Annotated in this window: 63 protein-coding genes, 1 tRNA gene and 6 pseudogenes (1 of these 70 only partly in view); 7 read left to right on the forward strand and 63 right to left on the reverse strand. The window is 48.4% G+C overall.

Annotation, left to right across the window (positions count from 1 at the left end):
- The 23 genes and pseudogenes from DWY84_RS18055 to DWY84_RS07335 form a co-directional block, all read right to left on the reverse strand.
- Nucleotides 1-75 (reverse strand): annotated as a pseudogene (locus tag DWY84_RS18055) (XRE family transcriptional regulator); the annotation flags it as partial.
- 281 nt (nt 76-356) lie between these two features.
- Nucleotides 357-1,967: a recombinase family protein gene (locus DWY84_RS07225; RefSeq protein ID WP_002605633.1), complete on the reverse strand. Its 1,611-nt coding sequence runs from the start codon at nt 1,965-1,967 to the stop codon at nt 357-359.
- Between the two features lie 100 nt (nt 1,968-2,067).
- Entirely contained in the window at nt 2,068-2,250 is a 183-nt protein-coding gene (locus tag DWY84_RS07230) for a transposon-encoded TnpW family protein (RefSeq protein ID WP_002605634.1), read from the reverse strand.
- Nucleotides 2,247-3,104: an ATP-binding protein gene (locus tag DWY84_RS07235; RefSeq protein ID WP_002605635.1), complete on the reverse strand. Its 858-nt coding sequence runs from the start codon at nt 3,102-3,104 to the stop codon at nt 2,247-2,249. The genes DWY84_RS07230 and DWY84_RS07235 overlap by 4 nt, the downstream gene beginning before the upstream one ends.
- Nucleotides 3,101-3,859, reverse strand: a complete 759-nt coding sequence (locus DWY84_RS07240) for a phage replisome organizer N-terminal domain-containing protein (protein WP_002605636.1) — start codon at nt 3,857-3,859, stop codon at nt 3,101-3,103. The genes DWY84_RS07235 and DWY84_RS07240 overlap by 4 nt, the downstream gene beginning before the upstream one ends.
- Nucleotides 3,849-4,040, reverse strand: coding sequence for a hypothetical protein (locus DWY84_RS07245; RefSeq protein WP_006058351.1), 192 nt, complete (start codon nt 4,038-4,040; stop codon nt 3,849-3,851). Before DWY84_RS07245 ends, DWY84_RS07240 begins: the two co-directional genes overlap by 11 nt.
- A gap of 186 nt (nt 4,041-4,226) precedes the next feature.
- Complete coding sequence (locus DWY84_RS07255; protein WP_002602093.1) at nt 4,227-5,849, reverse strand: relaxase/mobilization nuclease domain-containing protein; 1,623 nt, start codon at nt 5,847-5,849, stop codon at nt 4,227-4,229.
- The gene (locus DWY84_RS07260; RefSeq protein WP_002602094.1) at nt 5,821-6,219 is read right to left on the reverse strand and encodes a plasmid mobilization relaxosome protein MobC; all 399 of its coding nucleotides are present in this window, start codon (nt 6,217-6,219) and stop codon (nt 5,821-5,823) included. Before DWY84_RS07260 ends, DWY84_RS07255 begins: the two co-directional genes overlap by 29 nt.
- 533 nt (nt 6,220-6,752) lie before the next feature.
- A complete protein-coding gene (locus DWY84_RS07265; protein WP_002602095.1) occupies nt 6,753-6,956 on the reverse strand; it encodes a helix-turn-helix domain-containing protein in 204 nt (67 codons plus the stop codon).
- Nucleotides 6,946-7,392, reverse strand: a complete 447-nt coding sequence (locus DWY84_RS07270) for a sigma-70 family RNA polymerase sigma factor (protein WP_002602096.1) — start codon at nt 7,390-7,392, stop codon at nt 6,946-6,948. Before DWY84_RS07270 ends, DWY84_RS07265 begins: the two co-directional genes overlap by 11 nt.
- 204 nt (nt 7,393-7,596) lie before the next feature.
- Complete coding sequence (locus DWY84_RS07275) at nt 7,597-8,364, reverse strand: class I SAM-dependent methyltransferase (RefSeq protein ID WP_002602097.1); 768 nt, start codon at nt 8,362-8,364, stop codon at nt 7,597-7,599.
- Between the two features lie 323 nt (nt 8,365-8,687).
- A complete protein-coding gene (locus DWY84_RS07280; protein WP_002602098.1) occupies nt 8,688-9,032 on the reverse strand; it encodes a helix-turn-helix transcriptional regulator in 345 nt (114 codons plus the stop codon).
- Nucleotides 9,033-9,113: 81 nt separating this feature from the next.
- Complete coding sequence (gene tet(32), locus DWY84_RS07285; RefSeq protein ID WP_002602099.1) at nt 9,114-11,033, reverse strand: tetracycline resistance ribosomal protection protein Tet(32); 1,920 nt, start codon at nt 11,031-11,033, stop codon at nt 9,114-9,116.
- Between the two features lie 362 nt (nt 11,034-11,395).
- Nucleotides 11,396-11,617: pseudogene (locus DWY84_RS18060) on the reverse strand (phosphotransferase); the annotation flags it as partial.
- Nucleotides 11,618-11,880: 263 nt separating this feature from the next.
- A pseudogene (locus DWY84_RS07295) lies at nt 11,881-12,009 on the reverse strand (Maff2 family protein); the annotation flags it as partial.
- 83 nt (nt 12,010-12,092) lie between these two features.
- On the reverse strand, nt 12,093-12,485 hold the full coding sequence (locus DWY84_RS07300; RefSeq protein ID WP_002304334.1) for a helix-turn-helix transcriptional regulator: 393 nt from the start codon (nt 12,483-12,485) through the stop codon (nt 12,093-12,095).
- Nucleotides 12,486-12,490: 5 nt separating this feature from the next.
- On the reverse strand, nt 12,491-12,811 hold the full coding sequence (locus tag DWY84_RS07305; protein WP_002304332.1) for a hypothetical protein: 321 nt from the start codon (nt 12,809-12,811) through the stop codon (nt 12,491-12,493).
- Between the two features lie 12 nt (nt 12,812-12,823).
- Nucleotides 12,824-13,627, reverse strand: a pseudogene (locus DWY84_RS07310) (TraG/TraD/VirD4 family protein); the annotation flags it as partial.
- A gap of 95 nt (nt 13,628-13,722) precedes the next feature.
- Nucleotides 13,723-14,088: a hypothetical protein gene (locus DWY84_RS07315; RefSeq protein ID WP_014080225.1), complete on the reverse strand. Its 366-nt coding sequence runs from the start codon at nt 14,086-14,088 to the stop codon at nt 13,723-13,725.
- Between the two features lie 77 nt (nt 14,089-14,165).
- Nucleotides 14,166-14,360 (reverse strand): transposon-encoded TnpW family protein, encoded by a 195-nt coding sequence (locus tag DWY84_RS07320; RefSeq protein WP_005933543.1) that lies wholly within the window; start codon nt 14,358-14,360, stop codon nt 14,166-14,168.
- A 43-nt stretch (nt 14,361-14,403) separates the two neighbouring features.
- Entirely contained in the window at nt 14,404-15,267 is an 864-nt protein-coding gene (locus tag DWY84_RS07325) for an ATP-binding protein (protein WP_005933545.1), read from the reverse strand.
- The gene (locus DWY84_RS07330) at nt 15,264-16,013 is read right to left on the reverse strand and encodes a phage replisome organizer N-terminal domain-containing protein (RefSeq protein ID WP_118531995.1); all 750 of its coding nucleotides are present in this window, start codon (nt 16,011-16,013) and stop codon (nt 15,264-15,266) included. The genes DWY84_RS07325 and DWY84_RS07330 overlap by 4 nt, the downstream gene beginning before the upstream one ends.
- 113 nt (nt 16,014-16,126) lie before the next feature.
- The gene (locus DWY84_RS07335; RefSeq protein WP_118531996.1) at nt 16,127-16,525 is read right to left on the reverse strand and encodes a cysteine-rich VLP domain-containing protein; all 399 of its coding nucleotides are present in this window, start codon (nt 16,523-16,525) and stop codon (nt 16,127-16,129) included.
- A 126-nt stretch (nt 16,526-16,651) separates the two neighbouring features.
- Here DWY84_RS07335 and DWY84_RS07340 point away from each other — a divergent pair, with 126 nt between their 5' ends.
- Complete coding sequence (locus DWY84_RS07340) at nt 16,652-16,930, forward strand: type II toxin-antitoxin system RelB/DinJ family antitoxin (protein ID WP_117505406.1); 279 nt, start codon at nt 16,652-16,654, stop codon at nt 16,928-16,930.
- Entirely contained in the window at nt 16,927-17,217 is a 291-nt protein-coding gene (locus DWY84_RS07345; RefSeq protein WP_118531998.1) for a type II toxin-antitoxin system YafQ family toxin, read from the forward strand. The genes DWY84_RS07340 and DWY84_RS07345 overlap by 4 nt, the downstream gene beginning before the upstream one ends.
- A 107-nt stretch (nt 17,218-17,324) precedes the next feature.
- On the opposite strand, the gene mobQ (DWY84_RS07350) is transcribed toward DWY84_RS07345, so the two are convergent.
- The 12 genes from mobQ (DWY84_RS07350) to DWY84_RS07405 all read right to left on the reverse strand — a co-directional run bounded on the left by mobQ (DWY84_RS07350) (nt 17,325) and on the right by DWY84_RS07405 (nt 26,110).
- Nucleotides 17,325-18,770 carry a MobQ family relaxase gene (gene mobQ, locus DWY84_RS07350; protein WP_082809167.1) on the reverse strand — a complete coding sequence of 482 codons (1,446 nt, stop codon included), beginning with the start codon at nt 18,768-18,770 and terminating at the stop codon, nt 17,325-17,327.
- 186 nt (nt 18,771-18,956) lie between these two features.
- On the reverse strand, nt 18,957-19,247 hold the full coding sequence (locus DWY84_RS07355) for a DUF3847 domain-containing protein (protein WP_062808218.1): 291 nt from the start codon (nt 19,245-19,247) through the stop codon (nt 18,957-18,959).
- 28 nt (nt 19,248-19,275) lie between these two features.
- Nucleotides 19,276-19,737: a sigma factor-like helix-turn-helix DNA-binding protein gene (locus DWY84_RS07360; RefSeq protein WP_118531999.1), complete on the reverse strand. Its 462-nt coding sequence runs from the start codon at nt 19,735-19,737 to the stop codon at nt 19,276-19,278.
- A gap of 10 nt (nt 19,738-19,747) precedes the next feature.
- A complete protein-coding gene (locus DWY84_RS07365) occupies nt 19,748-20,200 on the reverse strand; it encodes an RNA polymerase subunit sigma-24 (RefSeq protein ID WP_118532001.1) in 453 nt (150 codons plus the stop codon).
- A gap of 103 nt (nt 20,201-20,303) precedes the next feature.
- Nucleotides 20,304-20,717, reverse strand: a complete 414-nt coding sequence (locus tag DWY84_RS07370; protein WP_007860240.1) for a sigma factor-like helix-turn-helix DNA-binding protein — start codon at nt 20,715-20,717, stop codon at nt 20,304-20,306.
- A gap of 452 nt (nt 20,718-21,169) precedes the next feature.
- On the reverse strand, nt 21,170-21,631 hold the full coding sequence (locus DWY84_RS07375; RefSeq protein ID WP_038259777.1) for a hypothetical protein: 462 nt from the start codon (nt 21,629-21,631) through the stop codon (nt 21,170-21,172).
- 5 nt (nt 21,632-21,636) lie between these two features.
- Nucleotides 21,637-22,452: an ABC transporter permease gene (locus DWY84_RS07380; protein ID WP_002596321.1), complete on the reverse strand. Its 816-nt coding sequence runs from the start codon at nt 22,450-22,452 to the stop codon at nt 21,637-21,639.
- Nucleotides 22,453-22,464: 12 nt separating this feature from the next.
- The gene (locus DWY84_RS07385) at nt 22,465-23,259 is read right to left on the reverse strand and encodes an ABC transporter permease (RefSeq protein ID WP_062808221.1); all 795 of its coding nucleotides are present in this window, start codon (nt 23,257-23,259) and stop codon (nt 22,465-22,467) included.
- Entirely contained in the window at nt 23,252-24,178 is a 927-nt protein-coding gene (locus tag DWY84_RS07390; protein WP_062808222.1) for an ABC transporter ATP-binding protein, read from the reverse strand. Before DWY84_RS07390 ends, DWY84_RS07385 begins: the two co-directional genes overlap by 8 nt.
- A gap of 135 nt (nt 24,179-24,313) precedes the next feature.
- Entirely contained in the window at nt 24,314-25,231 is a 918-nt protein-coding gene (locus DWY84_RS07395; protein ID WP_062808223.1) for a HAMP domain-containing sensor histidine kinase, read from the reverse strand.
- Nucleotides 25,232-25,236: 5 nt separating this feature from the next.
- Entirely contained in the window at nt 25,237-25,929 is a 693-nt protein-coding gene (locus DWY84_RS07400; RefSeq protein WP_008705950.1) for a response regulator transcription factor, read from the reverse strand.
- On the reverse strand, nt 25,922-26,110 hold the full coding sequence (locus DWY84_RS07405; RefSeq protein ID WP_118532002.1) for a helix-turn-helix domain-containing protein: 189 nt from the start codon (nt 26,108-26,110) through the stop codon (nt 25,922-25,924). Before DWY84_RS07405 ends, DWY84_RS07400 begins: the two co-directional genes overlap by 8 nt.
- Nucleotides 26,111-26,254: 144 nt before the next feature.
- On the opposite strand from DWY84_RS07405, the gene DWY84_RS07410 reads away from it, so the two are divergent.
- Nucleotides 26,255-26,623 (forward strand): helix-turn-helix transcriptional regulator, encoded by a 369-nt coding sequence (locus DWY84_RS07410; RefSeq protein WP_005933665.1) that lies wholly within the window; start codon nt 26,255-26,257, stop codon nt 26,621-26,623.
- A gap of 27 nt (nt 26,624-26,650) precedes the next feature.
- Here DWY84_RS07410 and DWY84_RS07415 read toward each other — a convergent pair whose 3' ends face one another.
- The 23 genes and pseudogenes from DWY84_RS07415 to DWY84_RS07535 all read right to left on the reverse strand — a co-directional run bounded on the left by DWY84_RS07415 (nt 26,651) and on the right by DWY84_RS07535 (nt 45,354).
- A complete protein-coding gene (locus tag DWY84_RS07415; protein WP_062808225.1) occupies nt 26,651-26,950 on the reverse strand; it encodes a hypothetical protein in 300 nt (99 codons plus the stop codon).
- Nucleotides 26,951-26,966: 16 nt separating this feature from the next.
- The gene (locus DWY84_RS07420) at nt 26,967-27,320 is read right to left on the reverse strand and encodes a TnpV protein (RefSeq protein ID WP_062808226.1); all 354 of its coding nucleotides are present in this window, start codon (nt 27,318-27,320) and stop codon (nt 26,967-26,969) included.
- 26 nt (nt 27,321-27,346) lie between these two features.
- The gene (locus DWY84_RS07425; protein ID WP_062808227.1) at nt 27,347-29,227 is read right to left on the reverse strand and encodes a recombinase family protein; all 1,881 of its coding nucleotides are present in this window, start codon (nt 29,225-29,227) and stop codon (nt 27,347-27,349) included.
- 90 nt (nt 29,228-29,317) lie between these two features.
- Nucleotides 29,318-29,755, reverse strand: a pseudogene (locus DWY84_RS07430) (type IV secretory system conjugative DNA transfer family protein); the annotation flags it as partial.
- Between the two features lie 35 nt (nt 29,756-29,790).
- Nucleotides 29,791-29,982, reverse strand: coding sequence for a transposon-encoded TnpW family protein (locus DWY84_RS07435; RefSeq protein WP_087286542.1), 192 nt, complete (start codon nt 29,980-29,982; stop codon nt 29,791-29,793).
- Nucleotides 29,983-30,089: 107 nt separating this feature from the next.
- Entirely contained in the window at nt 30,090-31,982 is a 1,893-nt protein-coding gene (locus DWY84_RS07440) for an AAA family ATPase (protein WP_242985068.1), read from the reverse strand.
- Between the two features lie 246 nt (nt 31,983-32,228).
- Entirely contained in the window at nt 32,229-33,728 is a 1,500-nt protein-coding gene (mobQ, locus tag DWY84_RS07450; RefSeq protein WP_306767172.1) for a MobQ family relaxase, read from the reverse strand.
- Nucleotides 33,729-33,968: 240 nt separating this feature from the next.
- The gene (locus DWY84_RS07455; RefSeq protein ID WP_117534724.1) at nt 33,969-34,265 is read right to left on the reverse strand and encodes a DUF3847 domain-containing protein; all 297 of its coding nucleotides are present in this window, start codon (nt 34,263-34,265) and stop codon (nt 33,969-33,971) included.
- Between the two features lie 83 nt (nt 34,266-34,348).
- Nucleotides 34,349-34,918, reverse strand: coding sequence for a hypothetical protein (locus DWY84_RS07460; RefSeq protein ID WP_117534723.1), 570 nt, complete (start codon nt 34,916-34,918; stop codon nt 34,349-34,351).
- 77 nt (nt 34,919-34,995) lie between these two features.
- Nucleotides 34,996-35,292 (reverse strand): hypothetical protein, encoded by a 297-nt coding sequence (locus DWY84_RS07465; RefSeq protein ID WP_117534722.1) that lies wholly within the window; start codon nt 35,290-35,292, stop codon nt 34,996-34,998.
- A gap of 171 nt (nt 35,293-35,463) precedes the next feature.
- The gene (locus DWY84_RS07470) at nt 35,464-35,790 is read right to left on the reverse strand and encodes a TnpV protein (protein ID WP_117534721.1); all 327 of its coding nucleotides are present in this window, start codon (nt 35,788-35,790) and stop codon (nt 35,464-35,466) included.
- A complete protein-coding gene (locus DWY84_RS07475) occupies nt 35,787-38,147 on the reverse strand; it encodes a recombinase family protein (RefSeq protein WP_118043023.1) in 2,361 nt (786 codons plus the stop codon). Before DWY84_RS07475 ends, DWY84_RS07470 begins: the two co-directional genes overlap by 4 nt.
- A 55-nt stretch (nt 38,148-38,202) precedes the next feature.
- A pseudogene (locus DWY84_RS07480) lies at nt 38,203-38,730 on the reverse strand (type IV secretory system conjugative DNA transfer family protein); the annotation flags it as partial.
- A complete protein-coding gene (locus DWY84_RS07485; protein WP_002304320.1) occupies nt 38,730-39,212 on the reverse strand; it encodes a PcfB family protein in 483 nt (160 codons plus the stop codon). The pseudogene DWY84_RS07480 and the gene DWY84_RS07485, both read right to left, overlap by 1 nt.
- 36 nt (nt 39,213-39,248) lie before the next feature.
- Nucleotides 39,249-39,560: a DUF5720 family protein gene (locus DWY84_RS07490; protein WP_002304317.1), complete on the reverse strand. Its 312-nt coding sequence runs from the start codon at nt 39,558-39,560 to the stop codon at nt 39,249-39,251.
- A 10-nt stretch (nt 39,561-39,570) separates the two neighbouring features.
- On the reverse strand, nt 39,571-40,212 hold the full coding sequence (locus DWY84_RS07495; protein WP_002588969.1) for a DUF3846 domain-containing protein: 642 nt from the start codon (nt 40,210-40,212) through the stop codon (nt 39,571-39,573).
- Nucleotides 40,213-40,266: 54 nt separating this feature from the next.
- A complete protein-coding gene (locus DWY84_RS07500; RefSeq protein ID WP_002304315.1) occupies nt 40,267-40,794 on the reverse strand; it encodes a hypothetical protein in 528 nt (175 codons plus the stop codon).
- An 8-nt stretch (nt 40,795-40,802) separates the two neighbouring features.
- Nucleotides 40,803-41,729 (reverse strand): ParB/RepB/Spo0J family partition protein, encoded by a 927-nt coding sequence (locus tag DWY84_RS07505; protein WP_002304314.1) that lies wholly within the window; start codon nt 41,727-41,729, stop codon nt 40,803-40,805.
- Nucleotides 41,686-42,513, reverse strand: coding sequence for a ParA family protein (locus tag DWY84_RS07510; RefSeq protein ID WP_002304313.1), 828 nt, complete (start codon nt 42,511-42,513; stop codon nt 41,686-41,688). The genes DWY84_RS07505 and DWY84_RS07510 overlap by 44 nt, the downstream gene beginning before the upstream one ends.
- A 6-nt stretch (nt 42,514-42,519) precedes the next feature.
- Complete coding sequence (locus DWY84_RS07515) at nt 42,520-43,449, reverse strand: DUF6017 domain-containing protein (protein ID WP_002304312.1); 930 nt, start codon at nt 43,447-43,449, stop codon at nt 42,520-42,522.
- Complete coding sequence (locus tag DWY84_RS07520) at nt 43,446-43,649, reverse strand: hypothetical protein (RefSeq protein WP_223385014.1); 204 nt, start codon at nt 43,647-43,649, stop codon at nt 43,446-43,448. The genes DWY84_RS07515 and DWY84_RS07520 overlap by 4 nt, the downstream gene beginning before the upstream one ends.
- Nucleotides 43,650-44,218: 569 nt before the next feature.
- Nucleotides 44,219-44,295 (reverse strand) — tRNA-Arg (locus DWY84_RS07530).
- A gap of 180 nt (nt 44,296-44,475) precedes the next feature.
- A complete protein-coding gene (locus DWY84_RS07535; RefSeq protein WP_118532004.1) occupies nt 44,476-45,354 on the reverse strand; it encodes a DUF3881 family protein in 879 nt (292 codons plus the stop codon).
- A 176-nt stretch (nt 45,355-45,530) separates the two neighbouring features.
- Here DWY84_RS07535 and DWY84_RS07540 point away from each other — a divergent pair, with 176 nt between their 5' ends.
- Nucleotides 45,531-46,457: a ketopantoate reductase family protein gene (locus DWY84_RS07540; protein ID WP_118532005.1), complete on the forward strand. Its 927-nt coding sequence runs from the start codon at nt 45,531-45,533 to the stop codon at nt 46,455-46,457.
- Nucleotides 46,458-46,887: 430 nt separating this feature from the next.
- On the opposite strand, the gene DWY84_RS07550 is transcribed toward DWY84_RS07540, so the two are convergent.
- From DWY84_RS07550 to DWY84_RS07565, 4 genes are all read right to left on the reverse strand, one after another.
- A complete protein-coding gene (locus tag DWY84_RS07550; RefSeq protein ID WP_118532007.1) occupies nt 46,888-47,643 on the reverse strand; it encodes an alpha/beta hydrolase in 756 nt (251 codons plus the stop codon).
- A 17-nt stretch (nt 47,644-47,660) separates the two neighbouring features.
- Nucleotides 47,661-48,959 (reverse strand): TRAP transporter large permease, encoded by a 1,299-nt coding sequence (locus DWY84_RS07555; protein WP_118532008.1) that lies wholly within the window; start codon nt 48,957-48,959, stop codon nt 47,661-47,663.
- A 12-nt stretch (nt 48,960-48,971) separates the two neighbouring features.
- Nucleotides 48,972-49,469, reverse strand: a complete 498-nt coding sequence (locus DWY84_RS07560; RefSeq protein ID WP_118532009.1) for a TRAP transporter small permease — start codon at nt 49,467-49,469, stop codon at nt 48,972-48,974.
- Nucleotides 49,470-49,536: 67 nt separating this feature from the next.
- Complete coding sequence (locus DWY84_RS07565; protein ID WP_118532011.1) at nt 49,537-50,676, reverse strand: TRAP transporter substrate-binding protein; 1,140 nt, start codon at nt 50,674-50,676, stop codon at nt 49,537-49,539.
- A gap of 308 nt (nt 50,677-50,984) precedes the next feature.
- On the opposite strand from DWY84_RS07565, the gene dctP reads away from it, so the two are divergent.
- Genes dctP through larA form a run of 3 tightly spaced genes read left to right on the forward strand, consistent with a single transcriptional unit; the run spans nt 50,985 to nt 55,445 of the window.
- Nucleotides 50,985-53,036, forward strand: coding sequence for a TRAP transporter substrate-binding protein DctP (gene dctP / locus DWY84_RS07570; RefSeq protein WP_118532012.1), 2,052 nt, complete (start codon nt 50,985-50,987; stop codon nt 53,034-53,036).
- Complete coding sequence (locus DWY84_RS07575; protein ID WP_118532014.1) at nt 53,023-54,174, forward strand: helix-turn-helix domain-containing protein; 1,152 nt, start codon at nt 53,023-53,025, stop codon at nt 54,172-54,174. Before dctP ends, DWY84_RS07575 begins: the two co-directional genes overlap by 14 nt.
- Nucleotides 54,171-55,445, forward strand: a complete 1,275-nt coding sequence (larA, locus tag DWY84_RS07580) for a nickel-dependent lactate racemase (RefSeq protein ID WP_118532015.1) — start codon at nt 54,171-54,173, stop codon at nt 55,443-55,445. The genes DWY84_RS07575 and larA overlap by 4 nt, the downstream gene beginning before the upstream one ends.
- Nucleotides 55,446-55,560: 115 nt before the next feature.
- Here larA and gdhA read toward each other — a convergent pair whose 3' ends face one another.
- Nucleotides 55,561-55,737, reverse strand: partial view of an NADP-specific glutamate dehydrogenase gene (gene gdhA, locus DWY84_RS07585; protein WP_118532017.1) — the end only. It continues 1,158 nt past the right edge of the window; 177 of the gene's 1,335 nt are visible here — the last part of the coding sequence; its start codon lies off the right edge, out of view; the stop codon is at nt 55,561-55,563.

Consider the following 55,737-nt stretch of genomic DNA (forward strand, 5'->3'; position numbering starts at 1 on the left):
AGCAAGCCTTAAATCTTCTTTTCTCATATCACGCTCTAACAGTGTATGCCAGAGTGGTTTATAGCTGATGTGCATATTGCTTTCCCGCCTTCCTATCCATACCACCGGGGCGGCTGCCCCGGCAGGAACTTTTCTCTTATTATAGCACCAATCTTGTGAAATCACAATTTATTCTTGTGGACTGCCGCTGATACCGTCTGGATTGTGCTTTTCCTTTCTTTTTGTTCCCTTTAATTAGCCATGAACTGCTTCATGCCCTGGGACTTTGCTGATGTGTGATAAAGAAGTAGTAGAAGTGTAAAAAATTTTGCCGTTCCTATCCGGCGTTTGCGCATTGCGCCGGATAGGTCGGGCGGTCATTCGGGCAGGTCTACCTTGCCAACGAAAGAGTAATAAATATCAATGTCCTGTCTGCGTGTGCCGTTCTCGTCATAGCTGCACTCATGCACAACGATTTTCTCCACAAACTCACGCAAAAGGGTAGGGGTAAGTTCTTCAAAGCTGGTGTACTTGCGGACAACATTCATAAACTTTTCTGCGTTTACCGTGGCTTCCTGCGCTTTGGAAAGCTCTGCCCGGATAGCGGCGGCTCTCTCTTTCAGTTCTTTCTGCTCGGCTTCATAGTCTGCCGACAGCTCCGTGAAACGCTCGTCTGAAATGCGCCCGGTCACGCTGTCCTCATACAGCCGCTTGAAGATAGCGGATAACTCGCTGATACGCTTCTCGGCGGCTTCCAGCTCCTTTTTCCTTGCGGCGTTCCTGCGCTTGCCCCCGTCCTCGTTCTGCTCGATCAGCAGCTTCATAAACCGGGCTTCGTGCTTCGCTGCATAGCTGGTGACTTTCCGCAGATTGTCGGTCACTCCGGCGGTCAACAGGTCGGTGCGGATAAAGTGCGCCGTACAGTCACGGGTACGCTTCTTGTAGCTCCCGCAGATATAACAATCCTGCTTGCGGGTGGCGTTCTGGTAACGCTGCTGGTAAAGGACGCTGCCGCAGTCGGCACAAAAGAGTATGCCGGAGAATAAGCCCACTTCATCATAGCGGTTCGGGCGTTTGCGCTGCTTGCGTAACTCCTGCACACGCTCCCACATCTGGGTGTCAATGATAGGCTCATGGTGGTTCTCGAAAATCGCCTGTTTCTCAATGGGGTTCTCTACGCTGTGCTTGGTCTTGTAGGACGGCTTCTCCGTCTTGAAGTTTACCAGACAGCCCGTGTACTCCCTGTTTTCAAGGATATGTACCACGGTATTGGTCGCCCACTTGCACTCATAGCCGGGGTGGTAGCGGCGGGTGCTTCCCGTCCGACGGTATTCCAGCGTTCCCGGCGTGGGGATCTCCTGCTCTGTGAGCATACGGGCTATCTTGGTCGGCCCGTTCCCGGCAAGGCACAAGCTGTAAATCTGCCGCACAACAGGGGCGGCTTCCCCGTCAATGATAAAATTTTCGTCCTCGTCCATAAAGTAGCCGTATACGGGTTTGCTCGTGACGGGCTTCCCGCTCATACCCTTAGACCGTTTTACTGCTTTGATTTTCTTGCTCGTATCTCTCACCAGCCATTCGTTAAAAATGTTCCGCAGAGGGGCAAAATCATTGTCGCCCTGTGCGCTGTCCACTCCGTCATTGATAGCGATAAAGCGGACGCCTTTCTGTGGGAAAATCATTTCCGTATACATTCCCACTTGCAGATAGTTTCGCCCTAACCGTGACATATCCTTGACGATAACGGTGCCGACTTTTCCGGCTTCAATGTCCGCAAGCATGGCTTGAAAACCGGGTCTTTGGAAGTTCGCCCCAGAATAACCGTCATCTGTGTACCATTGCAGATTGGAAAAGCCGTTCTGCTTCGCATAGGTTTCAAGAATACGCTTCTGGTTTGAAATAGAATTGCTCTCACCTTGCAGCTCGTCCTCGTGGGATAATCTCGGATAAAGGGCGGTAATAAGGTTTCGGGTGGTCTGTCTTAACATAGTGTCCTCCATTTCCGACAGCCAGCCCCACTATTCCGTATGACTATCATACCACACGCCGGGGCTGGCTGTACAGTCCTTTCTGCTTCTTTACGTCCCGTCAAATTGCCGATTTTTGTGTAGCAGCTTCCGCTTCCAGCACTTTCAGCATTTTATCGGCGGCGGTGGCGGTGGTGTCCTGCTTGAAATAGCCGGAAACGACAAGGACAGAATTACCTATGCGGATTTCCGTCACGCAATCCGGGCGGCGGGTGCTGCGGTCATTCTTTGGGGTGTTGGTCATAGGCGGCTCTCCTTTCTGTTCATCAGCTTTTTCAGTTGTCCCATTTTCTCCTGCGCCGTGGCTTTTCGGAAGTTGCTCCCGGTAAAGCGGACAGGAGAACACATTTCAATCAGACGGTCATAAATGCGGGCGTGGGCGGTGTCCTCCGGGTGCTGCAAGTCCTCCAGCGTGAGATTAGTCGTGACGATCAGCGGCCTGCCGCTGCGGTAACGGCTGTCAATCACGTTGTAGACCTGCTCTAAGCCGTATTCCGTTCCCCGTTCCATTCCAAAATCGTCAAGGATAAGCAGCGGGAAGCTGCAAAGTCGGGAGATATATTCATTCCTGCCCTCAAAGCTGGCGGCAAGGTCACCCAATATCAATGCAAAGTTTGTCATGCACACGGGGATTTCACGCTCCATAAGGGCATTTGCGATACAGCCCGCAAAATAGCTCTTGCCTGTGCCAACGCCGCCCCATAGCAGATAGCCAATGTTGCGCTCTTTCATGGTTTCCCAGTTCTCCACATAGAAATGGGCGTGTTCCATTTGCGGGCACTTGCCGTTGTCGTTCTCAAACGTCCAGCCCTGCATAGCCGGGTCTGTAAAGCCCCGCCGCTTCAACCGCTCGACAGTTTCAAGGTGACTGCGCTGTTTCTCTGCGGCTTCCCGTTCCTCACGCTCTGCCCGCTGGCAGTCACATTCTGCCGGGTGGCGGTCACGCCCCAGCCATGCGGCGGTTTCTTTGGGGAAATAGCCCTCTTTGGGCTTGTGGCACTTCCCGCAGTATAAAAGCCCGTCCTCGCCGGTGTAGTCCTCCGGCTCCGGCGTGGTGTCGGTCATATTCAAAATCATTTCATCAAATCCATTCGTCATAAGCTCTCGCCCTCCTTACAGGTATAATCGGGTATGCCCTTTTTCGGGGCTTTCTTGGCTGCGTCCTCCTGCGCCCACTTGAAAATCGTGGCTGCATGGCTCTTGTATTTCCTCCCGCTGGAAGCGATATGGCAGGATAGGCGGTCAATGTAATACTCCCACTTGCCGGGAAGCTCTGTTTTCAGCCCGTCAAGCTCCGTATCGGAAAGAATGACATTGTGGTATCTGCCATAGGCGGCGGGGGCGGGGTGTCCCGTTTCTAACTCTCTCTCTTTTTCTATTTCTATATCTATCTCTTTCTCTATCTCTATCTCTGGTGGACAAATGTCCGCTCGATATGGTGGACATTTGTCCGCCCCTGTCTGCGGCAGGGCTTTTTGTTCCTGCAAAGCCAGCCGCGCCCTGCGCTTGCGCTCCCCCTCGGTAGAGGACTGGCCGATTAAAAGCTCAATGTTGCTCATGTAGAGTGCGCCGCTTGGCAAAGGCTCCACAAGCCCCAGCTTCATAAAGATTTTCAAAGCTCTCTCTACGGTACCTACCTGCTGGCGGGTAATGGTCGCAATCATCTGGGCGGTGTAGGGGATATTCTCGTCAAGCTGCAATTTCCCGCCGTTTTTCAGCGATTTCAAGTACAGCTTCAAGAGAATGTTGGAATAGATAACGCCGTCCTGCATACTTTCCAGCAGAACGATTGCATCATCGTCAAAATAGCTCTCTTTCAGCTTGAGGTAGTAATATTTGCGGTTATCTGCCATAGGCTGCGTCCTCCTTTTTCCAGCGTTTGGAATAATAGCGAGGGCATAGTATGATAACCGCCCGGAAGCTCTGTTTGCAGTCACGGGTGCAGCCCCGGCATAGGTCGTTGTAAGTGATACGGTTGCGGTGGTTGAGGAAGAAAGACCATTCCAGCCGCCGCTTCTTGCTCATTCTCGGCAATGGTAAGCTCCTTTCTGCCGTTCCTATCGGTGTAGCGGGATAGGGGGCATTTTCTGTATGTTCTCGGTATCATTTTCGGGCTTTTTCTGCCCTGTAAGCCCCGTTTGGAAGTCGGGGAGTATTGCGGTAAGGGTTCATATCATACCTGTATTTTTGTAGGGTTTCGGTATCATTTCGGGGCGGTCTTTAACGCTCCTGTTCACGCTTTTTCTGCTGGCTCGGTGCGCCCCTTAAAATCTGGTCGATATTGCGTCTGACTGTCTGAAGCTCCTGCGCCCGCTGGCGTTTCTCCCGGTAGTCGTTATATCCGGCGTTCTTCTGGACGGTAAGCTGCTCAATCTCCCTTTGCAGGGCTTTGCTGGCTGGCAGCTTGGTTATTCCATGCTCCCGGAAATAACGGGCGGCTGTGTCCGCTATGATAAAATCGCTTTCGTGCTGTTCCCGGTAGGCTCTCCGGGCTTTCTCCGATTTCTGCGCTTTCAGACCGTCACGGGCGGGCTTCGTGCCGATATAGCCCAAAAGGTTGCGCTGCAATTCCTTTTTCTCCCGGATAGCGGCTTCCAGCCCTTTCAGTCCGGCAAGGCTCTCCTGCGTGGCGGTGTTGGCTGCGGAAATGGCAGCGTCCAGCTCGTCCGGGGAAGAAAAGCCATACTGCTGGTAGAGCATGAGGGTAGCCGACATCTGTTTGAGGTTGTGCATGGTCGCCCACTTCTCATAGCCCCGTCCTTTCCCCTCGGCTCGCTTGGCGGCTATGTCTACCATGCGCTGTACAGCGTCATTGTTCGGGGCGTTTTTCGCTTCTTTTTTCGTCCGTAAGCGGTCTTTGATACTGCCGGGGTATTCCGCTATGGCTGCGGGTTTTTCGGCGGCTCTGGCGGCGTTCTGCTCCAAAACGGAGAGGACAGCAGCCCGGTCAAAATCGTCCCCCAGCTTCCGGGCGGTAATTGGCTTCGTCCTGTCCGGCGTGAGGTAACTTAGCCGCCCCCGGCTCTCCTTGACGGTCACACCATGCCGGAGAAGCAGGGCGGCAAACTCATCAAAGCCGGAAGCAGCGGCAAGGGCTTCCCGGATAGTCCGGCGCAGCTTCGCCTTATCCGTTTCAAACTTGGTCTGCCGGGGCGCGATACCGTCCGCAGCAATAGGGGCGTTGGCTCTGTCAAGGGCAGCCTGTCCTTTCTTCTGCGCCCAATACTCACGCTCGGTAATGCGTTCTTTGCTGCCGTTCAAAAGGTCTATCTGGTAAAGCCCCTCGCTGTGGCACATCTCCATGACTTCGGCTTTCAGATAGTTCATAGCTGCGTCCGTACAGCGGTGCTTGCAGCCTGCTTTCCTGTCCGCTGGCCTGTCCATGTGGGGCAGCATGGGAACCTCCGCAATCCGCAGACTGTTAATGACGATATGCACATGGATATTTTCGGTGTGGCTGTGTCCGTCCGGGTGGGTGCAGACAAGGGCCTGGTGTCCGGGGAAATGCTCGGCGCAGAACTTCTCGCCCAGCTCCTGCGCCCGATCAACGGTCAAGCCGTTGTCCGGGCCGTCCCGTGGGTCAAAGCTGATGATGTAGTGGTGGCTCTTTACGTCCTCCCGTTTCTGGTTCTTGCCGTAGCGGAGATTGGAGCGCATACAGGCAACGGCAAAATCCTCCCCGCCACAATTCAGAGAGGATATGCGGTAGTCTACCCTCGGTATGAGCCGCCCGTCTGCGTCAAGGGTGGGCTTCATGGTAAACTCGTCATGCTCGAATGTGAGGTATTTTTCAGCGTCCCCGTAGTTGGCATTTTTAGAGCTGATATGTTTGAGTATCGCCAACGGCTTCACCTACTTTCTGCAAGACTTCAAACTTCAAGGCGGCAAGGTCGGCGGCGGCTCCCCGCACTTCCTTTTCCAGCCCCCGGTAGGGGCTTCCGTATTCGTTCAGGCTCCGGGCAATCTGGTTTAAGTTGCCGCCGATTTTCCCGTACTCTGCCGTGAGCTTGGAGAGGGCGGCAAGCAGCCCGTCATTGACCGGGGAAACGGTGACAATGGGGCGTATGGTCGCTTTCCGTATGGCTTGCCGGATAAACTCGGACTGGCTGATTTCATAAGCCGCCAGCCGCCCGGTGAAGTCGGCGTATTCTTCATCGGTCATGCGGGTCTTTACCACATGACGGCGGTGGGGCGTATTGTATTTCTTTCGCATGGTCTGTGACCTCCTTTCTCGCCCGACAGGGCGCATAGCAGGGTTTGGGGAAGGCACTCCCCAACAAGATTCCCGCAGGGGCAAAAATAAGCGGAGAGCGAATTTTGGCACCTCGGTAGAATCTTGCTCTGAAAAACTCCGGCGTTCCCCGGCTCCCGTCCTTTCCGCTAACAAAACGTTTCAAAAGGGCTTTGCTACCCGCTATTCCGGCTTATCTTGAAAATTTTCCTTTCACTACCTACAACACCACGCAAAGCAAAATGGACGGAGATTTTTAGAATTTCCCCTCTATTCCCTACAACACCACGCAAGCCGGAATAGGCGGACAATGGCAGTATTTTTTTCTTTGATACCCTCTACGGATAAGTAAGGGATTTTGCCAACTGCGGCGGCTATTTTCCCTTTTGTTTTTTCATACTGGGGATTTTCAAAAATGCCAAACAGGAACGAAAAAAAGCAGCAAATCTGTTGAATAGATTTACTGCTTTCTGGTTGCCGGCGAAGCGGCGGTTATTCAGTTGTAGGCGGTAGGGCTATCTCCCAAAGCGGAACTTGAAAATAGCTGTGAGAAGCGTCTGGGTGATGTAGTCCTCTGTATCTTGGTCTACCCGTCCATTCACACGGGCGGCACATTGTATGCGGCGGCGGTAATACTGCAATACAGTTCCCACCGCTTCCGGCTCCCCGCTGGCGGCTTGGACGATTGTTTCATAGGGGAGAAGCCTATTATTTCTCATATGCCATTCCCTCCATTTCCGCTTGGAGCTGCCGTAGGGCTTTTCGGATATGGTAGCCCGCTGTGCTGCGGCTGCGCCCGTACTGTCTGCCAATTTCGTGCTGTGGAATACGCTTGAAAAAGGACAGGTAAATCATTTCCCGCTCCCGTTCGTCCAGCCGTGACAGGGCTTCCGCAAGTAAACCGCTGCTGAAAATGACCGTATCGCCGCAAAGGGTAAGTATGTATTCCTCGTCCGGCTCCGGGGCTTGGAAATATTCATCTGTCGTGCCTAAAGGGTAGTGCTTTTCGTCTGTGAGGTATTCAAGGGATATTTCTCTTTTGTGCTTCCTGCTCCGTGTCCTCGCTGCGTTGATCGTTGCATTTCGGATAACGACTTTGCAAAAGGCATGGAAAGTGTACTCGATATGTTCCCGATATTCTTCTGTACAGGTCATGGAAAATCCCCCTTTCCTCCCAAAAGGGCTGTGGCTGGTTAGTAGTTGCTTTTTATGATAGTAAGGGGCGGCAGCACTTTAGGCTGTCGCTCCTTGACTGCCTAACTGCAAAACCGGGCGGGGCTGTCAACGGCGGGCGAAGCCCGTTCATCTTGACCGTTGACTGGCTCGGCCGGGTTTGCTATTTATCCGGCAAACTTGAATTTATTTTAAGCTATCACGTTTTACCTTTTTAAGCCTTACTATCATTACCATAGGAATTTCTTTATTGTTTTTGAAACATTCTTCATAAAATCCATCAATGACAAATCCAGCTCTGAAACAAAGGTTAAAAATATCTTGTATGGAACGATGATAATAAATCTGCTCCTCCGGCTGCCCTTCGATCGCTATATCATAGTAACTGTGCGGTGTCATATATTTTTCAGTCAATGTGATAAAACAAGGGTGCTGCGTTGCAAAGACAAAAATCCCGTTTTCCTCCAATAGTTCATAAACAGCCATAAAAAGCGGTTCAATATCCGTAATATCCATAATTGCCATATTAGAAACTGCTTTCGTAAAGGCTCGATTTCTTTTTAATCCTAATAAGCTTTCTCTATTGGTCGCATCCGCTACGCAAAACTCAATTTGTTTTGCATATTGTGATCGCCGTCTTTTAGCCAATTCTATCATTTTTTTGCTGTAATCAAAAGCGACGACCGAAGCGCCTCTCTGTGCAAGATACGAAGAATAATTTCCATTGCCGCACGCAATATCCAAAATGTAATCCGAAGGATCAGGAGAGAGAAGTTCCGTTACTTTGGGACGTACTACCTCTCTGTGAAATTCATTGGATTCGTCACCCATTGCATCATCCCAAAATTGTGCGTTTTTCTCCCAGATCTTTTTGCTTTCCTCTGTTCCCATGTTCTCTCCCACTCCCAAAATTTGCCTTTTTGCTTCCATTAAATCTTCCTTACTATATTCCATTGTTACCCTCCATAACTTCTGATTGTTGCCGTCTTGACTATTATGTATCTTTTCTTTCCAAAATGGTATAGGCTTTTATTTTTATAATGCTGCAAAACTTTTCTTCTGTAAGGTATTCAAAGGATATTTCCCTTTGCCGCCGCTATTGGAAAGCCAAAAGCAGCGGCTTTTTTACGCGATATGACCGAAAAGACTAGAAAGCAGGATATGTCATCATTTGTCATTTCTTCTCAATGTAATAACTGCATGGCATATCAAGCCAAATACAAGAGAAAAACAGCCACCGCCAAATAGTGATGCTCCCCACCCTGCACCCGACATTGTCATAAAACCGCCAACAAAGAAAATACCAATGCCAAGAAATATCCCGACACCATAAAAAAGTCCAATTGCCATATCATACTTATTAAATTGTCGTTTCTCTTTTTTTCACATGTTTCCATTTTTGTTATTACCTCCTTCGCAAAATCGTCCATGTGGACTCCAAAAAGAAAACAAATTTTTTTCAACGTATTTAAATCGGGTTCATTAACATCTCTCTCCCAATTCGATAGCGCCTGCCGGGTAACATTCAATTTCCCAGCCAGTTCTTCCTGTGTCATTCCCGATTGTGTTCGCAGATGACGTATTTGCTTTCCTGTTGTAATATCCGTCTGTTTCTGGTTCAAAATGGTTCCTCCTCTCTGATGCTGATTTTATCAATGATATTTCGCAATAGCCAGCAATGAACGTTTGCATTGCGCAAGATGTTACATTATCTTCTGAAACATATGCCGGATCTTGTCTAAACGGCTGTTCGGGCGGCGTGGCTGAAACACAGGCTCGCCGGAAGTTTCCTGATACCCTTTTAATTCTGTAATGCAGACACTTCTTCCATTTGTATAAAAATTCAAATCATTTCTATATTCACCAATACAACGGGCAGGGATTTCCCCCTTAAAAATAACTTCATCTTTTTCAAGTCTGGTTGATTCAATGATTGCGCAATACTTTGGTGCGTCATTATAAGCCCGTGAAAGATATTCCTGCGGTGCAAAAAGGGTAAAGGAAAGGTATGGTTCCAACAGTTGTGTTCCTGCTTTTTTCAATGCCTGCTCCAACACGACAGGCGCAAGAAAACGAAAATCAGCGGGGGTGCTGACCGGGCTGTAATAAACTCCATAATCAAAACAAATTTGGCAGTCTGTCACTCCCCAGCCATATAAGCCCTGCTCCATTCCATAACGCACACCCTCCATGACGGCATTTTGAAAACTTTGGTTTAAATAGCCGAGAGATACCTCGCTTTTATATTGTGTTCCGCTTCCAACAGGAAGCGGTGTTACAGTCAAACCAATAGATGCCCAAAACGGATTCGGCGGCACTTCAATATGAATCGTGTAGCTCGCTTTTTTTTGCGGTCTTTCCAGATAAATAACCGAAGGCTCTTTCATAGCCACGCCCACATGATATTTTTCTTCTAATAGCGAACAAATAACTTCTAACTGTACTTTTCCCAAAAAAGATAATATAATCTCATGTGTAACAGTATCAATGTCAAAATGCAAAAGAGGGTCTGTATCAGCAATCTCTGTGAGGGCATTTAACAGGGCTTCCCTTTGCTCCGGCTTTTGCGGCTCTACCGTTGTCCGAAGTAATGGCATGGGATTATCAATCCGTGTTTTGTGAGGCAGGAGTTTTTCATTTCCCAGAATGTCGTTCAGTTTCAAAGTATCATCAGCTAAAATAACAATTTCTCCCGGACAGGCATGGTCAACCGGGACGATTTCACCATTTGACGGAATACACATTTCTGTAATCTTTATTTTTTCCTTTTTTGACAGCAGCAGGGTATCCCGTAAATGGAGCGTCCCATGATACAGGCGTAAATAAGAAAGCCGTTTTTTCCGCTCTGTATACTCAACCTTAAAAACATATCCACATAATTCAGACTGAATATCGTCTGTTTCTGTAATGAAAGTTTCTGTAATCGCTTCAATCAGTTTTTCTGTTCCTAAATTGTCTTTTGCACTCCCATGATAAACAGGAAACAAAGAGCAGCATCTGGTTCTTTTGCACTTTTCATATTGTAATTCCTGTATATCCAAAGAATCCTCTGCAACATATCGTTCTAATAGTTCATCGCTTCCGGAAATAATCATATCCCATTTGTCCAAATCAGAAATATCGGTCATGGTTATCTTTGGCGACAGGGAAACCTCCTGCATGACAATCATATCACTGGTAAGTTTATCTTTAATGCTTTGGTAAACACGCCGCAGGTCGATCCCATTTTGGTCTATCTTATTTATAAAGATAATTGTCGGAATGTCCATTTTCTGAAGCGCATGGAATAATATACGGGTTTGTGCCTGTACGCCGTCTTTTGCCGAAATGACTAAAACAGCTCCGTCAAGGACAGATAAAGAGCGGTATGCTTCGGTTAAAAAATCCATATGACCGGGAGTGTCCACGATATTGATTTTATAATCATTCCAGCAAAAAGAAGTAACCGCTGTCTGAATGGTAATTCCGCGCTGCCGTTCCAAAATCATAGTGTCTGTTCTTGTAGTTCCTTTATCCACGTTTCCTTGTTCCGCAATCGCTCCACTGGTGTACAGCAGGCTTTCCGTCAATGTTGTTTTTCCTGCGTCTACATGGGCGAGAATTCCAATATTGATTATTTTCATGTGATTGTCCTCCTTTTACAGCCCCAAAAGGGCATAAAAATCCCCAGCAGTAAAATACTTTTACCACTGGGGATTATAATTTGCGGACATACACATATACAGCATACACCTGTTTGTGATTGCTGTTTTTCGGATATGTCAAAATTGATAAGGCAAAAGTATTCTTAAATTGGGTACAAAAAACCAAGCCCCCACAAAAGGGACTATCATAATCCTTTGTTCCCACTATTTGATTATAGTTTTATTTAAGAATACCTTGCCGCATATTTTTTACTCCTTTTTTGGAATGATGCTATTATATCACATTAGTTTTAGGAAAGAAAGTACCTAAAAGAAATTTTTCTTCCCCTTATATGTAACAATCATACCGACTTTCTGGCGTTCAGAATGGTTTCTGCTGTCTGCTGTGGTGTTTGGTTGGAATTGTCCAGCCAAAAGCCGATCCGTGGTGTTGTCTGCATAAATGTATCGTATAAGGTTTCAACCGTAAAGCCGGAATAGCCTGTTTTCTCCCTGTATCGTTCCCTTCCTTTTATTGTTTCCACATCTGGACAAAGAACGACAACCTCAACAGGGTATTTATGCGGCACAAAAAATATGTACATGTAACTAATTCAACACATTTATAATTTGAATAGGGACATTATAGCATTTACTAAATACAAATTCAATGTATACGGAAATAAAGATATAAGGAGTGGGAAGGATTCCGCCGTAGTCGGCATTGTAGGAAAATCCAAAAGTTTAGATTTTCCCACAATGCTTATCTTTTGGTCTTTGGTTCGGAATAGTGTAGTGCTGGCGGTCTATCTCTTGTTTTCGGTTGCTTGCTTCCTTACCGTACATGAGCATTTGCGCCGGGGTTATCGTTGCCGTAGCCCTCAAGCAGATTGATTGCACCCCAGATGCCAAGACCTGCGCCCAGAGCGATAACGAGAGTCTGAAGAACGGTTACTGCGCTATTGAAAAATGCCATAATATTTTCCTCCTAAAATTTGAAATTGTTTTGAGAATAGAAAAAGCCCTCCGTACTACCGGCATCAAAACCGGACGGAAGGCTTAGTTTACGAGAATCTTTTCAAGGAACTCCTCGACGGTTATCACGCCAAGTTTCTGTTCCATTCTGCTTCTTGCATATTCAGTTTCACAATCATATATATCACCACCACCTTTCATAAGAAACAGCCAATACATTGACTGCAACAAATCTTCACGAGAAGCACAGATTGTCGGTGAAAAAACGACAGGTGAAACCTTCAGAACCTCTGCGAGTTTCGCTGTGGTTTCTGCATTAGGGGTTCGAGCGTTTTTCTCATACTGAGCAATACGGACATCCGCTGTTTTCTCGGAATACCCCATCAGGAGTCCAAGCTCTTTCTGGGTAAGGCGGCGAAATCGTCTAACGAACTTCAATCGCTGCCCAATAGAGGTATCCGTGATCCACCAAGTCATTTTTTTTACACCTCGCTTTCTGCAAATTCTCGATATACAACCTCATTTTTTGCTCTGCGCTTGCCTACGGCTTCACTGGGAGCAAGGTCAGGGTAGGTTGCCTGCACTTTCTGTCTGCTTCTGCGGACAGTTTCAAACCCCGGAAAGCTGCGTCTATCCAGTTCCTTCAAAAACACAGGAACCGTCATGGCATGAATGTCGATGCCACGCAGACCGGAATAGTGTTCCAGTACCATCAGGTACAAATGATTGTCGGTATTTCTTGCCTTGTGGTCGTGTTCCAAGATGTTCTTAACCAGGGCAGATACCGTTTTCAGATTTTCCAAACAGAAACCTCCTTAATCCGCATCGACTACCACAAACTCATCACCTGCCTTGAGCTTCAACCTTCGACTCAGAAACTGCTCAATGTTGAACTCATTTCTCTTATCAAAGTCTGATGTGTACTTATAATTGGGGTGCTGCGTCAGATCGTACTTGTCAGAAAGAAACGGTCTGACACCACGCAACTGCAAAATACACTTGCTGCCATCCAGAACCGCAAGCTCATCTACGCTCGCAAGGTCTTTGCCTAACTTCTGATAATTCAAGCCGTAAGACGGGCTGTTACCTCTGGTGTTGGAGGTGTTGTAGGTGTCGATAGTTTCTTTTCCCAATGCCTGATTCAGTTCTTTGAGCGTGGTTGGCTCAGAACCACCCAGGAAAATTCGGGAATCCATGTTGCCGATGATGGTATCGGCATTGTCTTTATAAATGGCTTTCAGCTGTGATTGTGCCTGGAGAACAAGGCAAGCCGATATTTCACGGCTTCGGATTGTCGCTACCAGTTTTTCCAGATTGGGAATCTGACCGATGTTTGCCATCTCATCAATCAAGCAGCGCACATGAACCGGCAGTCTGCCGCCGTACACATCATCTGCTTTCTCGCACAACAAGTTGAACAGCTGTGTGTAAATCATGGAGATCAAAAAATTAAACGTCGCATCCGTATCTGACATAATCAGAAAGAGCGCCGTTTTCTTATCTCCGAGAGTATCCAACTGCAACTCGTCATAGGCAGTCACATCTCTGACCTCCTGAATATCAAAAGGAGCCAGACGAGCGCCGCAGGAAATCAAAATCGACTTAGCGGTCTTGCCAGAGACAAATTGTCAAGGACTTTTTAATCAAATTCACAAAAAATCTACAAAAAAGGTGCCAGAAGCACTGTATGGCTCCTGACACCTCGTTTGATAGATTACATTTTTCCGTTCAGCAGGTCTTTGCAGAGATACGCATAGTCTGGCAGCTGGTTGATATATGGCTCCCAGAGCCGCTTGATTTCGGCTAACTCCAGCGGGTCGGCTGCTTCCAGTGCATGATCGTTGCCAGTCATATATAAAACATCCGTAGCAACATCATCCAAACACTTGCCGCAGAGATCGGCGGCAGATTCTATCCTGATACCGGTATCCACATAGACTGGATTTACGCCAATCGTCAGCCAGACATAGCCCACCTTGTCCGACCAGAGCAATTCAAAATCAGGGCTTTGCCGCAGATGTTCCGCAAAGACTTCCTTTACTCGCTCAATTTCATGTTTCTCTTTTTCTGTGTAAAGCATTTTCATGTCCTCCTTGACAAAAATTTTGGTGCGTACCATCATCAGTTTAGCACAAGGCGGCTTAGTTTATCAGTCTGTCACATCTGCTGAATTTCATTTTTGAGCATACGCTTGATTTTATCGCTCATGGTTTCTGTGCTGGTATTGCTGAAATGGACATGAACCTTGTAGGTCGTCTTGCCGATTTTCTTTACCATCGCTGGCGTGTTTTCCGGCGCTCTGGCCGCAGCAGCGGCGTCTGCCATCTGCATAGTACGGGGTTCTTTGTTCATAGCGCTCCTTTCTCCGAACGGGTCTGTGCCGCCCGGTAAAAAATCAATCGTGCTTACTGTTTACAATGTCTTTTGCTGCCTGTCGGGTGACACCGGCATTTTCTTCCCGGAAATTCTTCCCGTCAAAGAGGATCGGCGCACACCGTTCCAAAATACGGTCATAGATACGGGCGTGGGCCAGATCAGGCGGATTTTTCAGCTCGGACAGTTTCAAGTTTGTTGTGATAATCATGGGTCTTCGGCTGCGATAGCGGCTGTCGATGACGAAAAACATCTGCTCCATAGCATATTCGGTACTGCGCTCTACACCCAGATCGTCAATGATAAGCAGGTCATATTCGTCAAAGCTGGCAATAAACTCTGACCTGTCCTCAGAGAACATCCCTGTCAGGCGGTTCAGAATGGTGGGGAAGTTCGTCATCAGCACCGGCACATCCTGGTCAAGTAGAGCGTTGGCAATACATCCGGCGAAAAAAGACTTGCCGGTTCCCACATCTCCAAACAGTAAAAGCCCGATATTGCTCTTATATGCCTCTTTCCAGTTCTCCACATAGGCATGAGCCTTGTCCATCAATGGGTTTTGCCTGTTATCATTGGAAAATGTGTAGTCGTACAGATAACGGTCTTGCAGGCCCTGTGCCTTTCGGCGTTTGATACGCTCCATGCGGCGCTGCCGTTCTTCAGCAGCCTTGCGCTGCTCCTCAGCCTCCCGCTGGCACTGGCAGATGCAGTGCGGCATAAAGTAGCCGGATTTCCCGAAGCATGGCACAACGGTCTGCCTCTGGCCGCCGCATTTCTTACAGTGAATGAGCCCGTCTGACGGGTCTATATACTCGTCCTCAGCCAATTCCACACCGGCAGCTGCCTTGTCGATGAATGCCCGGATTTCTGCGGTAATCTCAATCATACAGTTTCATCCTCCTTTACGCTGTAATCCCGGTTGCGTGAGGGTGTGACCGTTTTTTTAGCGTCCTCACCGGCCCAACGCCGGATGGTCGCTGCATGGCTCTGATAACGCTTGCCAGTAGAAGCCATGTACTCGGACAGCTTTTCGATGTACTGTTCCCATACAGCAGGAAAGCTGACCTGCAAGTCTGCCAGTTCTTCATCCGTCAGGAAAACATTCTGGTAACGGCCATAGGTGTGGGAAGGGTGCCCCGTTTCAGGGCGTACCTTCTCTATCTCTCTCTTTATCTCTATCTCTTTCTCTAACTCTATCTCTATCTCTGGTGGACGAATGTCGGACAAATGTCCGCCACTTGTCCGGAGCGCAGAAAGAGCCTTATTTTGAAGCCTTGCAGCCCGCTTTCGCTCGGCCTCGGTAGAGGACTGGCCTATTAAAAGTTCGATGTTGCTCATGTAGAATGTGCCGCTGTCCAGCACTTCCACAAGACCCAGCTTCAAAAAGATCTGCAAGGCTCTCTCCACAGTGCCGATCTGCTGGCGGGTAATGGTGGCGATCATCTGCGCCGTGTAAGGGATGTCCTCGTCAAGCTGGAGCCGCCCGCCGTGTTTCAGGGATTTCAGATACAGCTTGAGCAGGATGTTGGAGTACAGCACACCGTCCGGCATACTTTCCAGCAGCACGATGGAGTCATCGTCAAAATAGTTCTCTTTGAGTTTCAGGTAGTAATATTTTCGGTTGTCTGACATAGGGTTCCTCCTTGGGGATTCTCTTGGGATTCTGTACGCATTTTAAGGCCGTTTTAGGGGGCAGAGGATAAATCTATCAGCCTGCCTTTGACACCTTCGAAAAAAGCCTTGATTTACAAGAGTTTTTCAGCCTCTAAAGCGTGACATTTCTCCCGTTGTTTCCGCTTGCGCTTTGCGGCGTTGATCCGCTTCATGCGTGCGGCACATTCCGGGCAGTATTTAGCCCGGTTAGAACCGGGGGTAAACAGCGCCCCGCATACGGCGCATTTCTTAGCATTCAGCCGGTGGAACAGCGCCGTTTCCAGTTCCTTATCCTGCGGCAATACCGCCGCCCGAAACCACCTGCACAACAGGGAGTAGGAAATGGACTGGACACAGATACATTCCTCCCCATCGTCCAGGGCGATACAGTTTCCGGCAATGTAGTTGCAGCACTCATGCACCAGTTTCCGCGCTCTGCGGTACTGGCGGTAATCCATGACGGGGATAGGTTCAGACTTATTGTTCTTCATAAATGATTTCTTTCATAAAGCCAGTAACCTCCTTGAATGAATTTATTGTTAAATATTCGTGCAAAGTATTGTTTTCTTCGTGCAAATGGCATATACTATAATTGCCAGCAGAAAGGGGTTGATCGTATGGCTGGAAATACCACAAACATCAGTATCCGCATGGACGCAGATTTGAAAGCGCAAGCGGACGCACTGTTTACTGAACTTGGCATGAACCTGACTACGGCGTTTAACATCTTTGTGCGCCAGTCGCTTCGTGAAGGCGGCATTCCCTTTGAGGTGAAGCTGGAACAGCCCAACAAGGAAACGGTTGCTGCCATGCTGGAAGCGGAAAGGATTGCAAAAGACCCGTCTGTAAAGGGATACAATGACCTTGACGAGTTGTTTGCCGACCTGAAAAAATGAGGAAAACAAAGTACACCGTCAAGTACACGACCGCTTTCAAAAAGGACTACAAGCGGGCAATCAAGCGCGGCCTGAAAATCGAATTGCTGGAACAGGTCGTGGCGCTGCTGTCGATGGGCGAACCGCTGCCGGATAAAAACCGCGATCACGATTTGTCCGGCGATTGGGTGGGCCATCGGGAATGTCACATTCTCCCGGACTGGCTGCTCATTTACCGTATCGAGGATGATGTGCTGGTGCTGACGCTTGCCCGCACCGGCACACACAGCGACTTGTTCGGCAAATAAACAGTCTGCCGCCGTATGGGGAAACCTGTACGGCGGTTTTTCTGTATGCAAAAGTATGTCGTGAAACGCGACGCACTTGACAGGGGTACGCCAAAACGCGGTAGCCTTTACCGCTCCGGCCCACGGTTGTGAGACTTGTCCCTTTCCTGTCGGGACAGCTGCTCGGCGGTTTTGCGGAGCCGTTCCACTGCTTTCAACTCCTCCCGCATGGATTTCATGGCAAGCGTGTCCGTCTGCTTTCCGGCGGCCAGCTGGTCGATTTCCCGCTGCCATGCCTTCGGGGTGATCCCCTCGCCGCTGTCTTTCAGTTCTTTCAGATACCGGGCTGCTGCATCATACAGGATCAGTTCCCGGCTGTGGCGCTGCTCAAACTGTTCCCGTTTTTCCGGTTTTACTTTGGCAAGCTGCTTGTGGATGGACTTGTACTGGTTGTACTGTTCCCACATCTCCCCGCGTTCGGTAAGAATGGCGATCCGGCGCTCAGCCTTGACGATCTTTCCCCGCAGGTCATAGTAACAGCTGTTCATATCAGCGATTTTTTCATGAAGCTGCTGCATAGACTGGATGCCGTTTACCTGCAAAAAGCTGAATAGTGCAGCGCTTTCCTGCAAAGCCCGGATTTTGCCGGTGCGGGTGCGGGGAGCGTTCAACTGCTGTTGGGCTTCCCACAAGGCGGTCAAGCTGCTTTGCTGCGTTTGTGGTTTTTCCGCTTCCGCTTTCGACCAGCGATAAAGACGGGTAATGCGAGCTTTGATTTCTTTCAGCAGCTTGTTGTCGGCGACGATCTGTCGGTTTACTTCCCCCTTGTCGGTGCGGATACCGCGCTTTTCCATTTGGCTGGCAGCTGGCCCCAGATGGACAGAGGGAATTTTATCAATGCCCTGCCGCTTGTAGCTGCGGTGGTCAATACGCTCCGGTCTACCGGCAGATTCCAGTGCCCGGTTGGTGTAGGCTGCCCACGCTGCCCGCCAAATCTCCACATTTCCTTTATCGTTCCAGTCGGTCGTATCCTCCCGATGATTTTTCCAGCCGCCTTTCCCATCCGGGATACGCTGTCCATTCTCGTCCAGATCGTATGCCTTGCGGCACTTTGCGCCCCACTGTCCATTTTCTTTCAACGGCCGGAGCGTCAGCATGATATGGACATGAGGGTTGCCGGTTCCCTTGTCATGGATAGCAAAGTCGGCGCACATTCCTTTGTCTACAAAGTTGTCCTTCACATAGGCACGCACAAGGGCAAGCTGTTGTTCGCCGGACAGTTCACGGGGTAAAGCTGCCTCAATCTCGCGGGCAAGCTGGCTGTCTCTTGCTTTCTCGATTTGCTCCACGCTGTTCCAGAGGATAGAACGGTCTGCAAATTCCGGCGGGGCGTGGGCAGGCAGCATGATCTCCGCATGGACAATGCCGCCTTTCCGGGTGTAGTCGTGGATCATTCCGTCCCATTCATTTGTCAGCTTGGTTCCACTGCGGTAAGCAGCTGCGGCAACGGCTGAACGGCCTGCGCTGCGCTTGATGATACTGACGGGGATATGACAGAAATCTATGGGGAACACCTCCTTTCAGTGAGGGGATAACAGGCTCTGTGGAGCCGGACAAACGCAAAGCGGGTGTTTGGCTGCGCAGAGCACACAAGGGGTTTGGGGAGCGTAGCTTCCCATCGCGGACGAAGTACGCAACGCCCCCGGCAGGGCGCACAGCACCGGCAACGGTGTATAAGTGCGCCCTTGTAAACAAGGGACTTATGGCGTGTCCCCGGATTTTGGCAGGTTTGCAGTCAATTCCGCAGCCCCAGGAAGATGGGACAGGGTAATCAGAAATGCTTTAACCTCTGCGCCGGAAAGGTCGGGAGCCAACGGGAAAATCCCCTCCAAAACGGCTCCACGCTCAATCAGGCGGCGGGTGCGAACCCTGCGTTCTTCGTTCCGCTGCTTGTTCTCCAAAATCTTCTTTCGGTTTTCAAGCTGCCGAATCTCCTTCAGGACTTTCTCCCGTTCTTCTTTTTGGGGGTGGGCTGTAATTTTTTCGTTCATGTCAGGCACCTCTTTTCTTTGGAAATACTCATAGATTGACCGTCCATTTCTGTCGAGCAAAGTACCGGCGCAGCCTCCGCAGTGCGGCATGGATGGATTTTCCCGCCTGTGATGGCGTGATACCCTCCATTGCGGCAATATCTTTCACTTTCATACCCAGCATATAGCGGGCGTGGACACGGCGAGCCTGCATAGGCGGCAGGGAAGAAATGGCTTCATACAATCGCCGTATCAGTTCTTCGTATTCGGCTAATTCTTCTTTTTCTATCAGGTAGTCCTCCGGCGATGGCTGCGCCCAGCCGATGGCGGCATTTTCGATTCCATCGTTACAATCAAGGGAATAAAACGCCTTATACCGGAACATCTTGCGATCTCTGGCGGCCTCGGCTCTCTTGTCCAGAAGAAACGCTTCGACGATCTCATCGGACACCTCCACACAAATGTCCTCTTTGCAAAATGGATAATATTGTTTGAGATTGATGGTCTGCATAGGCATGCCCTCACTCTGTTTGGAAAAGGCCATCATAGCAGCGGCGCATATTCCGCAGACCCCGGCGGATGGCAACGCTAACCTTGCTGCTGTGGACGCCCTCTATCCGAGAGATTTCCGGCTGTTTGATACCAACAATGTAGTAGGCGTGAACACGGCGGGCCTGTGTCGGAGTGGCATGAGCCAGAGCCGCAGGCAGAGCTGCAATCAGGCGCAGACGGGTGGTCATTTCTTCTCGTTCCACCAGAATATCCTCCGGCGATCTGCCGTGTTCCAGCGCGTAGTTCTCCGTCCAGCTATATGCGTCCAGGGAGTACCAGGCGCGGTGGTAGACCTTCCGGCGCTCATAGTTGTTCATCTCGCGCTGGGCCTGCCGCATGGCCTCCCAGACCTCGTCGCTGACCTCTACAAACTCGTCGTGCCGGTAGTGGGTATAAATCCACCGCAGATTGATTGTTTTCATAGGCTTACCTCCTGAAAATGGGAGAGGCGGACAGCTCGTCCGCTGTCCGCCCCTCGCTGAGATAAGGGAAATGATCCCTTTCACTTGGTAGCCAGAAAACAGGTCATTCGTTAAGCCTGTTCTCAAAGAAATTTATAAATTTTTTTCTGACCGCCTCCACACTTTGATACACAGCCACTTTGGAGCAGCCGCACAGCACACCGATCTCTGCAAGGCTCAGCCCGTCAAGCGCATAGAGCAGGAACCGGCGGCGCTGGGCCTCGGTACAGGTGTCCAGAACAGCCATCAGCTCATGCAGCGTTTCCATGCGGCAAAGGTATTCCTCCGGCGTTTCGCCGTAGACCCCTACACCCTCGGTGGTAATGATGTACTCGTCAAACTCCCGGCCATCCCAATGCCGCCGCTGTTCATGGAACAGGTTCTCCGTTTTATGATCGGCCCGGTCAAGAAATTCATAGACTTCCAGCGTAACCTCCACGGCCACAGCTTGTCCGTTATAATTGATGGTAACTTCCATCTGCCTTTCCTCCATTCAGATTTTTTGGGTAAATCTGAATGGGGCGGCGGAGAACGGCACCGGGGATAAAGTTCGGGCCATGCTGACCCGATGTTCCGGCTCCATAGGGACAAAAAAGCGCCCGGACGGCATAAAGCCATACGAGCGTAATAGAGTATATTTTGCTGTTTAGTTACATGGTATAGTGCATACTTCTGACCGCATTGCTCCGCTGCTGGGAACAGGCTTTTTTTAGCTGGTGCAGGTCATGGGGACTGTGAAAAAAGGCAAAAATAGACACGGCGGCAATCCTCCTATGTGCCGCCGTGGATTTACACGGTGTTGGGTCGTCGTTGGTTTTGGGAGACGAAAAGAAACGGCGGCTCTGAAAATCAAAGCCGCCGCTTCATAGGCGCGTGGAAATGTGTCTGCTGTACGACAGCTTTTTTTCTTTGCCGTCGTGCGGCAGAATGTTACTCCATATTCAATTCAATACTTCCAGTGAAATTTTCACATTCAATGCCGATATAGTTTCCACCTTCAGGGAGTGTAATTGTATCACTATATGTTCCGGTTGTTTCAAGCAAAGTGACTTCTTCATCAGCTCCAGAAATCCAAAATACTTTTGCAGTTCCATCCGTAACCTCCAGCGCGCAATCAATAGACAGATCCTTACCCGCTTCACGCTTTATGGAAGTTCCGCCGAACAAATACTCTGTATCTGAAAAATCCTCATAGTTGGCTGTATAGCTTCCTGTATAATCATCAATTCCTTTTTCTTTCGTACCTTGTAAGGATGAATTTCCGGTAAGTGCTATGGAACCAGCAGACTGAACAATATTGTTATACTGATCGAGAACTTCATCTTTTGTACAACCGGAAAGCACAGAAGCGCCCAACAGTATCAAGCATAATGATAGAACTATTTTCTTCACAGGTATCACCTTCCTTTCCTGCGTACAGCACGCTTTCCTTTTCCCTTGGAATTTGCCTGTTTACGGGATTTTATTTCTTTTTTGTTACTGGACATCAGTAACAACAGCACCGCCCAGAGAACCATGATGCCAACCCCAATGACTGCCAGCAAAGGATTCGGGGCTGTGGTTGTTCCGGCATATCCACTCATGTCAAAGCCCACTAAAATCAGCGCAGCAGAAAACGGATAGATGCTGGCAAGGATACCGCCTTTGAAGAACAGCATGCTATATCCAAGGAAAAACGCCAGAATGGAACCTCCCAGATATGCCCCTCGGATCTGCCCAAAAATCAAGATCAGCGGCATACAGACCAAATAGGTCGTCAGAGCTGCCAACACGATCTGTGTACCTCCATGAAAAAACACTTCCACTGTCAGTCCCGATAATCCAACCGTCAATCCAGTAATCAAGGTAACGCCAACGCTGTATATTCCCAGCAGGACTGCAAAAATCCCGACCCAAAAGAGCTTAGCTCCCAGCATTTTCGGCATGGAAACAGGAATTGTCATGATGTTTTTCAGCGTATCATGGGTGGATTCTCTGTCAATCAGCCAGCTGCCAATCATCACCAGTGAAATCGGAAAAAACATCTGCGTATTGCCCCAGACAACATTCTCAAACAGAGTGGAAAAATCATAGTTTGGATTTCGGTACTCCGCCTCCACAATCAGCTGGCTCCCATATTGCACCAACGGACAGAGTGCAAGCGCCACCAGCCCCACCCAAAGTATTTGGCACCGGCGTAGCTTGAGCAATTCTGCTTTTAATAAATTCCACATAATTACACCCCCTTAGATTTCCTGGCGCCGGTAAACCAACGCAATCAGCGCAAGAAATACAACGGCTTCCACAACAATCACACCGAACACCTGAACACCATTCAGAAAATACGGACTGATCCGTTCCAACAAGTCTGCCAATTCCGCACTGGTCTGGCTTTGGTCATAAAATTGGAAGGTCCAGCGGAAAGCCAGCGGTCCCGGAAACAGGGTTCCGATATTCAAACCAAAAGGCTGTGTGAGGAACGCATCGCTCATCGAAAGGATATAATTTGCAGTCGTATAGAAAAAGGTAATCACGACCGACACGATATAGTTTTTATTAAGAAGAACAACGAGCAGGATACATGGAAGTGCGCCTACCCACATAATCAGCCCTTCTTCTATCCCAACGCCAAACAAGGTCCAAAACCCAACCGGCTCCCAGCCCTGAAACAGCAAAACCGCAAGATTTACCAATCCTCCAACTGCCATAAAGCCAACGGCAAACAATAGCAAAACCAGCATCTTGGACAGCACCAACTTGGTTCTGTTTATCGGTATGGTAACAAGGTTTTTTAGTGTGTCATTGTCCAGCTCCTCAAACAGCAGATTGGAAGCCAGTATCACAAGGAGCGGCATCAAAAGCAAATAAGCACTGAGCTGGAACAGGCTGGACATCACTCCATTTACAGCATCCACATCAGTGTTTACATCTGCCAGAAAGAAAGCATAAGCCAATGGCATGAAAACAGAAAGCAGCAGAGAAATAAATACCAAGGGCTTCCGTTTTAATTTCAAAAATTCGCATTTGATTAGTTTAAGCAATTCCTTCGCCCCCTGTCACACGCTTGAAGTAATCTTCAAGACTTTCTTCACAAGTATACGCCTCTGATACCTCCAATCCGTTTTCTACAAAGGCAGTTACAATTTTCCCCACAGGCAGATCAAGGTTGTGCAGGCGCAGATTGTGGTCGTCCTGTATGGAAAAATGGTTTTCATGGAAATTGCGTTCCAAAATTCTTGCCGCCTGTGCAGTATCAGAGAGTGTAAACCGGATATGCTTACTGCTTTTTTGCTCCAGTTCAGCAAGGCTTTCTTCTTCCAGCAATGCGCCGTGGTCGATAATTCCAATATCGTCAGCCAGCAGGGAAATCTCCGAAAGAATGTGACTGGAAATCAAAATGGTTTTTCCTCTTGCGTCGCAAAGCTCCCGAATAAAGGAGCGTACTTCTGCAATACCGATAGGATCGAGACCGTTGATTGGTTCATCCAAAATCAAAAGTTCTGGATCGTGCATAACGGCAAGGGCGATGGCAAGCCGCTGCTTCATACCAAGAGAATACTGAGAAAAGAGTTTTTTATCTTTGTAGGGAAGTCCTACCAAATCCAGAGCATCTTTGATGGCATGATTGTTTGGTACACCCCGCAGGGTAGCAAAGATACGCAGGTTCTCTGTGCCGGTCAGATTGGGATAAAAGCCGGGAGACTCAATCAAGCTGCCGATACGTGGCAGCAATTTCTTTTCATTCCCCTGCAAGGGTTTTCCCCAGATTTTGACCTCTCCGGAAGTCGGCTTCGTTAAGCCCAACAGCATTTTCATGGTAGTAGTTTTTCCGGCTCCGTTTCTGCCCAGCAGACCATAAATTCTCCCACGCTTCACATGGATATTTAAGTCAGCCACACTCTTTTGTGAGCCATATTGCTTCGTCAGATTTTTTGTTTCAATGATGTAATTTGTATCCATATTCAAAACCTCCTGTTCTGTAAGGTATTCTATCACGCCAACCTTGCATTAACCTTGCCGCAACCTTGCATTAACCTTGCAATTTGAAATCCGGCAAAAATGACAAAGGTTCCCGCCATAAAGACGGGAACCCGCTTAAATCTCCAAAGGAAAAAGCAACATAAATTCCGTTCCTTCTCCCGGAAAGCTTTCAACTGTTATGCTTCCACCCATCTTTTCTACAAGCTGATGGACAATAGAAAGACCAAGTCCGCTTCCTTTTTCGGAGCGTCCTTTATCACACTTATAAAGCCGTTCAAATATGTGTTTCAAATCGTCTTTCTCAATTCCTACTCCATTATCCGCCAGCAGCAGCTCCATGTTATTTTCCTTCTTTGACAGGACAATTTTGATTTTGTCTGCATGGCTGTGAGCGATTACATTTTGAATGAGATTGTTGACGATCCTCATATAGCTGTCCATATCCAATCTTACCCGGACAGGCTGTTCGGGAATATCAATGTCATAATTAACCTGTTTATCCTCAAAAATCGGTATCCAGTCGATCAGAATATTTCTTGTCAGCTCTGCGGCCTCAACGCTCTGGATCTCCAAAGCAAACTCGTTGGAATTTAACTTGAACCAGTCAAAAAGTACATCAATGTATTCTTTCAGATCATGGGCTTTCCGACGGGCGGTTTCAATATAATCATCCCGGTCTTTTCCTGTGACCAGTCCTTTGTGTGTAGCGTCAAGATACCCAAGCAGAGTAGTAAGGGGCGTTCGCACGTCATGGGAAAGGCTCGTCATAAGTTGACGGTTGGTTTCTTCTGTCTGCCGTACAGTTGAAAGTCTGCTTTCATAGGCCACAACGATCTCATTGATTTCATAGGCAAGAGGTGCTGTCAGTTCATTTGTTGCAGATAGAATACGCCGGTTGCCATTTCCGTTTTTCACATCAACCAGCACGTCGGTCATTTCTGCTATTTGTTTTTTTACACGCCGAACGAGAACGATGGAAGTCAATACAGCCACAACAGTAATCACAATGGACAAGAATACGATAATTTCCATGCTGACTACACCTCCTTATTAAACCGGTAGCCAATCCCTTTGACCGTTTGTATATACTTTGGGCTTGAAGGATTGACTTCTAATTTTTTACGAAGCCGGCTGATAATCGCCATAATGTTACTGTCATCATAGAAATATTCTTCGCCCCATACTTCCTCATAAATCTGCTGTTTGGTCAAAATTTTCCCTTGATGTTTTGCACAGTACAGGAGCAAATCAAATTCCTTTGGGGGCAGTTCAAAAGTGCCGTTTGATGTAGTAACAGAACGATTTTCAAGGTCAATCTGCAATCCGTCAAAATTTAGCTTTTGTATGGCTCCAGCTTGCTGATTAAAGCGAGTGTAGCGGCGAATAAGAGACGCAATACGGGCAATCAGTTCGTCCATATCAAACGGTTTTGTCAGATAATCGTCTGCCCCGGCCCGTAAGCCCCGCACTTTAGAAATGCTGTCATTTTTGGATGTAAACATCAAAATCGGCAGGCTGTTCTCTTTGCGGATTTCTTCCAGCGTTTCAAAGCCATCCATACCAGGCATCATCACATCCAGCACCACAAGCTGATACTCCTGCTCTCTTAATTTTTGTAAGCCCTCTTTTCCGGTATTACAAAAATCAGCTTCTATGTTTTCTGCTTGTACGCTACGTTTAATCAAAGCGCACAGTTCTCTGTCATCATCTATAATCAGGATTTTATTCATGGTGCAACCCCTTCCCTTGTTTTGTCCTTCCGTCAATCGGATTTTCTGCGTTCTTTGGGATCAGCCAAACACCAGCCATCTTTACAGCGCCGGGGATACGCCCAGCAGCGCAATAGTAATTTACTCTACGAGGTGTCACGCCCCATTTCTCGGCAGCCTCTTTCAATGTCATATAGTCCATTTCGCACCTCCACAGGATATATTATAGTTCTCTACCTCGAATAATACAAGAAATGAAATATGAATTATAAACTTCAACTAACCTGCATATAGTAACATTCCACGGGCAAAGTATGAATTATACAATGTAACTGGGTGATATTATATGGCGAAAGTTGAAGACTGTCCCGGTTTTGAAACCTTCGGCGCAGATGTCAAAGCCGCACGAGAGGCAAAGCGTCTGGCACGAAAAACATTGGCAGAAATGGTTGGGATTGAATGGCGGTATCTTGCCAACATTGAGAATCAAGGTGCGATTCCGAGCCTGCCTGTGATGATCCAGTTGATTAAGGTCTGCGGACTTCCCGTGGAACGGTATTTTAACCCGGAGATCATGCGAGAAGAAAGCGAACAGCGGCAACGGGTTAGCCACAAGCTGAAGCTCTGTCCTGAAGAATACCTGCCGATTATCGAAGGTGCCATAGACGGGGCGCTCAAAATGGAACAGACTGCGAAGCAGAAGGAGGACGCATAATCGCGGCCTCCTTCTGGCATTTCTATATCAAGGTTCCCGGCACTTTTTCAAAAGTTCCCGACACCTCTGCTGGATTTCTCCGGTTTCTGTCACAGTCAGTTCACGCTCGTTTCCGGTAATTTTATCTTCCAGAAAGTTGGCGTATGTACCCAGCAAAGCGTTCCGTAAATCCTCTGGGGTTTTCTGTATCTCGGCGCTATACCAGTCATTCCGGTGGGGTTCCCATGCCATCAATGTATAACCGTGGCTGGTCTGAACCACCTCATACAGAGGGTCATCATCCAGATATGCCTGAAACACTTTCAAAACCTTTTCAAAGGTCAGCATTTCCCACACCTCCCATTCAGCTGCAAATCAGTTCCCTGATTAAAATTTCCTCAATCTGTGCCGTTAATGTGTTCATCAGCCCCACCCAACGCATAGGATCACAGGCTTTCAGTTCCTCAGTGACACCCGCAGCCTCCATCATGTGAGGTAACATGGTGTCCATACGCTCCTGCGCTGTCCGGTCAATCTCTAACAGGTGTGGATACAGCTCCTCGCTCATCAGCAGTTGGTTGTAGAGAATGGGACGATGTTCCTTCAGGTAGGATTTTCGCATCCTGCCGTACTTGCCGATAGAAGTTTCCGGCTGTTCAGAAAGTTTTAGGTTGGGTATATCATAATCTCCACAACGAATGTAAGTCAACTTACTCATATTCATTCTCCTTTGCTCCGTGATGATTAGACTGCTGCGCTGGCTGCTATGCTGCCTTTGCGCGGTTCTTCTTTCGGTAGCTGTCCGACAGTAGAAAAAACACCTTTTTTCATATCCTCAGCCCGGATCAGGGCTTTCTTAGCGTCCATTTCCGCTTTTTTCTTCGCCTTGATTTTGTCCTCATACCGTTTCTGTGCGCCGCTGGCTTTCCGCTTCAAATAGTTCTGATGGAGCCTGTCCTTGCGTTCTTCTTTTTTCCGCAATTCTTCCTGTTCCTCTGGAGTTAAAGGAACCGGCTGTAAGGATGGCGGGATATAGCGTCCTAAAAAATTGAAGTAAATTTCAATTTCCTGCGTGGTATCCTGACTGCCTTTTCGGGAGCGTTCATGGACAAGGATTTTCTCTACAAACTCGTTGAGCATGGTATTTGTCAGCGTGTCAAAATTCTCGTACTTATCAATCAGGGCTATAAATTTCTCCGCTGATTTCTGGCTTTGCTCGTAGCCGGTCACAGCCTTTTCCAGCTCCGCAATTTCAATCTCAAGTGCGTCCTGCTCTTTGGCATACTGTGCATCAAGCGCCCTATATCGTGCATCCGGCAGCTTGCCGAGGGCATTGTCCTCATAGATTTTGCAAATCAGTTTTTCCAGTTCTCCGGCTCTCTTTTGAGCAGCGGCCAGACGCCTGCGCTTTTTCGATATATCGGCACTCTGTTGAGCAACCTGCGTTTCCTGAACGGTGTGAATAAATTCCGTCCGGTCATTTCTGGAATATTCAGCGATAGCCCGGAGCGTGTCAGAAACCAATGTCAGAACAGCACTCTCATTGATACGGTGTTGTGTAGGGCATAGTGTCCCACACGGAACTTTGGTATAATTGGAACAGGTATATTGAGAAATCCGCCTGCCATTGTTGGTGCGGTGGACATACATCTTGCCGCCACAATCTGCACAATAGAGCAAGCCCGTGAGGGGAGCTGCTTCGCCCCAGCCGTTTGGATAACGCCGTACATTGCTGCGGATTTTCTGCACCAGATCAAAGGTCTGCTGGTCGATAATGGCTTCATGGGTATTCTCAAAGAGCGTCCACTCGTCCTCAGAAACATAGTGGCTTTTCTTGTCCTTAAAGTGCTTGCGGGTCTTGAAATTGATGGTGTGCCCCAAATACTCTCGTTTTTTCAAAATGTTCACGATGGTAGATGACCCCCATCCATAGGGGTCTTTGACCGGCTTTGAACGGTTCACACCCTCGTTGAAGCGGGCAAGGTGTACGACAGGAATTTCAATCCGGTCTGCGGATAATTTGCAGGCGATCTGATAAGGCCCATATCCCGCCAGCGTGAGGGAAAAGATACGGCGTACCACTTCGGCGGCTTCTTCATCTACCAGCCAATGCTCCCGCTTTTCGTCCCATAAGTAGCCGTAAATCACGGTGCCTGTCAGGTGCTTACCACTCATGCCTTTTGACTTAAACACAGAGCGGATTTTCCGGCTGGTATCACGGGCGTAAAATTCATTCATGATGTTGCGGAACGGGGTAAAATCGTCATCGCCTTTCAGACTATCCACACCGTCGTTGATGGCAATCAGACGAACGCCTCGCTGCCGCAAAACTTCCATAACTTGACCGACCTTTAGATAGTCGCGCCCCAACCGGCTCATGTCCTTGATGACGATCGCCTCTACACGCCCTGCCTCAACTTCCTCCATCATCGCCAAAAATCCGGGGCGGTCAAAACGGGTGCCTGAGATACCATCATCGGTAAAGTGCGTAGGGTTTGGCAGCCCATTCCGGCGGGCAAAATCCTCTAACATCTGCTTTTGGTTGGATATAGAGTTGCTCTCACCCTGTAACTCATCGTCCCGGCTCAGGCGCTCATACAGTGGGGTAATTTTTTCATTTCTCATGGCTGTACCTCCTGAAACAAAAATGCTCTAAGTGATTGCTTCACTAACCATGACACAATCATGATTAAGAAGTCACTTAGAGCATATATCACCGGCAGCCAGCTTGTATTTTTTATACTGACGGACTGCAAAGTGATTCGGCTTTTTCTTTTCCAGGGCTTCAAACATCAGATCCACCGGGTTCTGGAACTCCTCATCATCTTCCCGCACCTCCATTGCGTTCAGGAACTCAATCAGGGTGGAGAAATTCTGTTCCTCAACCGGAGCTTCATAGTGGATATATCCGATCAAGGCACAGTAGAGCAGCGTTTCCGCCTTCGTCCAGAACTCATCACCGGCTTTTCCATCACCCTTTGTGTTGGCAATCAGCGTTGTCACCAGTTTCAGAATGTCTTTTTCTGAATGGATATAGGCAAATGGGTTATAGTGCATCGACTTCTGAAAGTTGATGGTGTTGAAAATCTTGATGGTGTAGCCATGCTTCAAAAGGGCGTTGCCGCACTCAATCACGATGCTGCCTTTCGGGTTTTGTCAATAAGGAACAAGAAAATAGTATCTTGCTTTTAAGCGGTTTCATCGCCGCTGTCGTTCTGGATAAGGCGCACAACCTTGTCCGTAAAGGTTTCCCGGCTGGTTTCGCTGAAATGGATATGAATGTCAAAGGTCGTGCCGCCGATGTTCTTCACAAGGTCGGGTTTGGCGGTCAGAGGGGAAACGGCTGCGGGGGTGCTGGTCTTGCTGGTTTCATTGTTCATAGGCTCTCCTTTCAAAGATAAAGCCCCATGTGGTCGGCACATGAGGCGGTCATATCGGGTAAGGGTGCAAGGGTGCAACAATGCAAAGGTATCTACGGATTGCATTCTTACTTTGCACTCTTGGCTTCGTTCCTGCGATAGTACCATTGATTTCCCCGGCGTATGACTTCTATCCGGGTATCAAGATTGCGGCGGGCATTTTTAACCGTCCTCTCGGATATTCCAGCTTCGGCTGCGGCCTTTACAATGTCCTCGCTGGCAAGCTCTTTCCCGTCTGCGAGTAAGTCAAGTATCAGCTTCTCGGCCTGTTCGGTCTTGGTGGTGGTGTTCCCGCCCGCGCCGGATAGCAGTTCGTCGGCGGTTATGTCGTATTCGCCTATCCATGAAAAGCCTGTTTCCGGGTCAAGGCAAAAGGCAACGGGCTTGCCCTCCGGCGCAAGGGAAGATTTGTCATGGACGATAACACGCACATTCGGCTCCCGCTTCACGCGCCCGATCAGCAGGACGCTCCTTGCTGCGGCGCGGAAGTCGATAGAACCTAAGCCCCGGTATGCGCTCTGCCCTCCGGCAGCTTTGTTCAAGTGTCCGATAAGGATAACGGCGCACCCGGTACGCTCGGCAACATCGGCAAGGCGGCGGAACATGGGGCGCACTTCGTTTGCCCTGTTCATGTCGGTTTTCTCGCCCATGTACGCCTGTATGGGGTCAAGGATAATCAACCGCGCCTCGTTCTGCGTGATTGCCTTTTCTATGCGCTCGTCGGAGAGAGTAAGCTCCCGCTTGGCTTCATCAATCACAAGCACGCGGTCAAGGTCGGCTTCGGCTTCTATCAAGCGGGGCTTGACGGTATCGCCCAGCCCGTCCTCGGCGGTCTGGTAAATCACTTGGAATGGCGGCAAGGGCTTCATTCCCGGCAGCGTTCCCCCGGTGGTGCAGGCGGCGGCAAGGCGTAGGGCAAAGGTGGTCTTGCCCTCGCCGGGATTGCCTTGCACAATGGTTACTTTTCCAAACGGGATATACGGCTCCCATAGCCATTCAACGGTCTGTGTGTCAACCTCGCTCATGCGAATAATCTCGACGGTTTCTTCCTGCGGCGGCTCTTTCAAGCCGTAAACCGCTTCCCGGATATACTTCCCGTCTGTGATTTCTGCCCGGTGCTGCAATACCTCGTTCCAGTCCTTAAACAGCGGCACAAGGCGGTGGACGGTATATCCCTCCGGCACAAGCTCCGCAAGGCGGCTGCAAGCGTCGTTTCCCGCTTGGTCGCTGTCAAGGCAGAGGTAAACGGTCTTGATGTTTGGGCGGTCAGAGAGGAAACGCAACAGGGCTTTTTCTCCCACGCCGCCCAATGACAAATAGCTCTGTTTCTGCCATGCCTTTTTGAACAGGCAGAGGAAAGAGAGCAGGTCAACGGGGGCTTCAAAGACAAAAAGCCTGTCGCTCTCGCCCCGGTAGCAGAAATTAAAGGCTTTGTCGCTGCCTTTCACATCAAGCCGGAAGTTTCCCGCCGTCCCCTTGCTGTGGGCGTAACGCGGTATTCCGTCCTCGTCCCGCCCCACAAATACGGCGTTGTGGTGGGCTGCGTCCTCGTAAATATCGCCGCGGGCAAAGAAAAAGCCCGTCACATCTTCATCAATGCGGCGGGCTGCTGTGAGGTAGTTCCTCGCTGTTCGATTGTCGCTGTTTGGGGGCGGTAGCCGGAAGTCGGATAGGGACGCGGGGCAAGGTCTGTCCGGCGGCGGTACGGCTCCCTTTTCTCCTGTGAGAAGTTCCACGGCTTCGGTGAAGCTCTTGCCGAAAAACTCCATGACAAAATCGACGGGGCCGCCGCCCTTGCTCTGGCTGTGCCTGTACCATTTGTTTCCCCGGACGGTCAAGCTGTCGTGCCGTTTCCAGCGGTATTCATTTCCGGCGCGGGTAAGCTGCTCGCCCTGTGATTGTAGGAAAGAAACAAGGTCGGCTTGGTTCGCCCGGTCTATCTGTTCTTGGGTGTAATACATGGTTGATACCTCTCTTTCTGTGGTTGAATTGTTCACAGATTTCAAATATAATGGGGTTAGCAAGTTGGATTTAAGAGGTGATCTTATGATTGATTTAATAGTTGATTTCCTTGCAACCATAGGTGATATAATTGTAGATATATGGGTAAATAAGATTGTAACAAAATTCAAAAAGAAATGAGTCGCCTTTTATCCATCCAATAGTACAGAGGGCGGACAAGCCGAACAGCTTGCCCGTCCTTTCCTTTATCGCTCCTGTTCCTGCCGCTTGGTGCGGCTCTGCGTCTGTGCCGGTTGGTCGGCGCGGAGTGCAATATCCACGCATTTGCGGATTTTTTGAAGCTCGGCAACTTCGGCGCGGGTATCTTTCAGCGTTTCATATTCCGCTTCCCGCTGTGCTTTGAGGGCGGTATATTCTTTCTCCCACGCGGAGATCGGCAGGGTTTTCACGCCCTCCGGCAAATGGGCATGGAGATAGCGGTTTGCCGCGTCCCATAGGGTAAGCTCGGCGCGGCGGGCTTCCGCAAACTTCTCCTGTTTTCCTTTCCAGCGGATTTGCCGATACTCGTCCTGTATGGGCTTGTAGGTTTGATAATTTCTGCCGTACTCCATGAGTTTTTGCAGCTCTTTCATGCGCTGCTCGGCGGTTTTCATTCCCTCCCGGATTGAATAGGCTTTATCGCTGACAGAGGAAAGAGCAGCGTCCAGCTCGTCAAGGGTGGAAATGCCATGCTCGGAAAGATAGTTGACCGCCTTTGCAACGGTTTTCAGTTCATCGGCGGCGTGCTGCCTTTGCCAACTCTGCGAATACTTCCGGCTCTTTTCTCTCTGAACGCTTAAATATTTCATCAGCAGATTTGCAAGGCCGGGGGATTGCGGGGGCTGCTCCGGGGCAGTTTCCCGCGCCTTGAACAGTTCGCCAATCCATTCTTTGAGCTTTCCAATCTGCGCCCGGATTTCCCGGATAAGGCGGTTTGCCTTTTGGATATTCCGGTTCAGCTCGCCTTTCTCGGTGGCTATGCCTTTCTTCTCCATTTGACAAGCCGCTACGCCCATGTGGACGGTAGGCAGCTCGTCAATGCCGCGCTCGGCGTTGCTGCGGTGGTCGATACGCTCCGGGTGTCCGGCGCGTTCAAGGTAGGCGTTTGAAATATCCGCCCATGCCTTGCGCCACAAAAGCGCGTTGCCCTTGTCGTTCCAGCCTGTGAGGTCAACTTTGTGTGTCTTATATCTGCCGCTTGGCAAGCGTATGCGCTCGCCGTTTTCGTCAAGGTCATATTCCTTTTTGGACTTCGCCGCCCATGCGCCGCGCTCGTCAAGGGGGCGCATGGTAAGCATGATATGACAATGGGGGTTGCCGCTGTCAGTGTCGTGAATGGCAAAGTCAACGCACATTCCTCTGGAAACAAATTGAGAGGAACAGTATTCCCGGACAAGCCGGATCTGTTCCTCTCTGGATAATTCTATGGGGAGTGCTGCGTCAATCTCTCTGGCAAGCTGGGCGTTCCCGGCTTTCTCGTAAAGCTCCACACTGTTCCATAGGGTAGCGCGGTCAGAGAAAGAGGGCGGGGCATGGGGCGGCAATAGGATTTCCGTATGGACAACGCCGCGCTTGCGGGTGTAGTCATGGGTCATTCCGTCCCACTCGTTTGTGATTTTCTCGCCGCTTCGGTAGGCGGCTGCGGCAACGGCTGATTTGCCCTTGCCCCGGCTGACAATGCTGATATTACAATGATAGATGGCTATGGGTATCACCTCCCGGATAGGATAACAAGACCCGCAAAAATGGTACAGACACCAACGGCGGGTGTACTGTTTTTGTGGGTGTGCAGGGATAGCCGCGTAAGCGGCGCAAGGGGTGCAGCCCCTTGTTGCGGCAAAGTCGCCATATCGGAGCGCGGGGAAAGTTCCCTGTGCGGAGATGAGCCCTCGGCAGAGCGCACACGCCCGCAAGGGTGTATAAGTGCGCCCTTTGTTCCAAAGGGATTACTCCGCATTCCCGTCCCCGGCTCGTTTTTTCAAAAACTCCTGTGCTGGCTCGCTCATCAAGGCAAGCCGTAAAAAGGCTTTCGCGTCCTCGTCCGGCATGGCAATCAGCTCCGGCACAAGGCTCTCCATGAAGCCGCCGCGCTTACAAAGCCTGTGGTTTCTCGCCTTGCGTTCCTCGACGGATAGCTTCTGCTTGATGATTTTCTCCCGGTTTTCAAACTGCCGGATTTTCTTCTTGCCTTCCTCAATCTCGGCGGTCAATTCCTCACGGGTTTTCTCCCTCGGTTTCGTCATAGCTGGTCGCTCCTTTCTGCCCGTAGGCATGGAAAAAGGGCAGTCGATTTTCTCGGCTGCCCTTGTGGATAATATATTTAGTTTTAATAAGCAGAACTTATAATTTCAAAGCTTAAATTCATATCAGCATTTGCGGCTTTTTCTTCATTTTCTATTGGTTGTATCACAAATTCAAATGTAGGCTCATAGTCCCCGTCCTGCAAGGTTTCTCCACCCAAAATCTCGATATGATACCAGCCATTTGCAAGTTCGACAATTGGCTTTTTATTCTGTCTGTAATAAGAAATTAGAGTTTTCACTTTTTCGGGAGTAAACTGTTTTAATATGTGCCATGTAAAAAGCATAAGCATATTATTATCCACTTTGAGGGAATAACCACTCCTTCTAAACTGCAATCGGCTTTCCCCTTTGCACAACTCCGGTTTATCACCAGAGAGATTAAACAATACGGTATAAGGATAGTTTTCAATGCCACTCATGGGGATAACAATACCTTCACTAAAAGCCCTATCCCCACTTTCATTTGTGGTAAATTCCGTTGCCAAATCGTCTGAAAGATTATTGGCTCTTTTCCAACTTTCCAGTAGTAAAATGTCACCAAGAATAAAATAATTAACAAGATCGTTTAATACTTCCGTAAACTTATATATCATAGTAAACCTCCTCAAAATTTCGATTTGTTGTTCTTTTTTCAAGAGAAGTATAGCACAGGATTATGAACAAATCCACCTCATTTCAGTCTGCTGGCGGCATTGTTTTCCTTGGCAAACTGCCGCGCTGCTTCCCGCCGTTCCTCACTGTATGGGGCGGTCAGACGGAAAGAGAAGCGGCCTTTCTCAATATCAAACTCCATGCAGCCCGTTTCCGGGTCTGCGTCGGTCTGCTGGCAGATCGCCGGATAACGGCGGCTGTATGCAAGCAGACGCTTCTTCAAGGCGGTGTTGTGGGTGCGGATATGGATAAGGGGGTCTTTCTCGTCAAACCAAATGTCGGTGGTCTTTTCCCGCTTGGTAAGCCCTGTTCTCATAAGCTCTCCTTTCTGCGCCCCTGTTATGCAATAGGGGCATTTTTCGGGTGTTTTCTCCGGCTCTTGACTTGGAGAAAACGGCGTTTTTGACGATAAAAACCGCCCGGACGGGGAATGGTTCGTCAGGGCGGCTGTTATCGCAAGATTTCCGATTTTTCCGGCTCTTGACCGTTAAACATAGATTAACTCATGCATTACGATTTCCTCGGCTATCGCCTTGCAGTTGTTCATCAAACCTACCCATTTCATCGGGTCGGCGGCTTTGAGGGCTTCGGTGGCTCCCGCTTCTCTGGCAAGGCGGGGCATGAGGTAGTCCAGCATATCCCGCGCCGCCCGGTCTGTTTCCGCAAGGTGGGGGTATAGCTTCTCGCTGGCTACAAGGGCGGTATAAAGGCGGTGGCGGTATTGTTCCAGATAGGCTTTCCGCAGCCGCCCGTAGTGGCCGATATGGGGCTTTGGGGTAATGGGGCGGTTCCCGTTATCAATCAATCTTCTCATGCGATTTGTTCTCCTTTCTCGTCGTGCTTCTTCCTGTGGTAGTTCTCCCGCCTTGCAGCAAGGAAGTTCTCATACCGGGCTTGGGCTGCGGGGTTTCCGGCTGCGGCTTCCTCGTACATCTTCTGGCGGGATTTCTTGGTGGCTTCCGAGTGGTAAGCCCGCCGCCTTGCAAGCTCGGCGGCTGCGGCGGGGTCGGTTTCCGCTTGGGCTTTCAGTTCTTGGTAGGCGTTCTTCTTCCGGCTCCGGCTGGCTTCAAGGCGTTCTGTTTCCTCTGGCGTGAGGGGCTGTCCCGCGACTTGCGCGGCGGCAAGCTCTTTGAGCGTCCGGGGCTTGGGCGGCTGCGCTGCTTTCTGCCGTTCATACCATGCCTTGTGCTGGCGGTTTTTCCTCTCGCGGTAAGCGGCAAGGCGTTCTGCTTCCTCCGGCGTGAGGTCGGCTCCGGCCTTTTGCAGCGCGGCAAGCTCCTTTAAGGATTTCGGCTTCGGGGGCTTGGGCGGCTCGGCGGCTTTCCGTTTCTTCCGCCATTCCTTTTGCCATGCCCGGTTATGGGCTAACCGCGCTTCGTCTGCCGCCTGTTCCTCCGGGGTCAGCAAGCCCGCTTTCTTCCTCGCGGTAAACTCCCGCTTCTCTGCCTTGCGCTTTTCCTCCCGCGCTTTGGCAAGCTCCTGTGAACGGGCTTCCTTTGCCGCCTGTTCCTCCTGCTGGCGGCGTTGTTCCTCGGCTTCCATTGGGGTAACGATATGGGCGGGGACTTCAAACGCGCCGATGAAGTTGAGGTAAATATCTATCCGCTGGCGGCGGCTGTTCCCGCGCCCCTCGCCCTCATGGACAACCACTTTCTCGATAAACTCGTTGAGCATGGGCGTTGTCAATTCGGAAAAGTCGGTGTAGCGGCTCACAAGCTCGATAAACTTATCTGTTTTCAGCCTGTCGGCGTTCCAGCTCTCGATTGCTTCCTGCCATTGTGCGATAGCGGCTTCCAGCCCGGTCTGTTCCTCGTCATATTCGGCAAGCAGACGGGTAAAGTGCTTATCGGGTATCTTGCCTGTGGCGTTTCCCTCGTACAGCTTTTTTACAAGCCCGTCCAGCTCCTTATACCGCCGCTGCGCCTTGCTCACTTTCTGCCGGTACTCCTTGACGGCATTTTCTTGGTGCTGGTCGGTGGCTTTCCGCACACGCTCGATAAACTCCGCTTCATTGTGCCGTACATACCAGCTCACGCGCTGGATTGCGGCAAGAATGGCGGCTTCCATTTTCGCGGTGGGGATATAGTGCATGGTGCAGTCGCGGGTAAGCTGGCGGTAGCTGGAACACACAAAAGCGTCGTCCAGATACTTGCCTTGCACAAGGCTGCTGCGGTGGGTCAGCTTCGCGCCGCAGTCGGCGCAGTAGAGAAGCCCGGTCAAGCGGTTTGGGGTGTTCTGCCGCTTGGGGGCGCGGCGTTTTGTTCCCATAAGCCGCTGGACGGTGTTCCATGTTTCCTCGTCCACAATGGCGGGGATTTCCCCGTCAAAAATATACTGTTCCTCCGGCGCGGTCTTGCGGGTGCTTTTGGTCTTGTAGTTCTCGCAGACGGTTTTCCCTAAAACCTTGCGCCCTGTGTACTCCGGGCGTTTGAGGATATAGCTGATAGTTGTTGTTGACCATGCGTAGGGGTCTGTGTACTTCGCCGACCGGACGGGTGCGCCTATCCGCTTCCAATGCTCGGACGGGATAGGGATTTTCTCGGCGCGGAGTGCCCTTGCTATGCTGGCGATACTCTCCCCGGCAACAACGCTGTGGAAGATACGGCGCACAACGGCGGCGGCTTCCTCGTCGATTACCCATTCGCCCTTGTTCTCCTTGGACGCAAGGTAGCCATAGCTGACGCTGCCGGAGCAGCGCAAGCCCTTTTCCATTCTCGACTTGAAAACGGTCTTGATTTTCCGGCTGGTGTCGGCAACATACCACTCGTTTATCACATCTCGGAAAATGGACATTATATCAAAGCCGTTGGCGGTATCAAGGTTGTCATTTGCCGCAATAAAGCGTACATGGTACTCGTCAAAGGTGCGCTTCAAAAGCCCCACTTCGACAACATCACGGCCAATCCTGCTTTGGTCTTTGATAATGACCGTAGCCACATTTCCCGCCCGGATTTCTTCCAGCATAGCGTCCAGCCCCGGACGCTTGAAAGTCGTTCCCCGCACTCCGTCATCGGTGAAGTGCCGGATATTCGTAAAGCCGTTCTTTTGGGCGTAGTCCTCCAAAATGCGCTTTTGGTTTTCTATCGACACGCTTTCCCCGGCTCGCTCATCGTCATGGGAAAGACGCTCGTACAGGGCTGTGATTTTTCCCTTGTCCGGCTGTTTCTTCATGGGGTGTAACCTCCTTTCTTGAGGGTGCGCGCTCCCTTTATCCTTATTGTAAATTACCATTCGGGTCAGTGACCACATAGGAACTGTGCATCTGGAGAAGGTTTGGCTTCAACCAAAAGCGAGTTTTACCGGAACCCGAACCGCCGATAATCAGAACATTCTTATTTCGGGCATTGGCAGGATTCTTCGGGCGATTGCTCATCATCAGCCGCTCCGTTTTCGTCAGGATCACATTGTCCTCGAACTTTGGTGCAATAAACGGCTCAATATCTTTTGCCGTTCCCCAACGAGCAGAACCGTACTCAACATTGTGTCGGTACTTCTTTGCGTTTTTGCCTTTTAGATAGACAGCCAGCCGAAGTCCTGCGCCGCAGAGAATACCAATCAGCAAATCCAACGGGTGAAAGCTGGGAAACGGATTGTTCAGGGCTATCGGAAGGGCATGAAAAAAGCTGAGGATTTTCGCAGATGAATCTGCCCCCTCAGCCAATCTCCATGCTTCTCCTAAATTCGTAGCGAACAACCCTACCAGAAAATACGGTAAATTCAGAATCAGGAGCTTTTTCATTTTTCTCTTATCCATCACAGATCACGCTCCTGTTTCTTCTCTCGAACCTTCTTCGGAATCGCTGCGACAATTTCCTTGAACTTCTTCAGCTGCGCCAGAACGCTCGGCTTTTCATTCTTGGTTAATGCCCTTGCCTGATGTTCCTTGCAGATTGCATCCAAAGCATCTGCATCTTTAGAACGGACAAAAACAAGAAACCGGGGAGGATCAACGGACTTATCTTTTCTTACGGCAAAGTCCACGCCATACTTCTTGGCGAGCTTTTCAAAATCACGGATACTCTCTTTGTCGATCTCAACATTCGTAGCACCCTGATTCTGTCCCAAAAGCTGTTTCACGGATTGCTTTCCATGAACGGCAGGGTCTCGTGCCTTTTTCATCTTCACTTTTTCCCGGTGCTGCAAATACTTGCGGATACCGGCAATGATAGTGCGCCCCGTCAGCTTGGTTGTGCTGATCGCCAGGTTTACTGTTCTGTTTTCAACTTCTTCCTGCATGATTCATCACCTCCTGCAAGCAGTAGAGTGAACAGATTATCGTGCCATATCTCTGTGGTCGTAATACAGATTGCCCTTGGCAACTGCGGCATGGCTGATAATCTTGATATTGCCAGCTTTCTGGTTATCCAGAGCCTTCTGATAACCCACATCGCTCAAATACAGGCGATTTCTTTCGCCTTTCCAACCGACAGGCGATTCATCGGTCAGCACATCGAAAATAATCATGTGCTTGGTGGCGTCATCAAATCGTGCCAAGTCCATATAGGTATGTCCCTGGTACTCCTTGGCACCATCCTGAATCCGCTTTCGCTCCATCAGCTCTCCAATCGTCGAATTTCTTTGCATAAGAACCTCCTTACAGAACATCTCGGTCAGGGTTACTTTTGTGGGGAACCGAATCAGCTTTGACAGGTGCATCTTCTTTCTTCACCATGTCATCCGGCAGGGGAAGCGCCATAATGCTGCGCCCCATGCGTACAAAAGTCTCAGGCTGATGAAAGTGTTCCTCAAACTGCTTCATCAGTTCCGGGGACAGAGAACAAAAATCATCCTCGCCCAATCCCACAACCAGAAAATCACCGGCGATAATGTCATAAATATCGCCGTCATCATCACGCAGCGCACGGTTCAGTTCTTTGCCTACGAGTTTACCTTCGTCGTGCATCACCAGTGCAACCGGCTCATTGAACGGATAAGTTGCCTCAATATCGCCACCTACGGCTTTCTGCAAATCCTCCAGCTCACAGCCGATCTGCACAGCCTGCGGATACATGAACGGCTTTACCAGCAACACATTCATGGTATCTGCCTGTTCTTTCTGAACCTCCCGTTCCTCGGTCGTGCCGAACGCAACACCGGTAAAGTTTTCGGAGTCCAGAATGTACTCCGAATTGTAATAAGCGGCTCTAACCTGTTCCTCTGCCGCATCGTGAGATTCTGCTTGCACCGTAACCGTTTTCTCCAAGGTTTCGGTGATCTTCACATCGTATTCTTTCAAGTTTCGATACCTCCGTTTCTTTGGAAATAAGAAAAGCGACCATCCATGAACCTGTTACAGTTCATAAATAGTCGCATCCACATCGGCTAAAAGCTCGAACAAGCAAATATCGTCCAGTTCGCAAATCAGGGAACCCATGTCGAAGAAAATATCGTCCTCGCATTCCACCGTAGTAACCACGCTGCGGTGTTCGTTAAGACAAATGGCTTCTTCCTTGTCCATCGTGATCGTAGACATACAGGACACCACATAGAATGTCATATCTTCTGCTAACCACAGCTCCTTGCTCTGAATCGTGCGAACTTTTTCATCGCCGCTCATATCTTCTACATAGGACAGAAGCCGCACGGCTCTGCTGTTCAGAAGTACCTTTCCCTGATAGTCGATACCCTCACCAGCAGAGGACAATACTCGATACTCGCTAATCATCTCGGCATTTTTCTGAAACGACTTTGCCAGAAGCGCAGGAGAAATATCATCGAACTCCTCACTGTAGTTTACGAGCATATCTACCATATAATCAGGATCGCAAAGGTCGTAGAGTTCTTCCAAAGCGCCCTGAATGTTTTTGGGTGTAAACATTTTTTACCTTACCTTTCCATTGATTTTTCTCTTTTTTTCTGCCATTGCTCCAAAAGCTGAATGATTTTATCCTCCATCTGCTTGTTGGTATAGGACTTCGGGAAGTATTTTCGCAACGAATCCGTTTTGAAGGTTACTCTGTCCAGCTCTCCCTTCTTGATTTCATTCATAATCTCGCACATCGCATCCAGCGTACACTCGCCCTCCTGTGCGAGCTTTTTAATTCGCTGTGCTTGCGAAAGGGAAGGAGCTGCTTGAGCATAATCCATTGCAGAAAGAAAATCCTTCTGTTCTTCACTTGCCAGATAGGAAAGCTCCACCGCAGGATTGAATTTGATCTGACCCGTATCTACCATATCCAGCAGTTCCGGAATCAGTTCGGTCAGACGGATATAACGGTGTACCTGATTTCTGCTTTCTCCTGCCTCCTGACCGACTATATCCATTGCCTGCAACTTCATCCCAACTTGGGATGAAGTTAAATCGGTGCGTTGACCTTGATGTTTAATCGCATCCAGCTTCATCTTATAAGCAAATGCTCTTTCACTCGGCAGGATACTCTCCCTCTGCAAATTCGCATCAACCATCAAAATAATGGCTGCATCATCGTCCAGGTCACGAACAATCGCAGGCATGGTTTCCTTACCCGCAAGCTCCGATGCCCGGTGCCGCCTGTGACCAGAAACGATTTCATAACCACCGTCGGGGTCAGGACGGACAATCGCAGGAGTGAGAACTCCGAAATCTCGGACGCTCTCTGCCGTTTTCATCATTTCTTCATCATCAACCACACGGAAGGGGTGTCCCTCAAAGGGGTGTAGCTCAGAAAGCGGAATTTCCTGCACACGCTCCTGCTGGGCTTCAGCTCTGGATTGATCGGTGGAGAAAATATCATCGTACCCCTTCAAGCTGATGTTTGCGCCTTTTTTCTGCATTGTTTAACACCTCCTTCGTCAGAATTTTATAGGCTTCGGCAACTTTGCCTTTGGGATCATGCTTGAAGATACTGGTTCCCTCTGCGCTGATTTCCTCTGCACGGACAGAGCGGGGAATGTCGGTCTTGTAAACCTTCAGCTTTCCGCCGTAGCTCTCCCGAATCAGATTGCTGATGTCTTTGGAGTAGTTGGTGCGGCTGTCCACCATCGTCAGAAGAATCCCTTCAATCCTCAGTTTCGGGTTGATTTGCCTCTTGACCTTGTTGATGGTTCCAAGCAGCTGTTCCAGACCCTTTGCAGGAAGGTATGCTGCCTGAACCGGTATCAGCACATTGTCGGCAGCTGCCAACGCATTGACGGTCAGCATACCCAAAGACGGCATACAGTCAAGAAGAATGTAATCATAATTCTGTTTGACTGTATCCAGGTATTGCCGGAGAATGGTTTCCCGGCTCATGGCATTGACCAGTGCTACCTCCATACCTGAGAGTTCGATGTTGGACGGCACCAAATCAACGCCCTCCGGATGATGAAGAATCCCTTCATCGGGAGTAATAGGGTTTTCCATCATAATCTTTCCCATCAGATCGGAAAGTGTCGGAGACAGATCATCCGGGCAGGGATTGCCCAAACTGACCGTCAGGGAAGCCTGGGGATCGGTGTCTACCAGAAGCACCTTTTTTCCTTCAAGAGCCAAGCCAACGCCCAGATTCTCGGTGGTGGTGGTCTTTCCAGTGCCTCCTTTCTGATTGACCACCGCAATGATGGTTGCTTTTTTCGACATTTATCGTCACTCTCCTTCCTCTCGCTTCATTTTCAATTTCTTAAATCCTCCTTCCAAATATCCGTGTGACATATCGTGCCGAACAAGAGCATCGTAGTAGGTGTCTATTGTCGTCGGCGCATTGTATATCGTAGTCAGCATATACTGACGGATATTTCTAATCTTTGTGGTGTTCTCCTTGAAGCAGTCCATAACATATCGAATGTGTTCGGCATTCAGTTTCATAAACCGACTGCGGACAATTTCTGCCGGACGCTCCTCTGCACCAATGCGAATCAACGGTCGCTTCGTGCAAACTGTTTCAACGATCAACTCCAGAATGTTATCCAGCATTTCGGAATCGTAAGGGTAATCCTTCTTCAACAAATCCATACTGAGCTGATCCGAGAAATAATCAAAGTATTCTTGATACCGGTCATTCTCGTCCATCATTCCACCATTTCCGGAAGGAAAGATAGAATCAGTATCACTAAATTCAGTATTTTTAATATCAGTATTATTACATTGTGATTTCGGAAGTTCTTGAGTTGTGATTTCCATTGTTCCAGAATTGTGATTTTCACAATTCAAGAGTTGTGAATCCACAGCAGAGATAAAGTTCTTCACATAGATCAGGTTGGGCTTTCCCAAACCCTGGCGCTTACGTTCAATCAATCCTGCTTTCTTCTCAAGTTCACTGAGCAGCTTGATAGCCTTTTGTTCAGCACAGTTCAGAGCCATCTTCGCTTCGTCGATTGTAAAAATGATATACACTCTACCGTTTTTATCTATCCAACCATTCTTGGCAGACAGGCTCATGCGGTCAAGCAAAATGCCATACAGCATCTTGGCATCGGCAGAAATATTCCAGAACCTCTCGTTCGTGAACAACACCTTCGGAACTCGATAGAATGTGAATAGATCGGATTGCTGACCGTAAAAATAATCAAAACTCACACGGCTTCACCACCTTCTTTCTGCGGAAAACTTTCTGTTGTCAGCGGAATGCTGCGGAAAGTCGTATCCGTCTTTTCGTAAGGACATCGGGCAAAATAGTAGAAGCGGTATTCCTGTTCATACACATCCATATCAACGAAGCCCCACTTCACGCATAACCTTCTTCGTACACCAACCAATGCACGGGTGATCTCGCCCATAGGGACAGCCATCACATTCCGACTTGGGTTTCGGCGGCAAAGAGATTAAGTAGTAGCAATTATTTCTACCCAGACGGCAGCCCTTTCTGCCATTCGTCCAGAAGTAGCAGTAATGACAGTCGCTCGGCTTGTCTGCGGTATAAACAGGCTTGCTCAAATAAAACACCTCCAATCTCTTGTATTTGCCCATGGGTTTGGGCATAAAAAAAGAGCGCCTATCCATCCCCAATGCGGGGCAAATAGACGCTCTATGTACATAACGATATTTAATTTTATCTGCTATAACTGCATGGTATTCAAAACATCCGCCTTTTTTGATTAGCTGGATTTTTGGCACGATTTTGGGGCTGATTAGCAGGAAGGGCATTTTCATTAGCAAGAACAGCCCGTTTTCTGCTAAAAATTAGCTGGCGATTTTGTCTTATAACAACCGTTCGATTCTGGAGGGGTTGTCAAAAATCAAATTTTGGAGTAGAATTTTATCTCATACAGTGAAAGAGCTTTTTCGTAGCTTTTTATATAAGAAAAGCCGAAAACCCTTGAAAACAAAGGCTTTCGGCGTTGTTCACTGGCGTCCATAAGAGGATTTGAACCTCCGACCCCACGCTTAGGAGGCGTGTGCTCTATCCAGCTGAGCTATATGGACGTGTCTGATATATGATTATAGCCCGATCAAAGTCGAACTGCAATCCCTTATTTAGTTTTTTTTGAGGTGGCCGTTGTAACGCAACCTTAGGAGGCGCTCGTTATATCCATTTAACTATGAGAACATCGTACGCCAAACGTACCCTTATAGAATAACAAAAATCCATCAAAATAGCAAGACTTACGCCTCTGCAAATTTTGCGGTTCCCTGCATCCAGATCTGCCCCTTGAACCGGCGGCCTGCTTTTGGCTCGCCCATGAGGTCTTTCTGGGCAATTCCCACATGGAATACCATGTCGCTGCAGCTGATGGTCAGGTCATAGACCAGCTCGCCGCTCACCCGGTTCTCCTTGGTCTCAATGCCGGTGATCTCGCCGATAATGGAATACTGGTCGCATTCGATGCCACAGGGCATGAAGCTGGAATCTACGATGGAATACAGATCCTCCTTCATGGCTCTTCTGGAAACCTGGGAGTACAGGTCAATATCCTCAATGGTCAGAGTCTCCATGGCATCCTCGTCGCCCTTCTTGGCAGCCTCTAACAGGTTATTGCGGTCTCTGGCTGCAACCTTTGCCATCTCGATCTGCTTTCTGGTCTTGTGAAGCGGAAGCAGCACCTTGCCTTCAATGGCCAGTCCGGTCAGGTTCACCGACTCCGCGGTCCGCGGCATGCGCATGGCCTTGCGTTCCCGGTACTCAAAGCAGTTTTCCAGGTAAAAGATCAGGGAAATTCCCACCCGGTATTCATCGAGAAGTCCTGCGTACGTTTCTTTTTCCGTATGCCGCTGAATGGAACAGTCCGTCGTGGAGGAAACATCGGGGGAATTCAGATACGGGTAATAATATTCACACTGGAACGCGCCTTCCTCATCCATCTCGCCCATCATGACAATGCCCATGCCCGGAGCTACCTCAGCCCGCAGCTCGCAGAGATTGGTTTCCTCATCAAGCTGGATCCGGCGCCACTTAGCCGACGGGATCAGCGATGCCAGAAGTTTTTCAATATCACGCTTTTTTCTATATGTGCTAAAGCCAATGCTTCTCAGAAATTTATGCATATGCTCACCTTCTTAATTTTCTGAATTACAGACAGCAGATTTCTCCTGCGCTCGTTACATTATACATGATACGTTTCTGCTTTTCAATTGAAAAGTTGACAGGAGCCTTTTCCGGTAATATCATAAAAACAATTGCTGTGATCTGCAGCATAAAAGAACAAAGGAGGCACACAATTATGAATCAGCATATCCGCACCATCGCCATTCTGGGCGCAGGCGCAGTAGGTTCCTACCTGGTTATGGGACTTTCCGACAAGTATAAAGAAAATCTCTGGGTCATCGCAGATGGGGAACGAAAAGACCGTCTCGCCAAAAATGGCCTGAATATCAATGACAAAGTCTATTCTCTTCATATAAAAACACCGGCCGAAGCCCATGGTGTGGATCTTCTGTTTGTCTGTACAAAATACACCCAGCTTCGCGATTCTCTGCCGGATATCGAGACCATCACTGATAAACATACCATGGTGGTCAGCCTCCTAAACGGTGTCGACAGTGAGGAGCTCATTGGTCAGCGCATCGGCATGGAGCATATGATTTACTCTCTGATCCGCATTGCCTCCCATCGAATCGGAAATTCCATTCATTTTTCACTTCCAAAAGGCTACAACGGAATCTACATCGGAATCCCGAACCAGCCTGCCTGCCAGGATCCAAGGCTTGCTGCTATTGCGGAGATTTTTGCTGACACACCGGTTACTCTTCATTTAAGTGATGATATCCTGCTAGATATGTGGGATAAATTCGGCTTAAATGTTTCCCGCAATCTACCTCAGGCCATTCTTGGTGTCGGCATCGGAGTTTATGATGACAGCATCTATGCAGATGCCATTATGCGCAGAATGCGCCATGAGGTTGTCCTGGTAGCCAATGCAAAGGGCATTCCCTTAACAGATGAATTTAAAGCCGCCAAATGGCTTCCGTCCCAGCGCTATTCCACCCTGCAGGATCTTGATGCACACCGACATACCGAGATTGATATGTTTTCCGGTGCCCTGATCCGCATGGGAAAAGAGGTTGGCGTGGAATGCCCTTATAATGAAATGACTTACAATCTGATCAAAGCACTGGAAGAAAAGAACGACGGAAAATTTGATTATTGATCTGTGTTTAATTCTTCCGGATATATCTGTTTTCCGAATTCAAAGGCTTTTTGCAGATAACCTGTGCGTTCAATCTTTGGTTCGCCGTTGGTGTTTCCGCAGCCGCCTGCTAACAGCATGCCTTTATCATGAAAACCTATATAATTCACCACCGCAAGACGATAGAAGGATACCGCCTGCTCAAAAGCCCAGCAGGAAAAAACACGTTACCAAATTCATAACAAAAGAAAATGAAGAGGAGAAGCCGCGTGTGTTTGCGGCCTTTCCTCTTCATCCTGATCCATAGCAACTATAACAAATGACTGTTATTGATGATGATCACACCATCTTCCATTTTTTCAATATTCGCTTTTCCGATGATGCCCCTCTGGATTTTCAGTATATCCGTCTAATACCACCATTCTCATAAGCCCAGAATCCCCATTTAATTCTACTCTGCAATTTTTCTCTTCAAATATTCGATACTGCAATCATACACCTGATTTTTCCATGAAACCGAACTAAATTGATGATTGGATCCTGGAATAATCTCAAGTTTTACATGCTTTCCATACAGATCCAGATATGGTCCAATTGCATAAACCGGCACCTTTTCATCTAACTCTCCATGAACCAACAAAACTTCCTTTTCATATCCTGCAGCCCGCTTAACAATATCAAGCTTACGCATCTGGCTCAGGAACTCACTGGACATCATTAATCCTCCGATATCGTAAGTCTCTTTATAACTGCCCGGAATCGCATGCACTCTGCTGCTGATATCATAATATGCCACATTGCCAGGTGCCCACATAATTGCTCCCTTGGGCTGTAATTCCGGAATGATATTTGAAACAATTGCTCCGCCAAGGCTGTGTCCTACCGGATAAAGATTATCCGGATCACACCAGCTCTGTTCTTTTGTCCAATTATAAATTGCCTTTGCCTGCTCAATCTCATCCAGATAACGCATCTCAGAAAAATCGCCGTCACTCTCTCCACAACCGTAAAAATCAAATTTCACACAGGCAATTCCGTTTTCCACACACTTTCTTGCAAAAAGCTCATGTAGCCTCATAATACCAATCCGGTCCACGCAGAATCCATGGTAAAAACACACGGTTGGGAATGGCCCGTCTCCCTCTGGAGTTCTGACATCTCCGCGAATCAATTTTTCATCGACCATTAATTCTACATTCATAAACATATCGCACTCTCTCCTTTTTATCCGTTATATACATAGCCAAGCAGTTTCGGCAGGAACATGGTAATCTGTGGGAATATGATCAAAAGCGCAAGAAGCAGATATAATACCAGAATCATCGGAAGCGTATCCTTAAAAATTTCCTCAAAAGTTGTGTTGGAAACTCTCTGCGCTACAAACAGATTGCCTCCCATTGGCGGTGTGATCATGCCAATACAAAGGTTGATCACCATGATAATTCCAAAATGAAGCGGATCATAACCAATTGCAATCGCGATCGGTGCAAAAATCGGTCCAAATAATACAATGGAAGAAATCGTATCCAGAAACATACCAATAATCAGTAACGCAATATTGATCATCAGCATGATCAGTGCCTTTGAAGATGTTACAGAAAGCATCCACTGGGTCACCATAGTCGGCACGCTGTTCATAGTCAGAATACGGCCAAAGGTATTCGCCGCACCAAACAGTACCATAATGGTTGCTGAGGTAATTGTCGCGTCAAACATAGCCTGACAGAAACGCTTCCAGGTCAACTGATGATACACAAATACCGCTACAATAATTGAATAAACCACACCGATTACGGCAGATTCGGTCGGGGTAAACACACCGGAATAAATACCACCCAGAATAATGATCGGCATCAGAATTGCAGGGATCGCGTCTTTCAGCACTTTTGCTTTTTCCGCGGCGGTTTTTGCCTGCGTTTCTCTTCCCTTATATCCACGCTTCTTACTGGTAAAATAGTTATAGATCATCAATGCAACACCCATTAAAATACCAGGAATGATGCCGGCAATGAACATATAAGATACAGAAACGCCAATAGTGACACCATACATGATCATGGGAATGGACGGCGGGATAACCGGACCAATGGTACTGCCTGCCGCGATCAGTGCGCCGCTATAGCCTTTGGAGTAACCCTGGGATACCATAGCTCCGATCATAATACCGCCTATAGCTGCAGCTGTTGCCGGACCGGAACCGGAGATTGCAGCAAAGAACATAGAAGCAACAATCGCTGCCATACCAAGACCTCCAGGCATGTTTCCTGTCATCATTTCCGCTACATCAACCAGCTTTTTTGCGATTCCGCCATACTCCATCAAGCTTCCGACCAACATAAAAAACGGAATTGCCATCAAAGAAAACGAATCCATACTGGTCACCATGGACTGGGCCAGCATCTGAATCATATTGCCTCCTCCGCCCAATGCAAATGTAGCCACACAGCTCAATCCCAAACTCACCGCAATGGGAACAGTTCCGATCAGGCATACAAACAATACCCCTAACATTGTTCCTATCATATGTTTATCCTCCTATTCCTGTTCTGTACTGCAGAATTCTCCTACACGTCTCTGGATGATACGAATACTCATTCCAGCCATGCCCAGCACTCCGGCAAGATACATGATCCATTTCGGTACCAGCGGAAGCGCGGATAATACCTGACCCTGGTTTTTCACCAACATCATGACACCAAAAATCTGCCAGGACAGATAAAAACCGTAAATCACTGCCACAATATCTCCAAGAAAATAAATGGTTTCAAATATTTTGGGATTTTTCTTAAACATAAGCGATAATGCCGTAACGCGCATATGTGCGTTAATCATGCCGGCCCAGCTAATCCCGGCAAAAGAAGTCCATACCAGAAGCAGCCTTGCAAGCTGTTCGCCCCAAGAAAGCGTAAAATTAAACACAAATCGCGTCACTACATTCAGCGCAATAATCACTGTCATTACAAGAAACATACTCACAATCATGTACTTTTCTATCTGATTATAAAAAGGTACTTTTTTTCTGTTTTCTTCCATTCTGTTCTCCTTATAACATAGGCTGCCGATCTCCGGTAACCCTGATTCCGACAGCCTGACTGATAAATTATTTTACATATTTCTGGTTGATCTCATTGACCTGGCTGATCAAATCTTCTCCAATTTCCGGACCATACTTATCATAAACCGGCTGTGCCGCGTCTTTGAATGCCTGACGTTCCTCATCAGTCAGTGTGATTACGACGTTCGTTCCGTTATTTCCGATCTTTTCTTCAAGTTCAGCCTCATTGCTTGCAGATAATTCACGTTCATAGGTTACCATCTCGTTGACACATTCCCGGATCAGCTTCTGATCAGACTCGCTGAGGGAATCCCACCATGTTTTGGATGCCAGAAGTGGGCTGGTATCGTAAATATGGCCGGTCTTGATGATGTATTTCTGTACTTCATACAGTCTGTTTCCGTCAATATTCGCGAATGGATTTTCCTGTGCGTCCATGGTTCCGTTCTGGAGAGCGGTGTAAAGCTCAGAGAATGCCATCGGAACAGCAGATGCGCCTAATGCATTAAAATGATCAATATGCATCTGGTTTTCCATAACACGAATCTTTAAGCCCTTCATGTCCTCCGGCTTATGGATCTCCTTGTTTGCTGTCACATGACGCCAGCCGGTTGCCAGCCATGCCATTCCCTCAAATCCTGCCGGCTGCAGATTTTCAAAAATTGTCTGTCCAACATCTCCGTCCAGCACTTCTTCTGCTGCTTCGTTAGACTGGAACAGATACGGAAGATCCAAAAGCTTGGTTGTCTCTGTAAATGCTCCCAGAAATGCTACTGACGAAATAGCCATTTCCAGAGTTCCCATCTGAAGCTGCTCTAATAACTCCGTATTATTGCCAAGAGCAGATGCAGGAAATACATTTACCGTAATCCTGCCTCCGGTCTTTTCGTTCAGCATATCACCTAATTTTTTTGATGCCACATCAATCGGTACACCTTCCTGACTTACATGGGCAATTTTAATTGTAATCTTATCCCCCTGTGTGTAATCCGTACCATCTGACGTATCCTGTGAAGCAGCTGCATCAGTCGTTTCCACTTTTGTTTCTGCAGCGGCCTGACTCTGTTCGCTTCCCTTCCCTGCATCTGCAGAAGTCTGAGAACTGCCGCCGCATCCTGCTACAGATAAAGCTGTCAGAGATACTGCTGATGTAAGCGCAATCAGTTTCTTAAATGTTTTCTTCATGTTGTAACCTCCCGTTTCTTACTGACCTTGTTTCCTGTTTCGAATGTGCCTTAAGTATAGCAACAGGCATATTTAAAAACAATATTGGTCGGATATAACAAGCTCTCTTCTTTTTTGTATTTTCAGCACACCATATTTATATGTGCTGAAAATTACTTCCGTATTCCAGGGTGATTTTTATGCTTTTTTCAGCATTTTTCCAGTCTTTATGTGTTGATTCGATAATTTTTCTTTTTTAAGATTGTATCTCGTGCACATTTCCGATCTTTTCATTCAATGTTATACTTCCTGTATAAGGAGGTCATACCATGTACTTAAGTGATTTAAATCTCCAGTTTTTAATCAGCAACATTCAGACTGTATGCAATAAAACCATTTTGATTGCCAGTCCTTCCTGGCAGGCACTTAGCTGTACTCACACCGATGTTACTTCCTATACACAGGATGTTCTCACCTACTGTATCGCAACCAATGACCCAGACAAGGCCGCACAACACTTCGGAATCACCATTACACCTTTTTACGTGGAAGAAACCCTGGTCTGTTACTTTCTGATCTTTGACAAAAACAGTGTTCAGCTATCTGCTTATTTAAAAACGCTGACCAGCCTTCTTATTGCTCCGCAGATATCAGATCGGCACAGCCAAATGGCCAACACCCGAAGTATTCTGGTAAATCAGCTCTCCAACATCCACCAGGGAATCTCGGAAATTGAACCGATCATGAAGGATTTCGACTACCGCTATAACTGTCCACGCTGTGCCATCCTTCTTGAAATCGCACATCAGAACAAACATGCCTTCAGCTATAAATTTGATTCTTCCGAAACCGCAATAGAGAGCCTAATCACCAGTCACTCCCTCTATTCAAAAGATGATATTTTCGGATTTTTAAGTTCAGAACGATATGTGATCTACAAAGACACTCAGAACCTTTGTGAATCTGACCGGCCGGACATGCTTTCCGGCTATGCAGACTCCATTGTAAAAGATATGAAGAAACAGCAGGGAATCCTTTTGCATGCAGGAATCGGAAGTACTTATGAAGATCTTCCAAATTTAAGAAACAGCTATCTTGAGGCACTGTTTCTCATTACAAATTATGACTATCTCAATGCAGATGCCGCGCTGAGTCTCCAAATCAAAAACTATATATTTGAATTTCTGGCCAGCCGAATTTCCCCTGGTTACTGGAACAGCCGTTTTCATGTTCTATCCCAACAGCTTTCCACTCAGCCACTTTTACTGGAAACAGCTATTGAATTATCCAGGCATGATCAGAATCTTTCCCGAACTGCAGAAAGCCTGGGGCTGCATCGTAATACCATGCTACAGCGGGCCGCCAAATTAAAAAATGTAACCGGCTTAAATCCGGCACAAAATGATTTTGACCGCATGACACTCCGGGCATTTGCCCTGCATGTCAATCAGAAGATCACTCTGCAGGCTGGCATTGTCATTCAGCCGAATTCCGTGCTTCATCAGGGTATGCAGAAAATGGCGGATCTGGTCAGTAAAAATTCTGGAGGTGCAATCAATATCAACATCCACACACTCTCCATTTCCGGAAACAATGACCACCTGTTCGAGATTCTCCGCTCCGGCTCTATCGACTTTATCGTTGCAGCCACTGGTGTAATGAACCGTTTTACCAATAACCGCTCAAAGGTACTGGATTATCCATTTCTGTTCCATTCCAACTCAGAAGCGAAGTACCTCTTGAACAGCCTCATTCTGCAGGAAATCGAACCTTATCTGGACACCATCGGCGTAAAATGCCTGAACATCTGGTCCATGGGCTGGCGGTATCTGACCTCCAAAGAACCGATCCATACACCACAGGATCTGGCCGGTCGGAAAGTTCGGGTCATGTTTACGGAAGCCCTGGACGAATACTATCGCAGTATGGGAGCCATTCCCATTAAAATGAACTACAACGATGTTAAGGATGCCCTCCATGCCGGCATTATCGAATGTCAGGAAAATCCATACAGCAACACGCTCGGTATGAAATTTTACGAAGAGCAGACTTATATCACTCGCCTGAAATATTATCTGAGTACCGAGGCTCTCTATGTATCCAAAAACACTTGGAGCAAGTTGTCCACAGAACAGCAGAATGTAATCCAGTCAGCAGCCCTGGAAACCACAAACTGGATTTTCCAAGAACAGCAGGAGGTTATTAACCAGAATTGTAAGAGGATTCTTACCCAGGAAAAAGGCATGAAAATCATAGAAGTAACCCCAGAAGAGACCAAACAGTGGAAAGAATTTGCAAAAACCATGTATGCCACCTTCCCACATCAGGATCTGTTATCCAAAATTGAACAGGTCAGAAAGGAGTATTATGCAGGAAAATGAAATGCTAAAGCTTTTTCAGGCCATCCGTGAGATATTTCCAGAAAGCTTTCTTCAGCTACTGGACAAAAACAACCGCATGATCCAGGAGACGCCCCGACCGGAGTATTACCCGGATGAATCGGTTTCCTACAGCGGGTTCAAAGAAATTGTATCATTAAAAAACGCCCAGGGAGAAGCTTTTTATAAGCTTACCTTTCCGGTTGCTCCTATCTACATGCTGCGCCTGCTGATTCCTGCAGCCAAAACAGAAGATGTCTTTACCTCCGCTAAAATGGCAGAATCCATTATCCAGCTATTTCAGGCCAAACCGACCAGAAAAGCTCAAACCTCCCGACAGAGCGACATGGCGCTTTTGCTGGATCATCTTCTTCATCCGACTTCCACCGAGGATCATACTTATACTGCATTGCTGGCTGCTGAACTGGATCTGGATATGTCACTCCCCCGGGCAGTCTGCCTTTTACAGCTTCAGGCCCCGGATGGTATGTCCCCCCCTGCCAAAGCGGCAGCAGCCCAGACCTTTTTTCAAATGGTCCGGCACTTTATCTCCTCTGCTGGAAATCAGGATATTCTGGGAAACTTTGGTTCCAGCGAAATCATCCTGTGCCATGTGATGACAGAAGAAGCCCCGATGCTTTTCTTTGATAACCTTTATGACTATCTGAAAAAGAATTCGGTGTTCCATTGTTCCATCGCGGTGGGACTGACAGTTAATAACCTGAATGATTACGCGTCCAGCTTTTCCTCCGCAAAATCGGCCTTCCGCTATGCATCCAGCCAGAGCGCCTCACAGAAAAACATTTATTTTGTAACGGCCTTTCTTGCAGAGCACCTGGTCTATCAGCTTCCTGAAAACCTGTTTGAGCACTTCTTCCAAGCAGAACTGTCTTACCTTGAAAGCAACGCGACAGCTGTAAAAACCATTCAGGCTTTGGTTGAAAACAACATGGATCTTGTGTCCTCTGCGGAAGATCTCTTTATTCACAGAAATACCATGGTATTTCGTTTGAACCAGCTTAAAAAGTCCCTGAATCTCAATCCGCTTCACAAAGATAATGACCGTTTTAAACTGATTCTTCTGTATCATTACTATAGAAAAATACATTCTGCAAACACATCTGCAAAGGAGGCTTTATGAACAAACCCTACTCTTTTCCATATGGAAAAACAACTCAGACTGCAGTTCTTCCAGAAACCTGTATTCAGGCTGTCATCGAATCTGATCTGTCCTCTTACAGGCCACCTCTGGGACCGGAGGAAACCGTCAAATATGCACTGGAAAATCCACATGATACCGCCGAGCTTTCTGTTCTCGCCAAGGGCTGCAAAACCGTTACGGTCATCACCTCTGACCACACCCGCCCCATGCCCAGCCAGATCACGATGCCGCTTCTTCTACAGGAAATCCGAAAAGGCAATCCGGATGTACAAATTACCATTCTGATTGCTACCGGCTGTCACAGAAAAACTACACAGAAAGAACTGACAGAACGATTTGGCGAGACCATTGTCAAGCAGGAACACATTGTTGTCCATAATTGTGATGAAGGCCCATTCTGCCAGATTGGCACCAGTCCCAGCGGCAACCATATCGAACTAAACCAGATTGCCTGTGAAGCAGATCTGCTGATTGCTGAGGGATTTATTGAGCCGCATTTCTTTGCAGGTTTCTCTGGCGGCCGAAAAAGCATCCTTCCTGGTGTTGCCTCCAGAAAAACCATTATGTACAATCATGCGGCCTGCAATATTCATGATCCTCATTCCGTCTCAGGCATTCTGGAAGGAAATCCAGTTCATGAAGATATGCTCTTTGCTGCAAAAGCTTCTGGAATCCGCTTTATCCTGAATGTGATCCTGAACCAGAATAAAGAAATTATCGGCGCAGTAGCCGGTGACATTGATACTGCCCATAAAGCCGGCGTTGCCTTTTTATCTTCTATGTGCCGCCGCAAACCAGTTTTTTCAGATATTGTAATCACTTCCAACGGCGGCTATCCTCTTGATCAGAATATCTACCAGAGTGTCAAGGGAATGACCACTGCTGCTGCCTCCTGCAAAAAGGGTGGTATCATTATTATGCTTTCCAGCTGCTGTGACGGACATGGCGGTCAGGATTTCTTCCAGACCTTTGCCCGAGAGCCAGATACCAAAAAAATTCTCGATGACATCCTTTCGCGCGCGCAGACTAAAACGATTCCAGATCAGTGGCAGTCCCAGATTTTCTGTCAGATTCTTCTGGACCACACTGTAATTCTGGTAAGCGATGCACCCAGAGAGATGGTAGAAGCCCTGCACCTTATTTATAGCAATTCCCTTTCCGATGCCTTTTGCCAGGCCGTCGAAATTCTGCATAAACCGGAACCTTCCATCACCCTGATTCCTGATGGCGTTTCTGTCATTTTAACCTGATTATCTTTTTCCATCAAAAACCATTTCTAACTGAAACGAAAAATCCCACAGGATCTGGGCAAACTGCCCGGTCCTGTGGGATTTTTTATATCTTTGTTTTAACTCAAATCAGATTTTACACAACGCCCTGTGCGATCATGGCATCTACAACCTTCTCAAAGCCTGCGATGTTTGCGCCTGCAACATAGTTGCCCTCTACGCCGTAGCGTTTTGCAGCGTCATCTGCTTTTGCGAAGATGTTAACCATGATGTCATGGAGCTTTGCGTCTACTTCCTCGAAGGTCCAGGACAG

The sequence above is a fragment of the Clostridium sp. AF27-2AA genome (genome assembly GCF_003478505.1).
Lineage (GTDB): Bacteria > Bacillota > Clostridia > Lachnospirales > Lachnospiraceae > Brotaphodocola.

What these genes read in the sequence shown, in the direction of transcription:
- DWY84_RS07225 (WP_002605633.1), bottom strand. Translation starts at nt 1,967, where the DNA reads ATGTTAAGACAGACCACCCGAAACCTTATTACCGCCCTTTATCCGAGA.
- DWY84_RS07230 (WP_002605634.1), bottom strand. Translation starts at nt 2,250, where the DNA reads ATGACCAACACCCCAAAGAATGACCGCAGCACCCGCCGCCCGGATTGC.
- DWY84_RS07235 (WP_002605635.1), bottom strand. Translation starts at nt 3,104, where the DNA reads ATGACGAATGGATTTGATGAAATGATTTTGAATATGACCGACACCACG.
- DWY84_RS07240 (WP_002605636.1), bottom strand. Translation starts at nt 3,859, where the DNA reads ATGGCAGATAACCGCAAATATTACTACCTCAAGCTGAAAGAGAGCTAT.
- DWY84_RS07260 (WP_002602094.1), bottom strand. Translation starts at nt 6,219, where the DNA reads ATGCGAAAGAAATACAATACGCCCCACCGCCGTCATGTGGTAAAGACC.
- DWY84_RS07265 (WP_002602095.1), bottom strand. Translation starts at nt 6,956, where the DNA reads ATGAGAAATAATAGGCTTCTCCCCTATGAAACAATCGTCCAAGCCGCC.
- DWY84_RS07270 (WP_002602096.1), bottom strand. Translation starts at nt 7,392, where the DNA reads ATGACCTGTACAGAAGAATATCGGGAACATATCGAGTACACTTTCCAT.
- DWY84_RS07275 (WP_002602097.1), bottom strand. Translation starts at nt 8,364, where the DNA reads ATGGAATATAGTAAGGAAGATTTAATGGAAGCAAAAAGGCAAATTTTG.
- DWY84_RS07300 (WP_002304334.1), bottom strand. Translation starts at nt 12,485, where the DNA reads ATGACTTGGTGGATCACGGATACCTCTATTGGGCAGCGATTGAAGTTC.
- DWY84_RS07315 (WP_014080225.1), bottom strand. Translation starts at nt 14,088, where the DNA reads ATGCTTTACACAGAAAAAGAGAAACATGAAATTGAGCGAGTAAAGGAA.
- DWY84_RS07320 (WP_005933543.1), bottom strand. Translation starts at nt 14,360, where the DNA reads ATGAACAAAGAACCCCGTACTATGCAGATGGCAGACGCCGCTGCTGCG.
- DWY84_RS07325 (WP_005933545.1), bottom strand. Translation starts at nt 15,267, where the DNA reads ATGATTGAGATTACCGCAGAAATCCGGGCATTCATCGACAAGGCAGCT.
- DWY84_RS07330 (WP_118531995.1), bottom strand. Translation starts at nt 16,013, where the DNA reads ATGTCAGACAACCGAAAATATTACTACCTGAAACTCAAAGAGAACTAT.
- DWY84_RS07335 (WP_118531996.1), bottom strand. Translation starts at nt 16,525, where the DNA reads ATGAAGAACAATAAGTCTGAACCTATCCCCGTCATGGATTACCGCCAG.
- DWY84_RS07340 (WP_117505406.1), top strand. Translation starts at nt 16,652, where the DNA reads ATGGCTGGAAATACCACAAACATCAGTATCCGCATGGACGCAGATTTG.
- DWY84_RS07345 (WP_118531998.1), top strand. Translation starts at nt 16,927, where the DNA reads ATGAGGAAAACAAAGTACACCGTCAAGTACACGACCGCTTTCAAAAAG.
- DWY84_RS07355 (WP_062808218.1), bottom strand. Translation starts at nt 19,247, where the DNA reads ATGAACGAAAAAATTACAGCCCACCCCCAAAAAGAAGAACGGGAGAAA.
- DWY84_RS07360 (WP_118531999.1), bottom strand. Translation starts at nt 19,737, where the DNA reads ATGCAGACCATCAATCTCAAACAATATTATCCATTTTGCAAAGAGGAC.
- DWY84_RS07365 (WP_118532001.1), bottom strand. Translation starts at nt 20,200, where the DNA reads ATGAAAACAATCAATCTGCGGTGGATTTATACCCACTACCGGCACGAC.
- DWY84_RS07370 (WP_007860240.1), bottom strand. Translation starts at nt 20,717, where the DNA reads ATGGAAGTTACCATCAATTATAACGGACAAGCTGTGGCCGTGGAGGTT.
- DWY84_RS07380 (WP_002596321.1), bottom strand. Translation starts at nt 22,452, where the DNA reads ATGTGGAATTTATTAAAAGCAGAATTGCTCAAGCTACGCCGGTGCCAA.
- DWY84_RS07390 (WP_062808222.1), bottom strand. Translation starts at nt 24,178, where the DNA reads ATGGATACAAATTACATCATTGAAACAAAAAATCTGACGAAGCAATAT.
- DWY84_RS07395 (WP_062808223.1), bottom strand. Translation starts at nt 25,231, where the DNA reads ATGGAAATTATCGTATTCTTGTCCATTGTGATTACTGTTGTGGCTGTA.
- DWY84_RS07400 (WP_008705950.1), bottom strand. Translation starts at nt 25,929, where the DNA reads ATGAATAAAATCCTGATTATAGATGATGACAGAGAACTGTGCGCTTTG.
- DWY84_RS07405 (WP_118532002.1), bottom strand. Translation starts at nt 26,110, where the DNA reads ATGGACTATATGACATTGAAAGAGGCTGCCGAGAAATGGGGCGTGACA.
- DWY84_RS07410 (WP_005933665.1), top strand. Translation starts at nt 26,255, where the DNA reads ATGGCGAAAGTTGAAGACTGTCCCGGTTTTGAAACCTTCGGCGCAGAT.
- DWY84_RS07415 (WP_062808225.1), bottom strand. Translation starts at nt 26,950, where the DNA reads ATGCTGACCTTTGAAAAGGTTTTGAAAGTGTTTCAGGCATATCTGGAT.
- DWY84_RS07420 (WP_062808226.1), bottom strand. Translation starts at nt 27,320, where the DNA reads ATGAGTAAGTTGACTTACATTCGTTGTGGAGATTATGATATACCCAAC.
- DWY84_RS07425 (WP_062808227.1), bottom strand. Translation starts at nt 29,227, where the DNA reads ATGAGAAATGAAAAAATTACCCCACTGTATGAGCGCCTGAGCCGGGAC.
- DWY84_RS07435 (WP_087286542.1), bottom strand. Translation starts at nt 29,982, where the DNA reads ATGAACAATGAAACCAGCAAGACCAGCACCCCCGCAGCCGTTTCCCCT.
- DWY84_RS07440 (WP_242985068.1), bottom strand. Translation starts at nt 31,982, where the DNA reads ATGTATTACACCCAAGAACAGATAGACCGGGCGAACCAAGCCGACCTT.
- DWY84_RS07455 (WP_117534724.1), bottom strand. Translation starts at nt 34,265, where the DNA reads ATGACGAAACCGAGGGAGAAAACCCGTGAGGAATTGACCGCCGAGATT.
- DWY84_RS07460 (WP_117534723.1), bottom strand. Translation starts at nt 34,918, where the DNA reads ATGATATATAAGTTTACGGAAGTATTAAACGATCTTGTTAATTATTTT.
- DWY84_RS07465 (WP_117534722.1), bottom strand. Translation starts at nt 35,292, where the DNA reads ATGAGAACAGGGCTTACCAAGCGGGAAAAGACCACCGACATTTGGTTT.
- DWY84_RS07470 (WP_117534721.1), bottom strand. Translation starts at nt 35,790, where the DNA reads ATGAGAAGATTGATTGATAACGGGAACCGCCCCATTACCCCAAAGCCC.
- DWY84_RS07475 (WP_118043023.1), bottom strand. Translation starts at nt 38,147, where the DNA reads ATGAAGAAACAGCCGGACAAGGGAAAAATCACAGCCCTGTACGAGCGT.
- DWY84_RS07485 (WP_002304320.1), bottom strand. Translation starts at nt 39,212, where the DNA reads ATGCAGGAAGAAGTTGAAAACAGAACAGTAAACCTGGCGATCAGCACA.
- DWY84_RS07490 (WP_002304317.1), bottom strand. Translation starts at nt 39,560, where the DNA reads ATGCAAAGAAATTCGACGATTGGAGAGCTGATGGAGCGAAAGCGGATT.
- DWY84_RS07500 (WP_002304315.1), bottom strand. Translation starts at nt 40,794, where the DNA reads ATGTTTACACCCAAAAACATTCAGGGCGCTTTGGAAGAACTCTACGAC.
- DWY84_RS07505 (WP_002304314.1), bottom strand. Translation starts at nt 41,729, where the DNA reads ATGCAGAAAAAAGGCGCAAACATCAGCTTGAAGGGGTACGATGATATT.
- DWY84_RS07510 (WP_002304313.1), bottom strand. Translation starts at nt 42,513, where the DNA reads ATGTCGAAAAAAGCAACCATCATTGCGGTGGTCAATCAGAAAGGAGGC.
- DWY84_RS07520 (WP_223385014.1), bottom strand. Translation starts at nt 43,649, where the DNA reads ATGGGCGAGATCACCCGTGCATTGGTTGGTGTACGAAGAAGGTTATGC.
- DWY84_RS07535 (WP_118532004.1), bottom strand. Translation starts at nt 45,354, where the DNA reads ATGCATAAATTTCTGAGAAGCATTGGCTTTAGCACATATAGAAAAAAG.
- DWY84_RS07540 (WP_118532005.1), top strand. Translation starts at nt 45,531, where the DNA reads ATGAATCAGCATATCCGCACCATCGCCATTCTGGGCGCAGGCGCAGTA.
- DWY84_RS07550 (WP_118532007.1), bottom strand. Translation starts at nt 47,643, where the DNA reads ATGTTTATGAATGTAGAATTAATGGTCGATGAAAAATTGATTCGCGGA.
- DWY84_RS07555 (WP_118532008.1), bottom strand. Translation starts at nt 48,959, where the DNA reads ATGATAGGAACAATGTTAGGGGTATTGTTTGTATGCCTGATCGGAACT.
- DWY84_RS07560 (WP_118532009.1), bottom strand. Translation starts at nt 49,469, where the DNA reads ATGGAAGAAAACAGAAAAAAAGTACCTTTTTATAATCAGATAGAAAAG.
- DWY84_RS07565 (WP_118532011.1), bottom strand. Translation starts at nt 50,676, where the DNA reads ATGAAGAAAACATTTAAGAAACTGATTGCGCTTACATCAGCAGTATCT.
- dctP (WP_118532012.1), top strand. Translation starts at nt 50,985, where the DNA reads ATGTACTTAAGTGATTTAAATCTCCAGTTTTTAATCAGCAACATTCAG.
- DWY84_RS07575 (WP_118532014.1), top strand. Translation starts at nt 53,023, where the DNA reads ATGCAGGAAAATGAAATGCTAAAGCTTTTTCAGGCCATCCGTGAGATA.
- larA (WP_118532015.1), top strand. Translation starts at nt 54,171, where the DNA reads ATGAACAAACCCTACTCTTTTCCATATGGAAAAACAACTCAGACTGCA.